Annotated in this window: 55 protein-coding genes, 1 tRNA gene, 1 pseudogene and 1 riboswitch (1 of these 58 cut by a window edge); of the genes and pseudogenes, 25 read left to right on the forward strand and 32 right to left on the reverse strand. The window is 74.8% G+C overall.

Annotated features, from left to right (window positions below):
* The 10 genes from ACVJO7_RS18545 to ACVJO7_RS18590 form a co-directional block, all read right to left on the reverse strand.
* Positions 1-859, reverse strand: partial view of a vWA domain-containing protein gene (locus tag ACVJO7_RS18545; protein WP_491674019.1) — the 5' portion only. Its footprint begins 278 nt before the window's first position; 859 of the gene's 1,137 nt are visible here — the first part of the coding sequence; the start codon lies at positions 857-859; the stop codon falls past the left edge of the window.
* A gap of 59 nt (positions 860-918) precedes the next feature.
* A complete protein-coding gene (locus tag ACVJO7_RS18550; RefSeq protein ID WP_491673925.1) occupies positions 919-1,821 on the reverse strand; it encodes an AAA family ATPase in 903 nt (300 codons plus the stop codon).
* Positions 1,822-1,889: 68 nt separating this feature from the next.
* The gene (locus ACVJO7_RS18555; protein ID WP_491673926.1) at positions 1,890-4,313 is read right to left on the reverse strand and encodes a xanthine dehydrogenase family protein molybdopterin-binding subunit; all 2,424 of its coding nucleotides are present in this window, start codon (positions 4,311-4,313) and stop codon (positions 1,890-1,892) included.
* Positions 4,314-4,365: 52 nt separating this feature from the next.
* Positions 4,366-4,872: a (2Fe-2S)-binding protein gene (locus ACVJO7_RS18560; protein ID WP_491673927.1), complete on the reverse strand. Its 507-nt coding sequence runs from the start codon at positions 4,870-4,872 to the stop codon at positions 4,366-4,368.
* A gap of 28 nt (positions 4,873-4,900) precedes the next feature.
* The gene (locus ACVJO7_RS18565) at positions 4,901-5,773 is read right to left on the reverse strand and encodes an FAD binding domain-containing protein (RefSeq protein ID WP_491673928.1); all 873 of its coding nucleotides are present in this window, start codon (positions 5,771-5,773) and stop codon (positions 4,901-4,903) included.
* 279 nt (positions 5,774-6,052) lie between these two features.
* On the reverse strand, positions 6,053-6,532 hold the full coding sequence (locus ACVJO7_RS18570) for a (2Fe-2S)-binding protein (RefSeq protein ID WP_491673929.1): 480 nt from the start codon (positions 6,530-6,532) through the stop codon (positions 6,053-6,055).
* Positions 6,529-7,425 carry an FAD binding domain-containing protein gene (locus ACVJO7_RS18575; protein ID WP_491673930.1) on the reverse strand — a complete coding sequence of 299 codons (897 nt, stop codon included), beginning with the start codon at positions 7,423-7,425 and terminating at the stop codon, positions 6,529-6,531. Before ACVJO7_RS18575 ends, ACVJO7_RS18570 begins: the two co-directional genes overlap by 4 nt.
* A complete protein-coding gene (locus ACVJO7_RS18580) occupies positions 7,422-9,773 on the reverse strand; it encodes a xanthine dehydrogenase family protein molybdopterin-binding subunit (RefSeq protein ID WP_491673931.1) in 2,352 nt (783 codons plus the stop codon). The genes ACVJO7_RS18575 and ACVJO7_RS18580 overlap by 4 nt, the downstream gene beginning before the upstream one ends.
* Positions 9,770-11,317, reverse strand: coding sequence for a hydantoinase/oxoprolinase N-terminal domain-containing protein (locus ACVJO7_RS18585; protein WP_491673932.1), 1,548 nt, complete (start codon positions 11,315-11,317; stop codon positions 9,770-9,772). Before ACVJO7_RS18585 ends, ACVJO7_RS18580 begins: the two co-directional genes overlap by 4 nt.
* A 25-nt stretch (positions 11,318-11,342) precedes the next feature.
* Complete coding sequence (locus ACVJO7_RS18590; RefSeq protein ID WP_491673933.1) at positions 11,343-12,431, reverse strand: S-methyl thiohydantoin desulfurase family protein; 1,089 nt, start codon at positions 12,429-12,431, stop codon at positions 11,343-11,345.
* Positions 12,432-12,523: 92 nt separating this feature from the next.
* On the opposite strand from ACVJO7_RS18590, the gene ACVJO7_RS18595 reads away from it, so the two are divergent.
* The gene (locus tag ACVJO7_RS18595) at positions 12,524-14,002 is read left to right on the forward strand and encodes a PucR family transcriptional regulator (protein WP_491673934.1); all 1,479 of its coding nucleotides are present in this window, start codon (positions 12,524-12,526) and stop codon (positions 14,000-14,002) included.
* Here the strand turns inward: ACVJO7_RS18595 and ACVJO7_RS18600 are convergent.
* Both ACVJO7_RS18600 and ACVJO7_RS18605 read right to left on the reverse strand, forming a co-directional pair.
* Complete coding sequence (locus tag ACVJO7_RS18600) at positions 13,995-15,098, reverse strand: S-methyl thiohydantoin desulfurase family protein (RefSeq protein WP_491673935.1); 1,104 nt, start codon at positions 15,096-15,098, stop codon at positions 13,995-13,997. The genes ACVJO7_RS18595 and ACVJO7_RS18600 overlap by 8 nt on opposite strands.
* Positions 15,099-15,171: 73 nt before the next feature.
* Entirely contained in the window at positions 15,172-16,716 is a 1,545-nt protein-coding gene (locus tag ACVJO7_RS18605) for a hydantoinase/oxoprolinase N-terminal domain-containing protein (protein WP_491673936.1), read from the reverse strand.
* A 348-nt stretch (positions 16,717-17,064) separates the two neighbouring features.
* On the opposite strand from ACVJO7_RS18605, the pseudogene ACVJO7_RS18610 reads away from it, so the two are divergent.
* A pseudogene (locus ACVJO7_RS18610) lies at positions 17,065-18,006 on the forward strand (LLM class flavin-dependent oxidoreductase); the annotation flags it as partial.
* Positions 18,007-18,040: 34 nt separating this feature from the next.
* Positions 18,041-18,355, forward strand: a complete 315-nt coding sequence (locus tag ACVJO7_RS18615; RefSeq protein WP_491673937.1) for a hypothetical protein — start codon at positions 18,041-18,043, stop codon at positions 18,353-18,355.
* A gap of 70 nt (positions 18,356-18,425) precedes the next feature.
* Here ACVJO7_RS18615 and ACVJO7_RS18620 read toward each other — a convergent pair whose 3' ends face one another.
* The 4 genes from ACVJO7_RS18620 to gcvT are packed head-to-tail and all read right to left on the reverse strand — an operon-like array spanning position 18,426 to position 22,639.
* Positions 18,426-19,808: an L-serine ammonia-lyase gene (locus tag ACVJO7_RS18620; protein ID WP_491674020.1), complete on the reverse strand. Its 1,383-nt coding sequence runs from the start codon at positions 19,806-19,808 to the stop codon at positions 18,426-18,428.
* 10 nt (positions 19,809-19,818) lie between these two features.
* Entirely contained in the window at positions 19,819-21,090 is a 1,272-nt protein-coding gene (glyA, locus tag ACVJO7_RS18625; RefSeq protein ID WP_344021285.1) for a serine hydroxymethyltransferase, read from the reverse strand.
* Positions 21,087-21,473: a glycine cleavage system protein GcvH gene (gcvH, locus tag ACVJO7_RS18630; protein WP_491673938.1), complete on the reverse strand. Its 387-nt coding sequence runs from the start codon at positions 21,471-21,473 to the stop codon at positions 21,087-21,089. The genes glyA and gcvH overlap by 4 nt, the downstream gene beginning before the upstream one ends.
* An 11-nt stretch (positions 21,474-21,484) precedes the next feature.
* Complete coding sequence (gene gcvT / locus ACVJO7_RS18635) at positions 21,485-22,639, reverse strand: glycine cleavage system aminomethyltransferase GcvT (RefSeq protein WP_491673939.1); 1,155 nt, start codon at positions 22,637-22,639, stop codon at positions 21,485-21,487.
* 45 nt (positions 22,640-22,684) lie between these two features.
* Positions 22,685-22,783: riboswitch (glycine riboswitch) on the reverse strand.
* A gap of 245 nt (positions 22,784-23,028) precedes the next feature.
* Here gcvT and ACVJO7_RS18640 point away from each other — a divergent pair.
* Both ACVJO7_RS18640 and ACVJO7_RS18645 read left to right on the forward strand, forming a co-directional pair.
* Positions 23,029-23,421 (forward strand): ArsR/SmtB family transcription factor, encoded by a 393-nt coding sequence (locus tag ACVJO7_RS18640; protein ID WP_491673940.1) that lies wholly within the window; start codon positions 23,029-23,031, stop codon positions 23,419-23,421.
* Positions 23,422-23,470: 49 nt separating this feature from the next.
* Positions 23,471-24,940, forward strand: a complete 1,470-nt coding sequence (locus ACVJO7_RS18645) for a substrate-binding protein (protein ID WP_491673941.1) — start codon at positions 23,471-23,473, stop codon at positions 24,938-24,940.
* 30 nt (positions 24,941-24,970) lie between these two features.
* On the opposite strand, the gene ACVJO7_RS18650 is transcribed toward ACVJO7_RS18645, so the two are convergent.
* Positions 24,971-25,732 (reverse strand): LLM class flavin-dependent oxidoreductase, encoded by a 762-nt coding sequence (locus ACVJO7_RS18650; protein ID WP_491673942.1) that lies wholly within the window; start codon positions 25,730-25,732, stop codon positions 24,971-24,973.
* A gap of 309 nt (positions 25,733-26,041) precedes the next feature.
* Between ACVJO7_RS18650 and ACVJO7_RS18655 the strand changes: the two genes are divergently transcribed.
* Genes ACVJO7_RS18655 through ACVJO7_RS18670 form a run of 4 tightly spaced genes read left to right on the forward strand, consistent with a single transcriptional unit; the run spans position 26,042 to position 29,329 of the window.
* Positions 26,042-27,586 (forward strand): amidase, encoded by a 1,545-nt coding sequence (locus ACVJO7_RS18655; protein WP_491673943.1) that lies wholly within the window; start codon positions 26,042-26,044, stop codon positions 27,584-27,586.
* Positions 27,583-28,293, forward strand: coding sequence for a nitrile hydratase subunit beta (gene nthB, locus ACVJO7_RS18660; protein ID WP_491673944.1), 711 nt, complete (start codon positions 27,583-27,585; stop codon positions 28,291-28,293). The genes ACVJO7_RS18655 and nthB overlap by 4 nt, the downstream gene beginning before the upstream one ends.
* On the forward strand, positions 28,290-28,919 hold the full coding sequence (gene nthA, locus ACVJO7_RS18665; RefSeq protein ID WP_491674021.1) for a nitrile hydratase subunit alpha: 630 nt from the start codon (positions 28,290-28,292) through the stop codon (positions 28,917-28,919). The genes nthB and nthA overlap by 4 nt, the downstream gene beginning before the upstream one ends.
* Complete coding sequence (locus ACVJO7_RS18670; protein WP_491673945.1) at positions 28,916-29,329, forward strand: nitrile hydratase accessory protein; 414 nt, start codon at positions 28,916-28,918, stop codon at positions 29,327-29,329. Before nthA ends, ACVJO7_RS18670 begins: the two co-directional genes overlap by 4 nt.
* A 158-nt stretch (positions 29,330-29,487) precedes the next feature.
* On the opposite strand, the gene ACVJO7_RS18675 is transcribed toward ACVJO7_RS18670, so the two are convergent.
* The gene (locus ACVJO7_RS18675; RefSeq protein WP_491673946.1) at positions 29,488-31,044 is read right to left on the reverse strand and encodes an AMP-binding protein; all 1,557 of its coding nucleotides are present in this window, start codon (positions 31,042-31,044) and stop codon (positions 29,488-29,490) included.
* 56 nt (positions 31,045-31,100) lie between these two features.
* Here ACVJO7_RS18675 and ACVJO7_RS18680 point away from each other — a divergent pair, with 56 nt between their 5' ends.
* Together ACVJO7_RS18680 and ACVJO7_RS18685 are read left to right on the forward strand one after the other, a co-directional pair.
* The gene (locus ACVJO7_RS18680) at positions 31,101-31,973 is read left to right on the forward strand and encodes a helix-turn-helix transcriptional regulator (protein ID WP_491673947.1); all 873 of its coding nucleotides are present in this window, start codon (positions 31,101-31,103) and stop codon (positions 31,971-31,973) included.
* A gap of 33 nt (positions 31,974-32,006) precedes the next feature.
* On the forward strand, positions 32,007-32,519 hold the full coding sequence (locus ACVJO7_RS18685) for an alpha/beta fold hydrolase (protein ID WP_491674022.1): 513 nt from the start codon (positions 32,007-32,009) through the stop codon (positions 32,517-32,519).
* A 24-nt stretch (positions 32,520-32,543) separates the two neighbouring features.
* Here the strand turns inward: ACVJO7_RS18685 and ACVJO7_RS18690 are convergent, their stop codons facing one another.
* From ACVJO7_RS18690 to ACVJO7_RS18705, 4 genes are all read right to left on the reverse strand, one after another.
* Complete coding sequence (locus ACVJO7_RS18690) at positions 32,544-33,200, reverse strand: NAD(P)H-binding protein (protein WP_491673948.1); 657 nt, start codon at positions 33,198-33,200, stop codon at positions 32,544-32,546.
* Entirely contained in the window at positions 33,197-33,877 is a 681-nt protein-coding gene (locus ACVJO7_RS18695) for a type 1 glutamine amidotransferase domain-containing protein (protein ID WP_491673949.1), read from the reverse strand. Before ACVJO7_RS18695 ends, ACVJO7_RS18690 begins: the two co-directional genes overlap by 4 nt.
* Positions 33,878-34,000: 123 nt before the next feature.
* A complete protein-coding gene (locus ACVJO7_RS18700) occupies positions 34,001-34,591 on the reverse strand; it encodes a TetR/AcrR family transcriptional regulator (protein WP_491673950.1) in 591 nt (196 codons plus the stop codon).
* A gap of 103 nt (positions 34,592-34,694) precedes the next feature.
* Positions 34,695-34,766: transfer RNA gene (locus ACVJO7_RS18705), tRNA-Thr, on the reverse strand.
* Positions 34,767-34,919: 153 nt separating this feature from the next.
* On the opposite strand from ACVJO7_RS18705, the gene ACVJO7_RS18710 reads away from it, so the two are divergent.
* Genes ACVJO7_RS18710 through otsB form a run of 3 tightly spaced genes read left to right on the forward strand, consistent with a single transcriptional unit; the run spans position 34,920 to position 38,696 of the window.
* The gene (locus tag ACVJO7_RS18710) at positions 34,920-36,401 is read left to right on the forward strand and encodes a threonine/serine exporter family protein (protein ID WP_491673951.1); all 1,482 of its coding nucleotides are present in this window, start codon (positions 34,920-34,922) and stop codon (positions 36,399-36,401) included.
* A 52-nt stretch (positions 36,402-36,453) separates the two neighbouring features.
* A complete protein-coding gene (locus ACVJO7_RS18715; protein WP_491673952.1) occupies positions 36,454-37,905 on the forward strand; it encodes an alpha,alpha-trehalose-phosphate synthase (UDP-forming) in 1,452 nt (483 codons plus the stop codon).
* The gene (otsB, locus tag ACVJO7_RS18720; RefSeq protein WP_491673953.1) at positions 37,902-38,696 is read left to right on the forward strand and encodes a trehalose-phosphatase; all 795 of its coding nucleotides are present in this window, start codon (positions 37,902-37,904) and stop codon (positions 38,694-38,696) included. The genes ACVJO7_RS18715 and otsB overlap by 4 nt, the downstream gene beginning before the upstream one ends.
* On the opposite strand, the gene ACVJO7_RS18725 is transcribed toward otsB, so the two are convergent.
* A complete protein-coding gene (locus ACVJO7_RS18725; protein ID WP_491673954.1) occupies positions 38,674-39,525 on the reverse strand; it encodes an MOSC domain-containing protein in 852 nt (283 codons plus the stop codon). The genes otsB and ACVJO7_RS18725 overlap by 23 nt on opposite strands.
* Entirely contained in the window at positions 39,519-40,622 is a 1,104-nt protein-coding gene (locus tag ACVJO7_RS18730; RefSeq protein WP_491673955.1) for a LacI family DNA-binding transcriptional regulator, read from the reverse strand. The genes ACVJO7_RS18725 and ACVJO7_RS18730 overlap by 7 nt, the downstream gene beginning before the upstream one ends.
* 150 nt (positions 40,623-40,772) lie before the next feature.
* Between ACVJO7_RS18730 and ACVJO7_RS18735 the strand changes: the two genes are divergently transcribed.
* From ACVJO7_RS18735 to ACVJO7_RS18745, 3 genes are read left to right on the forward strand one after another with little or no spacing between them, the layout of a single operon-like run.
* Positions 40,773-41,813, forward strand: coding sequence for a metal ABC transporter solute-binding protein, Zn/Mn family (locus ACVJO7_RS18735; protein ID WP_491673956.1), 1,041 nt, complete (start codon positions 40,773-40,775; stop codon positions 41,811-41,813).
* Positions 41,810-42,625, forward strand: coding sequence for a metal ABC transporter ATP-binding protein (locus tag ACVJO7_RS18740; RefSeq protein WP_491673957.1), 816 nt, complete (start codon positions 41,810-41,812; stop codon positions 42,623-42,625). The genes ACVJO7_RS18735 and ACVJO7_RS18740 overlap by 4 nt, the downstream gene beginning before the upstream one ends.
* Positions 42,625-43,470, forward strand: a complete 846-nt coding sequence (locus ACVJO7_RS18745; protein ID WP_344021755.1) for a metal ABC transporter permease — start codon at positions 42,625-42,627, stop codon at positions 43,468-43,470. Before ACVJO7_RS18740 ends, ACVJO7_RS18745 begins: the two co-directional genes overlap by 1 nt.
* A gap of 10 nt (positions 43,471-43,480) precedes the next feature.
* On the opposite strand, the gene rlmB is transcribed toward ACVJO7_RS18745, so the two are convergent.
* Entirely contained in the window at positions 43,481-44,455 is a 975-nt protein-coding gene (rlmB, locus tag ACVJO7_RS18750; RefSeq protein WP_491673958.1) for a 23S rRNA (guanosine(2251)-2'-O)-methyltransferase RlmB, read from the reverse strand.
* 14 nt (positions 44,456-44,469) lie between these two features.
* Entirely contained in the window at positions 44,470-45,861 is a 1,392-nt protein-coding gene (cysS, locus tag ACVJO7_RS18755) for a cysteine--tRNA ligase (RefSeq protein ID WP_344021342.1), read from the reverse strand.
* A gap of 67 nt (positions 45,862-45,928) precedes the next feature.
* Between cysS and ACVJO7_RS18760 the strand changes: the two genes are divergently transcribed.
* Positions 45,929-46,354, forward strand: a complete 426-nt coding sequence (locus ACVJO7_RS18760) for a VOC family protein (protein ID WP_491673959.1) — start codon at positions 45,929-45,931, stop codon at positions 46,352-46,354.
* On the opposite strand, the gene ispF is transcribed toward ACVJO7_RS18760, so the two are convergent.
* The 3 genes from ispF to ACVJO7_RS18775 are packed head-to-tail and all read right to left on the reverse strand — an operon-like array spanning position 46,345 to position 48,044.
* Entirely contained in the window at positions 46,345-46,818 is a 474-nt protein-coding gene (ispF, locus tag ACVJO7_RS18765; protein ID WP_491673960.1) for a 2-C-methyl-D-erythritol 2,4-cyclodiphosphate synthase, read from the reverse strand. The two genes, ACVJO7_RS18760 and ispF, sit on opposite strands and share 10 nt — an antisense overlap.
* A gap of 13 nt (positions 46,819-46,831) precedes the next feature.
* The gene (gene ispD / locus ACVJO7_RS18770; protein WP_491673961.1) at positions 46,832-47,542 is read right to left on the reverse strand and encodes a 2-C-methyl-D-erythritol 4-phosphate cytidylyltransferase; all 711 of its coding nucleotides are present in this window, start codon (positions 47,540-47,542) and stop codon (positions 46,832-46,834) included.
* A gap of 10 nt (positions 47,543-47,552) precedes the next feature.
* Positions 47,553-48,044: a CarD family transcriptional regulator gene (locus tag ACVJO7_RS18775; RefSeq protein WP_085910376.1), complete on the reverse strand. Its 492-nt coding sequence runs from the start codon at positions 48,042-48,044 to the stop codon at positions 47,553-47,555.
* A gap of 331 nt (positions 48,045-48,375) precedes the next feature.
* Between ACVJO7_RS18775 and ACVJO7_RS18780 the strand changes: the two genes are divergently transcribed.
* Positions 48,376-49,092 carry a copper chaperone PCu(A)C domain-containing protein gene (locus ACVJO7_RS18780; RefSeq protein WP_491673962.1) on the forward strand — a complete coding sequence of 239 codons (717 nt, stop codon included), beginning with the start codon at positions 48,376-48,378 and terminating at the stop codon, positions 49,090-49,092.
* Entirely contained in the window at positions 49,089-50,462 is a 1,374-nt protein-coding gene (gene radA / locus ACVJO7_RS18785; RefSeq protein ID WP_344021757.1) for a DNA repair protein RadA, read from the forward strand. Before ACVJO7_RS18780 ends, radA begins: the two co-directional genes overlap by 4 nt.
* A gap of 6 nt (positions 50,463-50,468) precedes the next feature.
* Here radA and ACVJO7_RS18790 read toward each other — a convergent pair whose 3' ends face one another.
* Complete coding sequence (locus tag ACVJO7_RS18790) at positions 50,469-51,266, reverse strand: hypothetical protein (RefSeq protein ID WP_358486326.1); 798 nt, start codon at positions 51,264-51,266, stop codon at positions 50,469-50,471.
* 279 nt (positions 51,267-51,545) lie between these two features.
* Here ACVJO7_RS18790 and ACVJO7_RS18795 point away from each other — a divergent pair, with 279 nt between their 5' ends.
* Both ACVJO7_RS18795 and ACVJO7_RS18800 read left to right on the forward strand, forming a co-directional pair.
* Entirely contained in the window at positions 51,546-52,409 is an 864-nt protein-coding gene (locus tag ACVJO7_RS18795) for an HhH-GPD family protein (RefSeq protein WP_491673963.1), read from the forward strand.
* On the forward strand, positions 52,409-52,903 hold the full coding sequence (locus ACVJO7_RS18800; RefSeq protein WP_491673964.1) for a 2'-5' RNA ligase family protein: 495 nt from the start codon (positions 52,409-52,411) through the stop codon (positions 52,901-52,903). Before ACVJO7_RS18795 ends, ACVJO7_RS18800 begins: the two co-directional genes overlap by 1 nt.
* On the opposite strand, the gene ACVJO7_RS18805 is transcribed toward ACVJO7_RS18800, so the two are convergent.
* Positions 52,897-53,700, reverse strand: a complete 804-nt coding sequence (locus ACVJO7_RS18805; protein WP_491673965.1) for an alpha/beta fold hydrolase — start codon at positions 53,698-53,700, stop codon at positions 52,897-52,899. The two genes, ACVJO7_RS18800 and ACVJO7_RS18805, sit on opposite strands and share 7 nt — an antisense overlap.
* A 22-nt stretch (positions 53,701-53,722) precedes the next feature.
* On the opposite strand from ACVJO7_RS18805, the gene ACVJO7_RS18810 reads away from it, so the two are divergent.
* The 3 genes from ACVJO7_RS18810 (at position 53,723) to ACVJO7_RS18820 (ending at position 55,254) form a co-directional block, all read left to right on the forward strand.
* Complete coding sequence (locus ACVJO7_RS18810; protein WP_491673966.1) at positions 53,723-54,076, forward strand: MmcQ/YjbR family DNA-binding protein; 354 nt, start codon at positions 53,723-53,725, stop codon at positions 54,074-54,076.
* 9 nt (positions 54,077-54,085) lie between these two features.
* Positions 54,086-54,403 carry an antibiotic biosynthesis monooxygenase family protein gene (locus tag ACVJO7_RS18815; RefSeq protein ID WP_491673967.1) on the forward strand — a complete coding sequence of 106 codons (318 nt, stop codon included), beginning with the start codon at positions 54,086-54,088 and terminating at the stop codon, positions 54,401-54,403.
* 74 nt (positions 54,404-54,477) lie between these two features.
* Positions 54,478-55,254, forward strand: a complete 777-nt coding sequence (locus tag ACVJO7_RS18820; RefSeq protein ID WP_491673968.1) for an SIR2 family NAD-dependent protein deacylase — start codon at positions 54,478-54,480, stop codon at positions 55,252-55,254.
* Here ACVJO7_RS18820 and ACVJO7_RS18825 read toward each other — a convergent pair.
* Positions 55,233-55,823: a cysteine hydrolase family protein gene (locus ACVJO7_RS18825; RefSeq protein ID WP_344021366.1), complete on the reverse strand. Its 591-nt coding sequence runs from the start codon at positions 55,821-55,823 to the stop codon at positions 55,233-55,235. The genes ACVJO7_RS18820 and ACVJO7_RS18825 overlap by 22 nt on opposite strands.
* Positions 55,824-55,883: the final 60 nt, after the last annotated feature.

Below are 55,883 nucleotides of genomic sequence, written 5' to 3' on the forward strand. Positions count from 1 at the left end.
CGAAGATCCGCAGCACCTCCCCGAGCCGGGTCCCGCCCGCCCGGTCCACGATCGCGGCGTCGGCGGCGCGCAGCGCGTGTTCCGGATCGCGCAGCCGCAGCTCCCGGCTGACCCGGGTCAGCCGGGTGCCCAGGGTGAAGACCTCGGTCGACGCCGGGGACCGGCGGGCGACGACGTGCGCGAACCGCAGCAGCGCGTCGGCGTAGGGCTGCATCGACCCGGAGACGTCGATCAGCAGCACCACCCGCCGGGGCCGCCGCTCCTGGTCGCGGCGGTGCAGCGCGCGCAGCTCCCCACCGGCCCGCATCGCGGCCCGCAGGGTGCGCCGCGGATCGGCACCCCCGTGCCGGGCCGGGCGCAGCCGCCTGCTGCGGCGCAGCGGCGGGTCCGGGCGCAGCCGGGCCAGCAGCACCCGCAGGTGCTCCCGCTCGGCCCGGGTGAGCTCGGCGATGTCCCGGTCCCGCAGCACCTCGGTCGTCGAGGCGGCGACCGCGATCTCCAGCACCTCGGCGCTGCCGTCGGCGTCGGCGTCCGGGTCCCGGCCGCTGCCCAGCGGCGCCGGCCGGGCCGGCGGCGGGGTCGCGGCGGGCGGCGCGGTGCGGGCCGTGATCGCCGGATCGAACCAGGTCGCGAATGCGATGTCGTAGCGCGGCAGGTCGTCCGGGTCGGAGCAGAGGGTGACCCGGCCCGCCCGGTACGCCCGCTCCCGGTCGGTCACCCCGAGATGCCCCACCGCCTGCAGGAACGCCGCGACCCGGTCGGTCGGCACGGCGAGGCCGTCGTGCCGCAGCACCGCGGTGAACCCGGCGAGCGCGGCGACCGGGCCGCCCGCCGGGCGGCCGACCAGCAGCGGATCGATCCGGGCGATCGCGTCGGTCCGGGCGGTGTGGATCGGACCGGGCGGCGCGTCCGGCCCGGTCACGACGAGCCGTGCCGCGCCAGCACGGCGAGCGCGCGCTCGGCGTCCTCCCGGTACTTGAGCACCGCGCCGAGGGTGGCCGCCGCCCCGTCGAGGTCGAGCGTGGTGGACCCGATCAGCTGCAGCGCCTGCGCCCAGTCCAGGGTCTCGGCGACGCCCGGCGGCTTCACCAGATCGGCCACCCGCAGCGCCGCGACCGCCTCCGCGACCTCGGTCGCGAGCCGCTCGGACAGCCCGGGCAGCCTGCTGCGCAGGATCCGGATCTCGCCGGCGACGTCGGGATGGTCGAGCCAGACGTAGAGGCAGCGGCGCTTGAGCGCGTCGTGCACCTCGCGGGTCCGGTTCGAGGTGAGCACGACCGCCGGCGGGCTGACGGCCCGGATCTCACCCAGCTCCGGGATGGTGACGGCGTGCTCGGTGAGCACCTCCAGCAGGAAGGCCTCGAACTCGTCGTCGGCGCGGTCGATCTCGTCGATCAGCAGTACCGAGGGGCTGGTGCGCAGGGCGCGCAGGATGGGGCGGGCGAGCAGGAACCGCTCGTCGTAGAGGCTGTGTTCGACGGTGTCGGGATCGAGGTCGCCGCCGGTGGCCTCGAGGGTGCGCAGGTGCAGCAGCTGGCGGGGGAAGTCCCAGTCGTAGAGGGCCTGCCCGGCGTCGATGCCGTCGTGGCACTGCAGCCGGATCAGCGGGGCGCCGAGCACCTGGGCGAGCGCCTGCGCGAACGCCGTCTTCCCGGTGCCCGGCTCACCCTCGCAGAACAGCGGCCGGTTCATCCGCAGCGCCAGGAACGCGGCGGTGGCCAGGTCGTCGCCGGGGAGGTAGCCGGTGCCCGACAGCGCCTTCGCCAGCACCTCCGGCGAGTCGAACCCGGTGGTGGACGGCTCGGCTGGGGACTCTGCCACGGATGTGCCTCCTGGGAACCGGGCGCGGCCGGGGGGATCCCCGGCCGCGCCCGGTGGTGGGAGCGGGATCAGGACTCGTCGGCGCCGATGGCACCGATCAGGCGCAGCACGTAGTCCGGCGCCAGCGGGAGCTGCCGGACCTTCGCCCCGAACGGGGCGAGCGCGTCGGCGACGGCGTTCGCCACCGCGGCCGGGGCGGCGATCTGGCCGCCCTCACCCATCCCCTTGATGCCGCCGATGCTGAACGGCGACGGTGAGCAGAGGCTCAGCACCTCGATCGGCGGGATGTCGGTGGAGGTCGGCACCAGGTAGTCCATGTACGTCGTCGTCTGCGGCTGGCCGTCGTCGCCGTAGACGAACTGCTCGAACAGCGCCCCGCCGACGCCCTGGGTGATCGCGCCGTGCACCTGCGCCTCGACGATCATCGGGTTGATCACGGTGCCGCAGTCCTCGATCGCGACGATCCGGTCGAGGGTGACCGAGCCGGTGCCCGCGTCGACCTCGCACAGCACCACGACGCAGCCGTTGGCGTAGGTCGCGGGCGGGTCGTAGAACCGGGTCGCGGTGAGCAGCGGCTCGGCCGAGCGCACCTCGGAGTCCCAGTACGCGGAGTAGGCGACCTCGGCCATCGTCTTCGACACCCCGGGTGCCCCGGAGACCGAGATGACCGAGTCGTCGATCGTGAGGTCCTCCGGGTTGGCCTCCAGCATGTTCGCGGCGACCTTGAGGATCTGTTCCCGCACGTCGGCGGCGGCCCGGGCGACGGTCGCGCCACCGATCACCGCGCTGCGGCTGGCGTAGGTGCCCAGCCCGTAGGGCGCCGACTCGGTGTCCCCGTAGATGACCTTGACGTCGCCGATCCCGACCCCGAGACCGTCGGCGGCGATCTGGGCGTAGGCGGTCTCGTGGCCCTGCCCGTGGCAGGACGTGCTCACCGCGACGGTGACGGTGCCGCTCGGGTCGATGGTCACCGTCGAGTTGTCGTGCGAGGGCAGCGGGGTGCCGGCCTGCGCCGAGGAGTCGCTGCCCCAGGCGGTCTGCTCGACGTAGGAGCTGATCCCGAGCCCGAGGTAGCGGCCCTGCTCGCGCAGCTCCGCCTGCCGGGCCCGGAACGCGGCGTAGTCGACCGTCTCGATCGCCAGGTCCAGCGACTCGTGGTAGCTGCCGCTGTCGTAGAGCTGCTCGGTGATCGAACGGAACGGCAGCTCGTCGGCGTGCAGCATGTTGCGGTGCCGGATCTCGACCGGGTCGATGCCGAGGCCGCGGGCGATCTCGTCGACCACGATCTCGCGGACCGTGTTCGCCGCCGTCCAGCCGACCCCGCGGTAGGCGGCGACCGGGCTCTTGTTGGTCAGCGACGCGGCGACCGTCTCGTCGTAGGCGTCGAGCCGGTACGGCCCGGGGAACGACTTGGCGGCCAGCGCCGGCTCGATCAGCGCGCTCTCGGTGTTGAACGAGTAGCCACCGCCGTCGCCGACGAACTCGCCGCGGACCGCGAGCAGCTTCCCCTCGTTCGTGACGGCCACCTCCAGGGTGATGTGCTCCTCCTTCGCCTGGGTCGCGGCCAGCAGGTGCTCGTGCCGGTCCTCGATCCACTTCACCGGCCTGCCGAGCGCGACGGCGACGAACGGGATCACGATCTCCTCGGGCGAGGTGCACATCTTCTGCCCGAACCCGCCGCCGACCTCGGGCGCGATCACCCGCACCCGGTGCTCGGGCATGCCGAGCTGGCCGGCGATGATCGAGCGCAGGAAGTGCGGCATCTGGGTGGACGACCAGACGGTGAGCTGCTTGTCGTGCCGCTCGTAGTCGGCCAGCACGCCGCGGGTCTCCATCGGGGCCGCGCCGTAGCGGTTGTGGTGGAACGAGATCTCGAAGACCCGGTCGGCGGCGGCGAAGGCCGCGTCGCTGTCCCCGTGCCGCTCGGTCTGCCGGTAGATCTCGTTGGTGCCCAGGTCCTCGAACAGCAGCGCGGCGCCCGGCGCGTTGGCGGCGGTGACGTTCGGGATCGGCGGGAGCACCTCGTACTCGACTGCCGCGCCGAGCTCCTCGGCGGCGTCCTCGGCGGCGTAGCGGTCGGCCGCGACCACGATGGCGACCGCGTCGCCGACGAACCGGACCTTGTCGATGGCGATCACGTTCTGCGGGGTGCGCAGCAGGTGGTCCAGGGCGACGTGGTCGATCAGCGGCGGTACGTCGGCCAGGTCCTTGCCGGTGAACACCCACACCGAGGTGCCGAGCCCGGGCAGCACCGAGGTGTCCACCGAGACGATCCGGGCGTGCGGGTGCGGGGAGCGGACGTAGACGGCGTGCAGCATCCGGGGCCGGACCAGGTCGGCCACGTAGCGCGCGTTGCCGGTCAGGAACCGGGGGTCCTCGACCCGCTTGGTGCGCTTGCCGATCCACTTGTCGGTGCGGATCCGCAGGTGCTCGGCGGCGAGCCCGTTCCCGGCCGCGGGGGCGGCGGTGGGGGCGGGGAGAGTCTCGGTCATGGTGGGAGGTTCCCTTCTGGAGGGGGCTGCTCGGGAGGGGCGAGACCCTGGGTCAGGACGCCCGGGCGCCGGGCTGCGCGGCCTTGGCCGACGCGGCGGCCGCCGAGACGGAGCGGACGATGTTGGTGTAGCCGGTGCAGCGGCAGAGGTTGCCGTTGAGCCCGACCCGGATCTCCTCGTCGGTCGGGTCCGGGTTCTCGGCGAGCATCGCGTGCGTCGTCATCAACATGCCGGCGGTGCAGAAGCCGCACTGCAGGCCGTGGTTGTCGGTGAACGCCTGCTGGACGTGGTCGAGCGTGCCCTCGTCGGCGAGGCCCTCGACGGTGGCGATCTCGGCGCCCTCGGCCTGCACGGCGAAGACCAGACAGGACCGGACGGCGCTGCCGTCGAGCAGTACCGTGCACGCGCCACAGACGCCGTGCTCGCAGCCGAGCTTGGTGCCGGTCAGACCGACCTCCTCGCGCAGCACGTCGGCGAGGGTGCGCCGGGGTTCGACGAGCACGTCGTGCGTCTCGCCGTTGACGGTCAGTCCGATCGGGTGCTTGGGGTGGGTCGACATCGTCGGTCGTCTCCTCGGGTTCGGTCGGTCAGCCGCGGGCGCGGTCGAGGGCGGTGCGGAGGCCGCGGGTCACCAGGACCCCCGCGACGTGCCGCCGGTAGGCGGCGCTGCCGTGGATGTCGCCGGTCGGGGTCAGGTCCGACGAGACGGCCGCGCCGGCCGAGCGGAGCAGTTCCTCGTCGACGTCGGCCCGGGCGGTGCCGACGAGCAGCTGCTCGGCCGCCGCCATCCGCTGCGGGGTGCCGCCGCCGCCGAACACGGTGACCCGCGCCTGCGAGACGGATCCGCCGGTCACCGCGACCAGGGTGACGACGCCGACGATCGCGAAGTCGCCGTGCCGGCGGGTGACCTCCTCGAACGACCAGCCCGCGCCCGGATCGGGGCGGTCGAAGGTGACCGAGGTGGCGATCTCGTCGGCGGCCAGCGAGGTCGTCAGGTAGGAGTCGAAGAAGTCGGCGGCGCCGATCGTGCGGGTGCCGCCGGGGCCCTGTGCGGTGACGGATCCGCCGAGGGTGGCGAACACGGCGGGCATCTCGGCGGCCGGATCGGCGTGGCACAGGCTGCCGACGACGGTGCCCCGGTTGCGGATCTGCGGGTGCCCGACGTGCCCGAGCGCGGCCGCCAGCATCGGGACCGCGGCCGTGACGTCCGGGGAGATCTCCACCGCGTGCTGGCGGGCGGTGGCCCCGACGGTGATGCCCGCCGGGCCGACCTCGACGGCGTCCAGACCGGGGATCCGGTTCAGGTCGACCAGGTCGGTCGGGTTGGCGAGCCGCAGGTTCATCATCGGGACCAGGCTCTGGCCGCCGCAGATGACCTTGGCGTCGGCCGCCGCCCCGAGGTGCCCGACGGCCTCCTCGACGGTCCGGCAGGAGTGGTAGGTGAAGGTGGCGGGTTTCATCGGGTGTCCCCTCGGGAGCAAGTGCGTGAGCGGCGGCGAGGTGGTGGGGTCCGCGGTCCCGCTCGGCGGTGGCGCGGGACGGGCGGATCGAGATCGAGAACGTCACCGAGCGTAGGAGCGGGCCGGATCGGCATCTTTGGAATCCGTGCCGAAGGGATCGCCGAACTTGGCGGAGCTGCACAACGCGTTGCGGGATGTCAATTCGATGCTGCGTGATGTGAATGACATGTTACGAACCGATTCCGCGGATGTCTTCGCGGATCGGCGACGCAGATGCGGTTACCTGTCCGGGTTCCGGCCGGCCGCGGCGTCCAGAACCGCCGAGATGATCTTCTGGTAGCCGGTGCACCGGCAGAGGTTCCCGGCCAGTGCCACCCGCACGTCGTCCTCGTCCGGCTCCGGGGTCCGGTCGAGCAGTGCGGTCGCCGACACCACCACCCCCGGCGTGCAGAAGCCGCACTGCACCCCGCCCGCCTCCAGCAGCGCGCGCTGGACCGGCGACGGCGCGTCGGCCGAGCCGATGCCCTCGACGGTGGTCACCGCGCGGCCGTCGGCCTGCACGGCGAGATAGGAGCAGGCGTTCACCGGGTCGCCGTCGAGCAGCACCATGCAGGCCCCGCACTCGGAGTCGTCGCAGCCCTCCTTCGGCCCGGTGATCCCGAGATCGGTGCGGAGCACCGAGAGCAGGGTGCGGTGCGGATCGAGATCGAGCGCGGACCGGACGCCGTTGGCGGTCAGGACGACGGGGACGGGTGTCATGCGGTCCTCCCGGCGGGGATGTGGTGGGTGTTCCCGGCCCGCCCGGCGGCCGCGGCCAGCGCCCGCCCGACGAGCACGGCGACCATCGCGGCGCGGTACCCGGCGCCGGCGCGCACGTCGCTGATCGGCCGGACCGACGCCCGGGCGGTGGCCCCGGCCCGGGCCAGGGCCTCCGGATCGGGGTGCCGGCCGGCGAGCAGGTCCCCGATCCCGGGCACCAGCAGGCAGGTCGGCGCGACGGCGGTGAGCGCGACCGCAGCCGCGACGAACCGCCCGTCCGGACCGAGGGTGACCGCGGCGGCGGCCCCGACCACCGCGATCTCCATCGCCCGCCGGTGTTCGAGCCGGACGTAGGCGCTGCCCGAGCGCGGCGCCGGGGCGGGCACCGTCACCTCGGTCAGCAGCTCGTCGGGGGCGGCGGCGGTCCGGCCCGGGCCGGTCAGGAACCGCTCGACCGGCAGGGTCCGGTGCCCGCCCGCCCGGCGCAGCCCGATCCGGGCGCCGAGCACGAGCAGCGGCGATCCGGTGTCCATCGCCGGGGAGGCGTTCATCAGGTTGCCGCCCAGCGTCCCGGTGGCCCGGGTGGCGGGCGAGCCGACCATCGCCGACGCGTCGGACAGCGCGGACCAGCGGTCCCGGACGGCCGGATCGGTGGTGAGCGCGGCGTGGCTGGTCCCGGCGCCGATCGTCAGACCGGCGTCGTCGACGTGCAGCCCGCGCAGCTCGTCGATCCGGTGCAGCGCGAGCAGTGACACGGGCAGCGGCGCCTTCCCGCCGCGGGCGGCGACGACCAGATCGGTGCCGCCCGCGACCGGGCGGGTGCCGGGCCGCTCGGCGAGCAGGTCGAGTGCCTCGGCGAGGGTGCCGGGGGCGGCGTAGCTGCGGTGGTTCACGACCGGGCCCCGTCGGTTCCGGGGCCGTCGGGGTCGTCGGGGCTGTCGGGGTCGTCGGGGCCGTCGGGGCTGTCGGCCGGGTCGTGCAGCGCCGCCCAGACCCGTTCGGCGGTCATCGGCAGCGCCCGGACCCGGCGGCCGGTGGCGGCGGCGATCGCGTTGCCGATCGCGGCGGTGGTGCCGACCACGGTGGGCTCGCCGACCGCCTTCGCGCCGTACGGCCCGCCCTGGTCGACCGGGTCGTCGAGGAACTCGCTGACGATCCGGGGCGCGTCGGCGGCGGTGACCAGCTTGTAGCCGAGCAGGCCCGGGTTGAGCTGGTGCCCGTCGGCGTACCGGCTGCCCTCCAGCAGTGCCATCCCCATCGCCTGGACCACCCCGCCCTCCACCTGGCCCTCGGCGCCGACCGGATTGAGCACCCGGCCGAACTCGTGCACCGCGACGACCTCGCCGACCGTGGTGACGCCGGTGTCCGGGTCGACCCGCACCCGGGCGACGTTGCAGAAGAACGACGGGGCCGCGAACGCGGCGTAGCCGAGCCGCCCGCCGCAGCCGCTGACGTCGTGCTCGGGCAGCGGCGGCGGGGTGCCGGAGCCGCTGGCGATCAGCTGGGTCGAGGCGGCGAACTCGGCGATCGGGACCGACCGCTCCGGGACCCCGCGGACCCGGACGGTGCCGGCGGCGAGCTCCAGGTCGGCGCGGTCGATCTCCAGCCGGGCGGCCGCCAGGTCGAGCAGCCGGTCCCGGATCACCCGGGCCGCCTCGACCACGGCGCGCCCGTTGTTGAAGGTGGTCTGGCTGCCGGCGCTGCCGATGTCGAACGGCCCGGAGCCGGTGTCCTGGTACTGCACCGAGAACTCCCCGGGCGCCATCCCCAGCTCCTGCGCGGCGAGCAGCGGGAGCCCCATCACCGAGCCGCTGCCGTTCTCCTGGGCGCCGGTGACGATCGTGCCGGTGCCGTCCGGGTTGATCCGCAGGTAGGCACCGGAGGGCACGGACAGGCTGAACCACCAGCCGACGGCGACGCCGAGTCCCTCGTGCGGGCCGGGCTCCGGGCCGCGTGCGGCCAGCTCGACGGCCCGGTCCAGGCACTCGACGGCGCTGGCGCTGACGAACCGCTGCCCGGTCTGCCCGGTGTCGCCGGTCCGCACCAGGTTCCGGCGCCGGAACTCGACCGGATCGAGCCCGGCCAGCGCGGCCAGCGCGTCGGTGTGCTGCTCGACCGCCCAGCAGGTCTGCGGCCCGCCGGGGGCGCGGACGCTGCCCGCCGGGGTGCGGTTGGTGTAGACGGTGTGCACCTCGGCGTGCAGGTGCGGGATCCGGTAGGGGCCGGCGACCATCATCAGGCCGATCTCGGTGGCGAACAGCGCGTCGCCGCAGTAGGCGCCGGAGTCGAGGACCAGCCGGGCCCGGCGGGCGGTGATCGTGCCGTCGCGGCGCAGGCCGGTGGTCAGCCGGATCCGGGTGGCGTGCCGGACCTTGTCGGTGGCCAGGAACTCCTCGCGCCGGCTGAACACCAGCCGGACCGGCCGCCGGGTGGCCCTGGCGAGCAGCGCGACGTGCGCCTCGAAGTGGAAGTCGCACTTGCCGCCGAACCCGCCGCCCAGGTGCGGCACGACGATCCGGACGTCGCTCAGCGGCAGCTGCAGGGTCTCGGCGACCCCGGCCCTGGCCGGGAACGGGACCTGGCTGGTGCTCCAGATCGTGACCGTCGAGCCCTGCCACTGGGCGACGACGGCGTGCGGCTCGATCGGGACGGCGTGCACCATGTCGCTGGTGTAGGTCTCGGTGAGGGTCAGCTCGGCCTCGGCGAAGCCGGCGTCCACGTCGCCCTTGACCGAGGTCATGTGGCCGCAGTCGTTGGGGCCGCGCTGCACCCCGGACTGGGTCCCGTAGCCGGCCCAGCCGGCGTGCACCGGCGCCGAGTCCGGCGCCAGCGCCGCCTCCGGATCGAGGATCGGGGGCAGGTCCTGGTAGACCACCTGCACGGCGGCGGCGGCCGCGGCGGCGTGCTCGGCGGTGTCGGCGGCGACGGCCGCGACGATCTCCGCCTCGAACCGCACCACGTCGGTCGCGAACAGCGTGCGGTCCTTGACGAACATCCCGTAGCGGACCGGCGGGGCGTCCGCCGCGGTGAGCACGGCGTGCACCCCGGGCAGCGCGGACGCCGCGGTGGTGTCGATCGAGACGATCCGGGCGTGCGGGCGCCCGGCGTAGACGAACGCGGCGTGCAGCAGGCCGGTGAACGACAGGTCGGCGGTGTAGCGGGCCTCGCCGCTCACCTTCTCCGGCCCGTCCCGCCGGACGAACCGGCTGCCGAGCACGGTGGGCGGGACGGTCGCGGTCATCGCGGGCTCCTTGCCGGGGAACGGGACGGGACGCCGGGCCGGCCGGCGGGCGGCCCGGGCATGCGCGGTGGGACGAGCGGCGGCCCGACGGCCCGCACCCGGACCCGGACGGCCGGATCGCGCAGGTAGGACAGCGGGATCTCCTCGACGCCCGCCACCCGGACGCGCTCCGGGCAGGCGCCGGCCTGCACGGCGTGGTCGACGGCCTCCGCGGACAACTCCTCGACGGCCCGGCGGAGCAGGTCGGGGCGGCCGCCGCAGATCCGCTCGGCGGTGCCGCCGACCGGGGCGACCGCGGCGCCGACCGCGTTGGCGACCTCGCCGTGCGGCGGCCGCACGACGCGGCCGACGCCGGGCAGCCGGTCCGGCGCGATCCCGCCGCCACCACCGACGACGAGCACCGGCAGCCCGTGCGCGCCGAGCCCGATCCGGTCCACCGCCTCGGCGAGCTGCTGGTCGTAGCGGGCGAGCCGGCGGGCCAGCGCGGCCCGCTCCGCCTCGGGCACCGCGACGCCGCCCGCCGTCGTCCGCCCGTCGGCGACGGCCGCGTCGGTGAGGGTCGCGAGCGGTCCGCCGTTGCACCGGGCGTCGCGCAGCGAGCCGCCGCCGGCCGGGAGCACGATCAGGTCCGGCAACCGCAGGTTGGTCACCACCCCCCCGATCGTGTACGGCGAGTTCGACTCGTCGGGGAACCCGTCGACGAGCCGGCCGACCGTGGTCCGCGAACCGCCCACGTCGACGACGACGGCGTCGGCCAGGCCGCTGCCGTGCGCGCCGCCGCGCATGCTGTTCGCCGGCCCGCTGCCGATCGCGAGGATCGGGAAGCGGGTCGCGTGGCCGAGCGCGCGCAGCGTCCCGTCGCGCTGGGTCAGGAAGCACTCGGCGTCCATCCCGTGCCGGGCGACGACGGCGCGCAGCGCCGAGGCGGTGTGCTCCACCCCGCCGGAGAGGGCGGCGTTCAGCACGGTGGCGTTCTCCCGTTCCAGCAGTCCCATCGAGCCGATCTCGTGGCTGGCCGACACGGTCACCGGGCCCAGCCGGTCGGCCAGGATCCGGGCCGCCCGCAGCTCGTCGGACGGGTCGACCGGGGAGAACACGGCGGTGACCGCGACGGCGTCGGCGCGGCCGGCGACGGCGTCGGCGAACCGGGCGACGGCGCGCTCGTCGAGCGGTGCGATCCGGGTGCCGTCGAGCTCGCAGCCACCCGCGACGATCGCGGTGCCCGCACCGACGGCCGAGCGCAGCCCGGACGGCCAGGTCGCCATCGGCGGGATCGCCCCGCTCAGCGGCGCCCCGATCCGCAGCACCGCGACCCGGCGCAGTCCGGCCCCGGCGTCCACCGAGTCCTGGGTGCGGTCGGTGCCGAGGCTGATCGCGCGGACCGCGGCCGGATCGACCGTGCCCCGGACCAGCAGCGAGGACACGGCGGTGTCGATGCACTCGGCGAGATCGGCGACGGCGGGCACCTTGGCCTGGGCGGTGACCACCCCGGCGGCGTCGACGAGCACCGTGTCGGTGTTGGTCGATCCGACGTCGATCCCCATCCGCAGACCGGTCACACCGCTGCGTTCAGGAGTCACGTCCGGCCCCCGCCACGTCCGTCCGGGCGGATCCGGACACCGGCGCCAGGTCGTACCCGAACAGCCGGGGGCCGACCACGTCGAGCCCGGCCGGGGTCCACCAGACCTCCGGGGTGGGGATCGCGACGACGCCGACCCGGCGCCCGTACTCCAGTCGCTCGGTGCCGATCGGGCGGCCGTCCTCCAGCGCGAGCACCGCGATCACGTCCGGCACGGTGGCGACGACCTCGCCGTCCTCCAGCGCGAGCAGCACCTCGTTCTGCAGCTCCAGGCGCAGGTGCCGGGTGTCGGTGGTGCCGCTGTCCACGACCGCGTGGCCCCGGGTGAAGCCGGCGCCGCTGCTGCGTTCCAGCTCCACGATCCGTCCCTCGGCCAGCACCCGGCCGCCGGTCAGCTCGGCGAGCGCGGACGGCCAGCCGTCCCGGCAGCGCTGCATGGCGGTGCCGACCCGCAGTGCGCGGGACACCGAGCCGGGGATCACCGCGGTGCGGGCGACCGAACCGGGCATCACGTAGAGCGCTCCCGCGCAGACCCCGCCGAGCGCGGCCGTGCAGCCGCGGGCGAGCCGCTCGGCGTCGGTGTTGTTCGCGGTGTGCAGCACGATGTCGTTGCCGCGCCCGTCGGTCAGGACCAGCGGCCCGGCCGGCACGCCTGCCACGTGCATCGCCTGCTGCTGCATCTCCGGGAACGCCCGGCCCATCCCGTCCGCGTCGAGCAGCGGGAGTCCGAGCAGCGCTGCCCAGGACACCGGGAGCAGACCGTTCGCCCCGGCGATCTCGTAGCACATGACGGCGCCGACGGGCCGGTCGTGCAGCGCGGCGACGGCATCCGCCAGCTGCCCGCCCTCCTGGCCGCTCCAGATCCGCTCGTGCGCGATCGTCGGCGACCCGATCAGCCCGCACGGCATCACCAGCGTGTCCGGATCGAGCCGGTCCGGCGGCAGCACCTGCACCGGCCCGGCCTCGCCGATCGCCAGCCGGGCCATCGCGATCCCGACCGGGGTGTCGCCGCCGCCACCGGCACCCAGCACGGCACAGCCCAGTGCGTAGGCCTCGATGTTGTGGTCGCTGAGCTGCACGTCGAGAAACGTAACAGCGCATTTTCCGGTCGCTATGTGCACGATGAACGAAATTTGGCATTCTTTCGGCACTTCTGACGATCGGAGATGCCGTGCCCCCGCTGAGCGAGGTTCTGCGTGCCCCCGGCCTCGCCCTGGAGCCGATCGGCGAGCAGCTGCCCGACGTCGACGTCACCTGTGTGGCCCTCGCCGAGGACCTCGAGGACCTGGGCCGTGCCCCGGCCGGATCGGTCGTCGTCCTCGGCCGCGGCGCGCACGCCGCCGTCGGAACGTACCGGTTCGACGTCGCGCTGCGGGCCGCCGCGGGCCGCGGGGTCGCCGCCGTCGTGCTGTCCGATCCCGCCGTGCCGCCCACCACGACCTCGGTCGCCGCGGCGCAGCGGCACGGGATCGCGCTGCTGCACGACGCGAACGGCGGCGGGATCGTACCGCTGCTCTGCGGGCTGGACGCCGCGCTGCGCGGCCCCGCCGAGCTGGCGCTGCGCCGGGCGCTGCTGACCATGCAGCGGCTCGCCGGCGGCCGGGGCAGCGCGGCGGGTGATCTGGTGGCCGACGTCGCCCGGATCACCGACGCGCAGATCGAGCTCACCGACCGCCCGGACGGCGGGCAGGCGTTCCCGGTCGGGCTGGACGACGAGGCAACCGAGTGGGTCGTCGTGCGGGCCGCCACCGGAACCGAGCGCCCGGAGCTCCCGCTGGTCGGCCGGCTGCTGGCCGACGCCCTCGGGCTCGCCCACCTCGCCGAGCGGCGGGCCCGCGACCTGCCGATCCGGTCCCGCGCGGAGCTGCTCTCCGAGCTGCTCGACAGCTCGGCCCGCGGCCGCTCCGAGCTGCTCGGCCGGGCCAGGGCGATGGGCCTGCCGATCGACGGCTGGCACCTGGTCGCCCGGTTCGAGCTGGAGGAGGCCGACCGCCCCGAGCCGGACGAGGTGGCCGCGTTCGCCGCCCGCGAGGAGCTCGCCCGGATCCTGCTCGAGGGCGTGCGCAGCAGCGGGACGTGGCACTTCGCCCGCTCCGAGCGGGGCCTGCTGCTCATCCAGATGTCGCGCAGCGATCCCGGATCGACCGCCGCCGCGGACACGGTGCGCGCCGTGCAGCGGGCGGTCGACATCGCGGCCGCCGCGTTCCCCCGGCTGGAGCTCTACTGCGGGATCGGGACGGCGCAGGGCGGGCCGACCGGGCTGATCACCTCGGCCGCCGAGGCGCGGGCGGCGGCCGGCGCGATGCGCGCCAGGGGGCGCCCCAACACCGCGACCGCGTTCGACGGGCTCGGCCTGCGCCGCACCCTGGTCGAGTGGTACGCCTCGCACACCGCCCGCTCGGCCGTCGACGCGGTGCTCGCGCCGCTGGACCGGATGGGCGGTGCCAAGGCCGAGGCCGCGATCCGCACCCTGCGCGCCTATCTCGACAACCACGGCTCGCTCTCCCGCGCCGCCGACGAGCTGCACCTGCACCGCAACTCGGTCGCCTACCGGGTGGACCGGATCTTCGCCGAGCTCGACGTCGACCTGGAGAACCCGGACGACTGGCTGCTGCTGCAGCTCGCCTGCCGCGCCCGCTCGCTCACCTGACGCCGACCAGCTGCTCGACCGGCGTCCAGTCGGTGTCCAGGCCGAACGCCCGCGGCCCGAAGACCGCCAGCGCCTCCGGGGTCCGCATGATCTCCGGCGTGCCGATCACGAAGATCCGCACCCGCTGCCCGTAGCGCAGCGCCTCGGTGGTGATCGGGAACGCGGTCTCGGCGTCGAGCACGGTGATCAGGTCCGGGGCGACGGCGAACAGCCGATCGCCCTCGCGGGCCATCAGGTGCTCGTTCTGGAAGGTGAGCTCCACGGTGCGGCTGCCGTCGAAGGTCGCGATCCGCGCCGAGCCGCGGACGAACCCGTCCGCGCTGCGCCGCTCGACGTCGACCACCTTGCCCTCCAGCAGGCTGTGCCCGAACCGGTAGATCGTCCTCGCCAGGCAGCCGGCGAGCGCGTCGAACGGGTCCCGGTGCTCCTCGTGCGCCAGCCGGATGACCCGGCCCAGGGCCAGCGCCAGGCTCAGCGTCCCGGGGATCGCGGTGCGCTTCACCTGCTCGCCGGTCATCGGGTACTCGGCGATGTAGGAGACACCGCCCATCCGGACGGTCACCGCCCGGGCGTACCACTCCATGCTGTGGTTGTCCGGCCCGGTGTCGAGCAGCGCGGTGTGGCCGCGCTCGTTGCAGATCGCGATCGGCGACCCGGACACCCCGTACACCCCGAAGGTCTCCATCTGCAGCTCCGGGAAGGCCCGGCCCATCCCGTCGCCGTCGACCATCGGCAGCCCGGTCCGGGCCGCCACCAGCAGCGGGATCATCGAGTTGAGCCCGCCGCACTCCATCGGGATGATCGCGTCCGCGGCGCGGCCGAGGTGGCGCTCCAGCCTGCGCAGCGCCTGCACCGGCTCGTCGCCGCCGGGGATCTTCTCGATGACGACGGTCGGGGCGCCCATGAACGCGCTGGCCACGACGAGCGCGTCGTCGTCGACCTCGTCCGGGTCGAGCAGCGTGATGGTCGCGCCGCGTTCGAGCTCGGCGCTCACCAGCAGCAGGCCGATGTAGGGATCGCCGCCGCCGCCCGCGCCGAGCAGCGCGGCGCCGCGGGCGAGGTCGGGGAGATCGTCGAGCAGCAGTTCTCGGGGCACGGGCGTCTCCGGGATCGGGGTGGGTGTGGGGGTCCGGCCGGTCAGCAGTTCAGCGGGTCAGCAGGTCAGCAGGTCAGCCGGTCAGCACGAGATCGCCGGCGGCCTTGACCCGGATCCGGGTGGCGTTGCCGGGCAGGTAGGCGAGCGGGACCTCGTCGACGTCGACGATCTGCACGCTGCCCGGTGCGGCCCCGGCGGCGACGGCCTTGCCGACCGCCTCCTGCTTGGCCTCGTCGAGCAGCCGGTCCCGCTGGCCGGGGCCGACCGAGCACATCCGGTCGACCTCGCCGCCGATCTGGGCGGTCGCGGCACCGATCGCGTTGGCGGTGGCGTGGTGCTCGGGCCGGTGCACCCGCCCGACGCCGGCGAGCGAGTCGGGAACCAGGATGCTGCCGCCGCCGACGGCGACCACCGTGGTCGTCGCGCCGGAGGTCCGGACCCGGTCGACGGCCGCGCCGATCGACTCGCCGATCCGCTCGCGCACCACCGCGACCAGCTCCGGATCGAGCCCGCGGACCAGCCGGGCGTCGCCGATGTCCGCCACCCCGGCGGCGACCGCGATGTCGGTGCAGGTCAGGGTGTCACCCCCGAACACCAGCGCCTCCCGGGTCAACCGGTAGCCGACGCTGTCCGGGCCGATCCGCAGCGGATCGGTGCGCACCCGGCTGCCCCCGCCGAGGCCGATCGACAGCACGTCGGGCATCCGGAAGTTGGTGCGGATCCCGGCGACGCTGATCTCGGTGCCCGCCTCGTGCGGGAAGCCGTTGCGCAGCATGCCGACGTCGGTGGTGGTGCCGCCGACGTCGACCACCGCGCAGTCGCCCGAGCCGGACAGGAACGCCGCCCCGCGCATCGAGTTGGTGGGGCCGGAGGCGAAGGTGGACACCGGGAACCGGCGGGCGTGCTCGACGTCCATCAGGGTGCCGTCGTTCTGGCTGAGGTACAGCGGGGCGTCGATGCCGGCGGCCGCCACGGTCGCGGCGAGGCCGGCGCAGATCCGGACCGCGAGCTCACCGAGCGCGGCGTTGATGACGGTCGCGTTCTCCCGCTCCAGCAGGCCCATCCGGCCGATCAGGTGCGACAGGCTGATCGTGACGCCGGGCAGCAGTGCGCCCAGGATCTCGGCGGCCTCGATCTCGAACTCGGCGTTGACCGGCGAGTACACCGACGACACGGCGACGGCGCGCACCCCGCGCCGCCGGATGTCCTCCGCGGCGCGTTCCAGCTCGTCGCGGCGCAGCGCGGAGATGGTCCGGCCGTCGATCTCGTGCCCGCCGTGGCAGAGGTAGCTGCAGCCCTGCACCGCCCGGACCAGCCGCTCGGGCCAGCCCGACATCGGCGGCAGCGCCCGGGTGGCGGGCAGGCCGAGTCGCACCGCCGCCGTCGGGGCGAGATCGCGGCCCTCGACGAGCGCGTTGACGAAGTGCGTCGTCCCGATCATGACGCCCTGCACCGCGCCGGGGTCGTGCCCCGCGGCGGCCCGCAGGGCGGCCAGCGCGTCGGCGATACCGGACGTCACGTCCTCGGTGGTCGCGGTCTTCGTCTCCGCGAGCACGGTCCGCCCGTCGATGAGTACGGCGTCGGTGTTGGTCCCACCCACGTCGATGCCGATGCGCATGGCCCCTCCGTTGTCGTGCCGGACGCGCTCCGGATCCGGGTGCGCCGGGATCCGACGCTAGACAGCGGGGCGGGGCCGCTCCTGTGCGTTCCGCCCGAAGATCGCGCGGTTTTCGTGTTCCGTGTCAGGTGGAAACGTCCGGTTCCGGACCGCTGGGCATCGTGCACAACTTCAGCCCCCACCTCGGTGGATATGACGGAGACCGGTACCGGACGGCGAACCTAGGGTCGGACGACGATCCTGTGCGGAGTGGAGGCCCCGTGACCGAACCGCCGTGTACCCGCCCGTCCGGACCGAACCGGTGAGCGCCGCCCGCTCCCCCGTCGGCCTGGTGCTGGGCAGCCACATGCCCCCGGGGACATCGTGGCCACCGCCCGCTCCGCCGAACAGCTGGGTTTCGGGGAGCTGTGGTTCTCCGAGGACTGCTTCTTCTCCGGCGGGATGGCCGGGGCCGCCGCCGCGCTGTCGGCGACCACCGACATCCCGCTCGGGCTGGGGATCGTGTCCGCCTCGGCCCGGCATCCGGCGATCCTGGCGATGGAGCTGGCCACCCTCGACGTGCTGTTCCCGGGCCGGATCTACGGCGGCATCGGGCACGGCGTCCCGGCCTGGCTCGACCAGATGGGCATCATGCCGCCGCGCGCGCTGTCCGCGCTGCGCCAGTGCGTCGGCGCGGTGCGCAGGCTGTGCGACGGCGAGCAGGTCACCGAGGACGGCCACTACCGGTTCGACCGGATCGAGCTGGCCCACCCGACCGCCACCCGGGTGCCGCTCTACACCGGCGTGGTGAACGAGAAGGGCCTGCGGCTGTCCGGCGAGATCGCCGACGGGACCGTGCTGTCCACGCTGTCGGGCACCGACTACGTCCGCTGGGCCAGGGCCCGGATCGACGAGGGCCGCAAGGCCGCCGACCGCACCGACGAGCACCGGCTGGTCACCTACGCGCTGTTCTCCGTCGATCACGACCGGGAGGTCGCCCGCCGGGCCGTCCGCGAGTCGGTCGCGTTCTACCTGTCCGCCATGCCGGACACCGCGCTGTCCCGGGTCTACGGCATCCAGGACGAGCTCACCGCGCTGCTCGCCGAGGTCGGGCCGGACGGGCTCGCCGACGCGCTGCCCGAGCAGTGGATCTCCGATCTGGCCGTCGCCGGCGACCCGGACGAGTGCGTGGAGAAGCTGCGCGCGCTGCTCGACGCCGGCTCCGACTCGGTCGGGCTCTGGCTGTTCCCGGCCCCCGAGGCCGGCCGGATCGCCGAGCTCACCGCCCGCGAGGTGCTCCCCCGGCTGTGAACCGGCCGCCGTCCCCCCTGTGAGGAGAACTCCCGTGACCCACCGCGTGTACTTCCTGAACCGGCTGCTGCCCGGCGTCGATCCGGCCGCCTACGAGGAGTGGATCCGGCGCAGCGACTACCCGGTCGCCCGGGCCTGCCCGGCGATCCTGAGCTACGACGTCACCCGGATCGACGGCACCCTGGACGGTGCAGGCACCCCGTCGGTCGCCTACCTGGAGGTCATCGAGGTGACCGACATCGACGAGTACCGGGCCGCCGGGAAGGCCCCCGAGTTCGCCGCGCTGCTCGCCGAGTGGGCGACCTTCGTGGAGCTCGCGGAGGCGGTGCACGGCCCGGTCGTCGAGTAGCCCGCCGGGGCGGCGGCGACCGCCGCCCCGGGACCGGCCGGCCCGCTCAGCGCTCGAGTCAGCGCTCGACTCAGCACTCGATCACGTTGACCGCCAGCCCGCCGCGCGACGTCTCCTTGTACTTCACCTTCATGTCCGCACCGGTCTCGCGCATGGTCTTGATCGCCTTGTCCAGCGACACCACGTGCGTCCCGTCGCCGTACAGCGCCATCCGGGCGGCGTGGATCGCCTTCGCCGCCCCGACCGCGTTGCGCTCGATGCACGGGATCTGGACCAGCCCGCCGACCGGGTCGCAGGTCAGACCCAGGTGGTGCTCGACGGCGATCTCGGCGGCGTTCTCCACCTGCTCCGGGGTCCCGCCGAGCACCTCGGTCAATCCGGCCGCGGCCATCGCGGCGGCCGAACCGACCTCGCCCTGGCAACCGACCTCGGCACCGGAGATCGACGCGTTCTCCTTGATGATCGACCCGATCGCGCCCGCGGTGAGCAGGAAGCGCACCACACCGGCGTCGTCGGCACCGGGGACGAACCGGTGGTAGTAGTGCAGCACCGCCGGGACGATGCCGGCGGCGCCGTTGGTCGGTGCCGTCACGATCCGGCCGCCGGAGGCGTTCTCCTCGTTCACCGCGATCGCGAACAGGCTGACCCAGTCCATCACGTCCAGCGGATCGGCCCCCGGGCTCGCCGCCAGCAGCCGCCGGTGCAGGCCCGGGGCGCGCCGGCGCACCCGCAGGCCACCGGGCAGCACGCCGTCCCGCTCGCAACCGCTGCGCACGCACTCGCGCATGACCTCCCAGATCCGCAGCAGACCGTCGTCGATCGCGGTGTCGTCGCGGTGCACCCGCTCGTTGCCGCGCATCACACCGCTGACCGGCAGACCGGTCCGGGCGCAGGTGGCGAGCATGTCCGCACCGCTGTGGAACGGGAACGGGGACGGGGACGGCACCGGGCCGGCACCGTCGGCGGACCCGTCCGGCGGTCCGGCCGGGCCGCGCACGAACCCGCCGCCGACCGAGTAGAAGGTGCGGACCCGCAGCTCCCCGCCGTCGGCGTCCCAGGCCCGGAACTCCATCCCGTTGGGGTGCTCGGGCAGCGTCCGGCGGCGGTGCAGCACGACGTCGTCGGCCGCCGAGAAGGCGATCTCGTGGCGGCCGCCGAGCCGGAGCCGCCCGGCCGCGCCGATCCCGGCGACGACGTCCGGCGCGCGGGCGGTGTCGACGGTCTCGGGGCGCTCCCCGAGCAGCCCCAGCAGCACGGCCGGGCCGCTGCCGTGCCCGTGCCCGGTCGCGCCCAGCGACCCGAACAGCTCCGCCCGGACCCGCCCGACGCGGGGCAGCAGGCCGTCCTCGGCGAGACCGGTGACGAATCGTGCCGCGGCCCGCATCGGGCCGACGGTGTGCGAGCTGGACGGGCCGATCCCGATCGAGAACAGGTCGAAGACGCTGACCGGCACGGGCATCGGGTCAGCGCCCCGGGTAGAGCGGGCGGCGCGCGACCAGGGCCGCGACGCGCTCGCGCAGGGCGGTCGCCCGCGCGGCGTCGAAGCCCGGGGCGAGAGCGCCGGCGACGATGTCGGCGACCTCCCGGAAGTCGTCGGCGTCGAACCCGCGGGTGGCCAGCGCCGGGGTGCCGATCCGCAGCCCGGAGGTGATCATCGGCGGGCGCGGGTCGAACGGGACGGCGTTGCGGTTGACCGTGATCCCGACGTCGTGCAGCCGGTCCTCGGCGGCCCGGCCGTCCAGCTCGGAGTTCACCAGGTCGACCAGCACCAGGTGCACGTCGGTGCCGCCGGTGAGCACCCGGATGCCGGCGTCCGCGCAGTCCGCGGCGACCAGCCGCTCGGCGAGCAGCCGGGCGCCCTGCACGGTGCGCCGCTGGCGCTCGGCGAACTCCTCGGTCCCGGCGATCCGCAGCGCGACCGCCTTGGCGGCGATCACGTGCTCCAGCGGGCCGCCCTGCTGGCCGGGGAACACCGCGGACGCCAGCTTCTTCGCGTGCTCGGCGCGGGCCAGGATCAGCCCGCCGCGCGGGCCGCCGAGCGTCTTGTGCGTGGTGCTGGTGACGACGTCGGCGTAGGGCACCGGGCTCGGGTGCTCACCGGCGGCGACCAGCCCGGCGAAGTGCGCCATGTCCACCATCAGCAGCGCGCCGACCTCGTCGGCGATCCGCCGGAACCCGGCGAAGTCCAGCTCGCGCGGGTACGCCGACCAGCCGGCGATGATCAGCTTCGGCTGCTCGGCGCGGGCGACCCGCTCGACCTCGGCCATGTCGACGAGCCCGGTCGCGGCGTCCACGTGGTAGGCCGAGACCCGGTAGAGCCGTCCGGAGAAGTTGAGCTTCATGCCGTGCGTGAGGTGCCCGCCGTGCGCCAGGTCGAGGCCGAGGATGCCGTCCCCGGGCTGCAGCAGCGCCGCCATCGCGGCCGCGTTGGCCTGCGCGCCGGAGTGCGGCTGCACGTTGGCGTACTCGGCGCCGAACAGCTCTCGGGCCCGGTCGATCGCCAGCTGCTCGACGACGTCGACGTGCTCGCAGCCGCCGTAGTAGCGGCGGCCGGGATAGCCCTCGGCGTACTTGTTGGTGAGCACCGAGCCCTGCGCCTCCAGCACCGCGACCGGGGCGAAGTTCTCCGAGGCGATCATCTCCAGGGTGTCGCGCTGCCGGGCCAGCTCGGCGTCGACGGCCTTCGCGACCTCGGGATCGGCGTCGGCCAGCGACGCACCGAAGGTGCTGTTCACGCGCCACCCTCCCCGGTCAGCGAGCGGTACTCGGCGGCGGTCAGCAGCTCCGGGACGCCGGCCTCGCCGGGCTCGACCCGGAACAGCCAGCCCTTGCCGTAGGGGTCCTCGCCCGCGGTCTCCGGTGCGTCGTCGAGCGCCTCGTTGACGGCGCTGACGGTCCCGCCGAGCGGGGCGAACAGGTCGCTGACCGACTTGGTGGACTCGATCTCGCCGCAGGCCTCGCCCGCGGTGACGGTGTCGCCCGCCGCGGGGAGCTGGACGAACACGACGTCGCCCAGCGCCTCGGCGGCGTGCGCGGTGATGCCGACGGTGACGGTGTCACCCTCGACCCGTACCCACTCGTGCTGCTCGGTGTAGCGCAGGTCGTCGGGAACAGACATGCCGGGTCCTCTCAGTCGGAACGGGTGTAGAAGGGCAGGTCGACGATCTCGACCGGCTCGGGCCGGCCGCGGACGTCGACGGCGAGCGCGGTGCCGGGCGCGGACACGGCCCGGTCGACGAAGGCCATCGCGATCGGGTGGCCCAGGGTCGGGGACAGCACGCCGCTGGTCACCTCGCCGACGGTCGTCCCGGCGTCGTCGAGCACCGGATGGCCGGCCCGCGGCGCGCGCCGGCCGCTGCCGCGCAGCCCGGCCGGCACCCGGGCCTGCGGGGTGTCCCGCTCGCGGGCGAGCGCGGCGCGGCCGACGAAGTCGGCCTCCTTGCCGAACTTCACGACCCGGCCCAGGCCGGACGCGAACGGCGAGAGCCCGGGGCCGAGCTCGTGTCCGTGCAGCGGCATCCCGGCCTCCAGCCGGAGCGTGTCGCGGCAGGCGAGTCCGCAGGGCACCAGCCCGTGCCCGGTCCCGGCCGCGGTGAGCCGCTCCCAGACGGCGGCCGCGCCCGCCGTGCCGACGTAGACCTCGAAGCCGTCCTCGCCGGTGTAGCCGGTGCGGGCCAGCAGCACGTCGTGCCCGGCGAGCGTCGCCGGGCGGCCCGCGTAGTAGCGCAGGTCGCCGACCGGGGCACCGGTCGCGGTCTCGACGATCGCGGCGGAGGCGGGGCCCTGCACGGCGATCAGCGCGGTGTCCGCGGAGCGGTCGGTCACGGTGACGCCGTCGCCGGTGCAGCGCCCGGCGAGCTCGGCGGCCACCCGCAGCCGGTTCGACGCGTTGGCCACGACCAGGTAGTGCTCCGCGGCGAGCCGGTAGACGACCAGGTCGTCGAGCACGCCGCCGTCCGGCGCGCAGATCATCGTGTAGCGGGCCCGGCCGGGGGTCATCGCGCCGAGGTCGCCGACCAGCGCGCCGTCCAGCGCCGTGGCGGCCGCCGGGCCCTCGACGTGGATCTCGCCCATGTGCGAGAGGTCGAACAGGCCGGCGGCGCGGCGCACCGCGTGGTGCTCGGCGAGGTCCCCGGTGTAGCGGACCGGCATCGCCCAGCCGGCGAAGTCGGTGAAGGTCGCCCCGAGCGCGACGTGCGTGTCGTGCAGCACCGAACGCAGCAGCTCGCGCTCGCTCGGCCCGGTCCGGGTCGTGGTGTCGGTCTGGGTCTCGGTCTGGGTCATCGTGGTGCTCACCCCGGGGCAGACGCGTGGGCGGTGCCGCCCACACGGTCCCCCTCTGTCCCGAGCCTGAGAGATTCACCGGTGCACGACCGGCTTTCACCATCGGCGAGGCGTGTCCGACGCCTGCTTTCCAGAGTGGCCTGGCCCGTGCGGTGTGGGGTACCTGAGAGTTTGGCGGGGTGCTTGCTCCTCCGGTGCCTGCCCGGTCGTGCGACAGGTCTCTTCCGCGCGGGCTCGTACGGCCCGGTCTTCAGTTGTCGGGAGGACGATACCGATTCCCGGGCGGGAGGGAAGGGGTCCGGCGGCACCCGGTGGCCCGGGCGGTGGTCGCCGGCCCCGTGTCCCGGGTTACCCGCGCGCAGCGGGCCGGCCCGGTTAGACTCCGTACCATGTCAACGGATCCTGACGCGTCTGGTGCGTCCGGCCTGGTCGGCGCGGGCGGCCGGGACGCCGGTCTCGCCTTCGACGCGCTCGCCGATCCGGTCCGCCGCCGGATCCTGGCGGTGCTCTCCGAGAGCGACGAGTGCAGCGCGGGCGAGCTGGCGGACCGGATCACCACGGTCGGCCGGACCGCGGTCTCCACCCACCTGCGGGTACTGCGGATCGCCGGCCTGGTCAGCGAACGCCGGTCCGGCAGGTTCCGCTACTACGCCATCGAGCCCGGCGGCGCCGCCGCCGACGTGATCGCGCTGCTCCGGAACCTGTTCCAGTCCTCGCTGGGCGAGGCCAGGTCCGCCGCGGAGAGCGCCTCCGGGGCCGGACGGCAGGAGGCCGCCGGATGACCCGGCGGGTCGCCACCGGGCCCCGCTGAGCGACGCCCCACCCGTCGGCATGGGGACGATCGCGGTCACGGTGGACGAGTTCGCCGCCGTCGCACCCGAGGTGGTCTTCGACCGGTTCGGCCGCGACGGCGGCGGCTGGCTGTTCGGCGCGTCCTGCGACCGGGTCGCGCTGGGCCAGCCGGTCACCCTGCGGGCGCCGATCGGCGACGGCCCGCCGGTCGACGTCCTGGGCCGGATCAGCGACCTGCGCAGGCCGCACGGCATCACGATCACCCACGACCAGCCGTGGCGCGGCCGGATCCGGCTGCGCTTCACCGCGGCCCCCGGCGGGACCCGGATCCGGCTCGACGCGCACATCGACGAGCAGGGCCTGGAGTGGCTGATGCGCCGGCGCGGGCACCCGGTGCGCGACCGGGCCGCCACCGGCCCCCGGATCGGCGCCCTCACCAGCCGGTCCGGTTCCGGGAGCGTGTTCGCCTCGGCCGTTGCGAACGCCGCCGTGCTCGCCGTCGACGAGGTCAACGCCGCGGGCGGGATCGGCGGGCGGCCGGTCGAGCTGCTGCACGCCGACGACGCGACCGATCCCGGCACCGGCGCGCTGGAGGCGCTGCGGCTGGCCCGCGCGGGCTGCCGGACGATCTTCCTGACCACGACGTCGGCCACCTACCAGGCGGTGTCCTCGGCGCTGACCGGCCACGACGTGCTGGTCGTGCACACCAACATGAACGAGGGCGGCGGCGAGTCGCGGCTGCGGATCCGGCTCGGCGAGCGGCCGTGGACCCAGATCGCGCTGGCGGCGGGCCCGGTGATGCGGTCGGCGGGCGGGCGGCGCTGGTTCCTGGCCGGCAACGACTACGTCTGGCCGCGGACGGTGAACCGGATCGCCCGGGAGGTACTGCCCGGCAACGGCGCGGTGCTGGTCGGCGAGGGGTACGCCCCGCTCGGCGCCCGCGACTTCGGCCCGCTGATCGAGCGGATCGCCGCGTCCGGGGCGGACATCGTGCTGGACACCTTCGTCGGCGCCGACGCCGCCGCGTTCGAGCGCCAGTGCCATGCGATGGGCCTGCGCGAGCGCACCGTCAGCCTGGGCCCGGCGATGGACGAGGCCACCCTGGAGCGGATCGGGTTCGAGGCGTCCGAGGGCATCCACGGGGTGTCCGGCTACTTCCAACACCTGCAGACCGAGCGCAACGGGACGCTGCTGCAGCGCTACCGCGAGCGGTTCGGCCGCTGGGCGCCGCCGCTGTCCAGCCTGTCCGAGTCGATGTTCGAGGCGATCCACGTGTGGGCGGCCGCGGCCCGGCAGGTCCGGACCACCGACCCCACCCCGGTGGCCGACGAGATGCGCCACGGCCGGTTCGAGGTGCCGCGCGGCACGATCGCCCTGGACGGTCGTCATCACGTGGAGCAGCCGCTGCACCTGGCCGCGGCGCGCGGGGCCACGTTCGGGTCGATGTCGGACAGCGACGGCGCGGTGCGGACCGGCGCCGCGCGGACCCGTCCGGGCCGCCGCCGGTGAGGGCGCGGGCCGCGCGGCGGCCCGCCGGGCTCAGGGCAGCAGTGCCCGCACCCGCTCCGGGTCCGGCCCGCCCGGCGCGATCGCCACGACCGCGTCGTCGAAGCCCGCGTCGGCGTAGCGGCGCAGCTGCTCGCCGATCGGCCCGAGATCGGCGCCCGCGGGCACCGGGATCGCGTACGCGACCGCGCGGAGGCCACCGGCGGCCCGGAACCGGTCGTGCGCGGCGAGCAGCTCGTCGGGGGTGACGCGGAAGGCCGAGCCGAGCCAGCCCTCGAAGTGGCGGGCCGCCTTCTCGACGTTCGCCCCCCACGAGCCGAGCAGCAGCGGCGGGCGGCCGGCACCCGGCGGGTCGGCGAGCCGGGCCTGCGCGTCGCCACCGTCGGCGAGCAGTGCCCGCAGCCGGACGATGTTCTCGTCGAAGGCACGGAAACGGCCCCGGTGGTCGCGCCCCAGCACGGCGTAGTCGCTCCGGGTCGAGCCCGGGCTCACCCCGAGCGACAGCCGGTCGCCGCACACCGCCTGCAGCGAGAGCATCCGGTGCGCGAGCTCGGCGGGATGGTGCAGCGGAACCTGCACCGTCCCGGTCCCCAGCTCGACGTCGGAGGTGGCGGCCGCCGCGGCCGCCAGCGCCGCGAACGGGTCCGGGACCAGCCGGCCGCGCCCGATGATCTCGGGTGCCCACAGGCTCCGGAACCCGGCGGCGGCGAGCCGGCGCGCCCACCCGACCACCGGGTACGGCGGCGCGTCCGACAGGTGCGCGAGCAGCGCGCCCAGGCGCACGGCTAGGCCCACCGGTCCGGCAGGCCCGGGTCGTCGACCGGCACGTCCACCGCCGTCCGGCTCCGGAGCAGGCCGTCCATCTGCACCGTTCCTCCCGCGACGCGTCGGTGGCCCGCGACCGGGACGCACCCGGGCAGCGTCCCACGGATCGTGCGGTCGGGGGGACCGGCGTCCGATACCGAGGGGCGGTCCTGATCTCACCCGGATGACGGGCGGTTGACGTCCAGGTCAGAACTCCTGTCAACGCGTCGGCAAACATTGACACGACAGGGCGGGCTCCCTAGCTTTCTCCCATCCACAGCACGTGAGGAGTTCTGCTCCATGGCACTACCACCCCCTGATCCCGCCCGGCTCGCGGCGATCAACTCCCAGCACGCGTTCGGACTGTCCGAAGCCGAGCTCGCCGAGTTCCTCCCCGCCGTGACCGCGACGCTGAGCGCGACGGAGCGGGTCGAGGAGCTGTACCGGGCGTCGGCCCCCGAGATGCCGGAGCGCGCCTGGGCCGAACCGGCCGACAACCCGCTCGGCGGCTGGTACGTGACGACGTCGGTGCCCGGCGCCGCGGACGGCCCGCTGGCCGGGCGGACCGTCGCCCTGAAGGACAACATCTCGCTCGCCGGGGTCCCGATGACCAACGGCTCGGCGACCGTCGAGGGCTTCGTCCCGCGCCGGGACGCCACCGTCGCGACCCGGCTGCTCGCCGCCGGGGCGACGATCACCGGCAAGGCGGTCTGCGAGGACCTGTGCTTCTCCGGTGCCAGCTTCACCTCCCGGCCGTGGCCGGTGCGCAACCCCTGGGACCCGTCGCGGGCGGCCGGCGGCTCGTCCAGCGGCAGCGCCGCACTGGTCGGCAGTGGCGCGGTCGACCTGGCCGTCGGCGGTGACCAGGGCGGCTCCATCCGCATCCCCAGCGCGTTCTCCGGCACGGTCGGGCACAAGCCGACGCACGGTCTGGTGCCCTACACCGGTGCGTTCCCGATCGAGGCGACGATCGACCATCTCGGACCGATCACCCGGACCGTCTCCGACGCCGCGCTGATGCTCGGAGTGCTGGCCGGCGTCGACGGGCTCGACGCCCGCCAGCCCACCTCGCTGGAGCCGGTCGACTACCTCGCCGCACTCGGCACGTCGGCGGCCGGGCTGCGGGTCGGCATCGTGACCGAGGGCTTCGGCCGCCCGGAGAGCGACCCGGGCGTCGACCGGACCGTGCGGGAGGCGATCGACACCCTGCGCGGGGCCGGGCTGACCGCCGAGGAGGTGTCGATCCCCTGGCACCTCGACGGGATGGCGGTCTGGAACGTCATCGCCACCGAAGGTGCCGCCTACCAGATGGTCGCCGGCAACGCCTACGGGATGAACTACCCCGGTCTCTACGATCCCGAGCTGATCGCGCACTACGCGCGGCAGCGGATCGAGCGCGGCGCGGAGCTGTCCAAGACGGTGAAGCTGGTCGGCCTGTCCGGCGGCTACACCTTCGGCCACGGCGGCGGCTCGTACTACGGGATGGCCCGCAACCTGGCGTTCGACCTGCGCGCGGCCTACGACGCCGCGCTGGGCAGCTACGACGTGCTGGTGATGCCGACCCTGCCCTACACCGCTCCGGAGCTGATCGGGCTCGACGCCGACCTGGACAGCTACCTGCCCACCGCGCTCGGGATGGTCGGCAACTGCGCCCCGTTCGACGTCACCGGGCATCCGGCGGCGAGCGTGCCGGCCGGCCTGGTGGACGGGCTGCCGGCCGGGCTGATGATCGTCGGCAAGCGCTTCGACGACGCGACCGTGCTGCGCGTCGCACACACCTTCGAGCAGGCCGTCGGCGGCTTCCCCGCCCCGCCGGCGCTCACCACCGTGGGAGGACAGCAGTGAACGGAGTCTTCGATCTCGGCGGAACCGACGGTCTGGGCAAGGTCGAGAACGACCACATGGCCGAGCCGGTGTTCCGCGCCGAGTGGGAGAAGATCGCCTTCTCGATGTTCGCGCAGAGCGCGCGGGCCGGGCTGTTCAACGTCGACCAGTTCCGGCACGGCATCGAGAAGATGGACCCGGCCGAGTACCTGCTCTCCAACTACTACGAGCACTGGGCGCACGCCGTCGAGCACTACGCCGAGGCAGCCGGCCTGCTCGACCCGGCCGAGCTCGCCGAGCGCACCCGCTACTACCTGGAGAACCCGGACGCCCCGCTGCCCGAGCGGGAGACCGACACCGAGATCGTCGAGTTCGTCGACTGGGCGGTCACCAACGGGTTCCCGGCGCACCGCGAGTCCGACCGGAAGGCGCAGTTCTCGGTCGGCGACGAGATCGTCGTCTCCGACGACAGCCCGTTCGGGCACACCCGCCGGGCCCGCTACATCCGCGGCAAGCGCGGCGTCGTCACCGCCGCGCACGGCACCTACCTGTACCCGGACACCGCGGGCAACGGGCTCGGCGACTGCCCGGAGCACCTCTACACCGTGCGGTTCACCGCGACCGAGCTGTGGGGTGCCGAGACCGCCGACCCGAACGGCTCGAACTACTTCGACGTGTGGGAGCCCTACCTGAGCCCCGCACCCGCGACCGTCCCCCAGGGAGCCTGACCGTGACCGAGATCCGCACCGACACCCGCCTCAGCTCGCAGGAGGAGATCACCGCCCGGGTCAAGGCCCTGGAGGCGCTGCTCATCGAGAAGGGCGTGATGACCACCGCGGCCGTGGACCGGCTCGCCGAGGTCTACGAGAACGAGGTCGGCCCGCAGCTCGGGGCGAAGGTCGTCGCGAAGGCGTGGACCGACCCGGCCTTCAAGGAGCGGCTGCTCGCCGACGCCTCCGCCGCCTGCCGCGAGCTGGGCATCGGCGGCCTGCAGGGCGAGGAGATGGTGGTCGTCGAGAACACCGACACCGTGCAGCACGTGATCGTCTGCACGCTGTGTTCGTGCTACCCGTGGCCGGTGCTCGGGCTGCCGCCGAACTGGTACAAGGCGCCGCCGTTCCGGGCCCGGATCGTGCGCGAGCCGCGCACGGTGCTCGCCGAGGACTTCGGGTTCCCGGTGCCCGACTCGGTCGAGATCCAGGTCTGGGACTCCAGCTCCGAGCTGCGCTACTGGGTGCTGCCGCAGCGCCCGGCGGGCAGCGAGAACCTGTCCGAGGAGGAGCTCGCCGCGCTGGTCACCCGCGACTCGATGATCGGCGTCGGCGCGCCGCTGCCGGTGGGGTCCGCCGCATGAGCGGCACCGGGGTCCGCACCGACGCCACCGAGCTGGGCGACGCCCGGCGCCGGGTGGAGAAGCTGGTGTGCGACATGCCGGGCGCGGACCGGCCGTTCGCCGAGCCGTGGGAGCTGCGGGCGTTCGCGATGGCGGTGGCCGCCTACCACGAGGGCCACTACGAGTGGAGCGAGTTCCAGCTGTCGCTGATCGACTCGATCCGGCAGTGGGAGGCCGGCGACGCCGGCGAGCCGTGGAGCTACTACCTGCACTGGCTCGACGCGCTGGAGCACACCCTGGCCGCGAGCGGCGCGCTGTCCGACTCGGCCGCGCTGGACGACCGCACCCGCCAGGTGCTCGCCACGCCGCGCAATGCCAACCACCACGAGGCCCGGCGCGAGCCGGTCACGGTCGACCCGGCCCGGCGCTGAGCGACGCCGGACGAGGACCGCGACGGCCCGGTCCGCACTCCCCGCGGGCCGGGTCCGTCCGGACGACCTTCCCGGCCGATCCGGGCACCGTGCCGGTACCCGGCCGACGTCGCGACCGATGTCGTGGCCGCCGTCCGGTCGTTCCGGGAGCGGGACGATCAGCGGGCGCGCAGCAGGTAGCGCTGGATCTTGCCGCTGGGCGTCTTCGGGAGCTCCGGTACGAAGTGGACCGTCCGCGGGTAGGCGTGCCGGGAGTAGGTGTCCCGGACGAGCGCCTGCAGCTCACCGGCCAGTCCGGCGTGCCGGTCGGCGGTGACCTCGCCCGCCGGGACCACGAACGCCTCGACGACCTCGCCCCGGACACCCTCGGGATCGGGGCGTCCGACCACCGCGACGTCGGCGACCTCGGGATGGGTGATCAACACGCTCTCGACGTCGAACGGGCCGATCCGGTAGCCCGCGGCGAGGATCACGTCGTCGTCGCGGGCGGTGAAGAAAAAGTGGCCGTCCGGATCCACCCGGCCGGTGTCGCCGGTGAGGTACCAGCGCCCGTCGGCGGTGAACCGCTCGGCGGTCCGCTCCGGCGCGCCGTCGTAGCCGGCGAACCAGAACAGCGGGCTGGCGGTCGCGTCGATCGCGATCTGGCCGTCGACGACGTCCGCGGTGACGCCGGGCAGCGGCCGGCCCATCGAACCGTCCCGGATCGGGTGCACGACGTCGTCGTGCCAGTGGTTGCCGATCACCATGCCGAGCTCGGTCTGGCCGTAGTGGTCCCGGATCGGGGTCCCGAAGGTCTGCTCCCCCCAGGCCACGACGTCCGGGGTGAGCGGTTCACCGGCCGACGACGCCCGCCTCAGCGTGACGCCCTCGACCGCGCCGCTCTTGCTCAGCGCGCGGTAGACGGTGGGGGCACCGGCGAAGTTGGTGACGCCGAAGGTCCGCAGCACCGCCATCGCGGAGGCCGGCGTGAAGTTCCCGCGGAACAGCAGGTTGGGCCGCCCGGCCAGCAGTGGCGCGACGATCCCGTAGTACAGCCCGTAGGCCCAGCCGGGGTCCGCGATGTTCCAGTAGACGTCGTCCGCGGCGACGTCCAGCCCGTGGTGCAGGTAGCAGTGGAAGGAGGCGAGCGCCCGCACCGGCACCACCACGCCCTTCGGCTTCCCGGTGGTGCCGCTGGTGTAGAGCTGCAGCAGCGCGCCGTCGCCGCCGACCGCCTCGGTGCCGGTGCACGGCTCGCCGCCGGTCACCAGCTCGTCGAACCCGGCACCGGTGACGAGCACGTCGAGTCCGTCCAGGGCGTCGAGCTTGGGCCGTTCGGCGGGCTCGGTGACGACGAGCCGCACGCCGGCGCTCTCCACCCGCAGCCGGATCGCGCCCTCGGCGAAGGCGGTGAACAACGGGACGTGCACCGCGCCGAGCCGCCAGATCGCGAGCAGGGTGAGCACCAGCTCCGGGCGCTTGGACATCAGGACGGCGACCCGGTCGCCGCGCCGGACCCCGCGGGCGGCCAGCGCGCCGGCCAGCCGCCGGGACCCGTCGGCGAGCTCGCCGTAGGTGGCCGTGGCGCACGTCAGATCCCCGTCGCCGGTGACGTCGACGAACCGGAAGGCGACGGCGGCCGGATCGTGCCGGTCGCACAGCAGGTGCGCCGCGTCCGCGTCCGGCGATCCGTACTCGTCGAGCCAGCGGCTGAGGGTCCCGGCGACGTCCGACATGGCTGCTCCTCGGCTGTTCCTTGTAGGTACTGCTCCCACCGGGCGAGACTGTCGTCGTGCCGAGCGTCGACGCCCACCCCCCGACGAGGGGGATCGGTGCCGCGCTGCCCGCGAGCATCGGCCGGGCGCTGGCCCGGATCCGGCGGGGCACCGGCAGCTCGCTCGCCTTCGGCGGCCGGGTCGGCCCCGGCGGGGTGCTGCTGGAGCACTTCGACGGCCAGGTCGTCGGACCGCTGCGCGGGGCGAACCTGGAACCGGGGCAGGGTCTCGGCGGGCGGGTGGTGGCACAGCAGCGCGCGCTGGCGGTGCCCGACTACATCGCGAACGGCATGATCACCCACCGGTACGACGCGATCATCCGGGCCGAGCGGTTGCGCGCGCTCGCCGCGGTGCCGGTGGTGGTCGCGCGGCGTCCGGTGGCGGTGCTCTACGCCTCGCACCGGACCCCGCACCAGGGTCTCGACCGGGTGCTCGACGTCGTGGTGGCGGAGGCGAGGGCGCTGGAGCAGGAGCTGGCCGTGACCGCCGCGGTCCGCACCGGCGGCCCTGCCGGCACCGACGGCACTGCCGGCGCTGCCGGACCCGACCCGGACGGGTTGCGCGTGCGCGCCCAGGACACCTTCGCGGAGCTGTCCGCGCTCGCCGCGCGGATCGACGACGAGCAGCTCGCCACCGCCGTCCGCACCGCCGCCGAGCACCTCCTCCCCGGGCCCGCGGACCACGGTGGTCCCCCGGTGCACCTCACCCGCCGCGAGCGCGACGTGCTGGCGCTGGTCGCGGCCGGGCTGGGCGACCGGGAGGTCGCGGCAGCGCTCGGCGTCCGGCTGTACACCGTGAAGGGGCACGTGAAGAGCCTGATCGGGAAGCTGCACGCGACCAACCGGCACGGCGCGGTGGTGCAGGCACGCCGGCACCGGCTGCTGCCCTGACCTCGGGTCACCCGTCGCCGCGGGTGCGGGCGTATCAGCCAGAACGGCAACGCCTACGACGAGGGCTTCGTCGGGGACTTCTGGGCGCCGGTCTGGGCCTACGCGAACGACCCGGGCCCGGCCACCGAGCCCGCGGTGCGCGCCGCGCTCGGCGAACCGGCCATCCGCTGGCAGTACCTGCACGGGGTGGACCGGCCCGAGCTCGTCGACCCGGACACCTGGACGATCGACGCCGCCTCGATGGCCCGCCCCGGCTCCGACAAGTCGCAGCTGAGCCTGTTCCGTGCCTACGCCACGAACCCGCCGCTCTACCCGGAGCTGCACGCCTGGTTCCGGGAGACGCAGGTCCCGCTGCTCGCCGTCTGGGGCGAGAACGACGGGATCTTCGGCCCGGCCGGCGCCCGCGCGTTCGCCGCGGATCTCCCGGACGGCGAGATCCACCTGGTGCCCGGGGGCGGCCACTTCCTGATCGAGAGCCACCCGGACACCGTCCTGCGACACGTCGAGGAGTTCCTCGGCAGGCACCTGCGGCCGGGCCGGGGCTGACCGCCCGGATTCGCACGGGCCCGCTCAGCCGGCGGGTACGGCGGCCACGACAGCCTCGGCGATCGGGGTCGCGCCCCGGGCGAGCTCGAGGATCTGCCGGGAGACCCGTGGCTCGTGCAGCAGCGCGACCAGCGTGTCGGCGACGTCCCGGCGGGTGACCTCGGTGTGGATCTGCGCCGGGCCGAGCGCGACGGTGCCACGCCCTGGCTCGTCGAGCAGCACCGCCGGCCGGAGGACGACCCAGTCGAGGCCGCTGCCGGTCAGCGCGACGTCCGCGCCCTTCTTCACCGCGATGTAGTGGTCGAAGCCGGGCCCGAGGTTCCGTTCGCGCCACGCCTCGGGGAACACCGAGACCAGCAGGAAGCGCCGGACACCGGCGATCCGCGCGGCCTCGATCGCCGTGTCGACCCCGGCACCGTCGATCGCCGAGGTGGCCTCGGCCCCGGCGCCGCCGGCACCGGCGGTGAACAGGATCGCGTCGGCGCCGCGGACGAGCCCGGCGAGCTCGGCCGCCGTGATGGTGGTCAGGTCGCCGAGCGTCGCGTCGACGCCCGCCGCCACCAGCTCGTCGCGCTGCCCGGCCCGGCGCACCAGGCCGGACACGGAGTCGCCGCGCTCCTGCAGCGACCGGGCGGCGAGCGAGCCGACCCCGCCGGTCAGGCCGATGACGAAGACCTTCACGCGGCGACCCGCGCGATCAGGGCGTCGGCCGCCGCCGCGGACGACGCCGGGTTCTGGCCGGTGATCAGCAGACCGTCCTGCACGACGTAGGACGCCCAGTCGTCGCCCTGCGAGTAGTCGCCACCGAGCCGGGTCAGCTCGTCCTCGACCAGGAACGGGACGATGTCGACCAGCCCCACGGCCGCCTCCTCGGAGTTGGTGAAACCGGTGACCCGGCGCCCGGACACCAGCGGTGCGCCGTCCTCGTCGACGACGTGGCGCAGCACACCCGGCGCGTGGCACACCAGGGACACCGGCTTGCCGGCACGCAGCGTGTCCTCGATCAGGCGCACCGAGTCCCGGTCCTCGGCGAGGTCCCACAGCGGCCCGTGACCGCCCGGGTAGAACACCGCGTCCGCGTCGGCCGCGGTGACCGAGTCCAGCCGCACGGTGTTCGCCAGCGCCGCGGTCGCGACCGGATCGGCCTCGAACCGACGGGTGTCGTCGGTCCGGAAGTCCGGCTCGTTGCTCGCCGGGTCGAGCGGCGGCCGGCCGCCCGCGGGCGAGGCCAGGACGACCTCGTGACCGGCGTCGACGAACCGGTAGTACGGCGCGGCCAGCTCCTCCAGCCAGAACCCGGTCTTCCGCCCGGTGTCGCCGAGCTCGTCGTGCGAGGTGAGAACGATGGTGACCTTCATGCAGCTCCTCCGTCGTGTGTCGCGTGCTTGTGTCTCGCGTGCTGTTCGTGCCGTGGTCGTGGAAGTAGACCGGTCGGCTAGTACCCGGCATCGAGCACCGTCATGCACCGGACCGGCCAGCCGCTATCCGGCCGTCGTGACGCCCAGCATCCGCCCGGTGACGGCGAGCGCATTGTCCAGCGGGGCGGCGTCCCGCTGGATCTTCGCCATCACGCTGGCCCCCAGCCACAGGTCGTAGAGCGTGCGGGCGGTGGCGGCGGCGTCGAGCCCGACCGGGATCGAACCGTCCGCCAGGCCCGCCTCGACGGTCCGCCGCACCCGGTCGACGATCGCGTCGGTGCCCGCCTTCAGCGCCGTCCGCATCGACTCCGACAGGTCGGCCACCTCGGCCCCGAGCTTGACCGCCAGGCACCTGCCCTGACAGTCCCGGAGGCTCTGGGTGGCACGCCAGTTCCGCCAGTAGTCCATCAACCGCCCGGCCGCCGGGGACGTACCCGCGAGGATCCCGTCCATCTCCGCCAGGTAGCCGACGAAGTAGTTCCGGATCATCGCCTCGCCGAAGGCGTCCTTCGAGCTGAACCAGTGGTAGAAGGAGCCCTTGGGGACCCCGGCCGCGCCGAGCACCTCGTTGATGCCCACCGACCCCCATCCCCGGTCGGCCATCAGGCGTTGGCCGACGTCGAGGATGTTCTGCCGGGTGTCGGTGGCGGGCACGGGGCCACTCTACGGCCCATTAGACCAGTCGTCTAGTCGCTGCGGGACGGGCGAGCCGCGCGACGGGACTCCGCGCAGCGGGGGAACACCTGGTCAGACGCGGAGCCGGAGGTCGGGATCGAACCGACGACCTACTGTTTACAAGACAGTTGCTCTACCACTGAGCTACACCGGCGGGTCGCCCCAGACTAGCTTCCCGCCCATCCCACACCCTCCCCGCCCGCCCACCGGACGCACCGGACGGGCGTCCGGCCGTGCCGCCGTCACCCGCCCGACACAGATCCCTAGCCTGGGAGGCCGCACGGACTACAGGAGAGGTGAACCGAACGTGGCCGAGGACACGCCGCCCGTCGACAGGTTCGCGCGGCGACTGCGCGGGGCGCTGCGGCGGGACGCGAAACGGCTGCTGACCCCCGGCCCGTCGACGGTGCCGATGCTGATGCTCGGCCCCCAGGTCCCCGACGACGCCCAGGTCCAGCAGGTCCTCGACCTCTGCATGCGGATCGGCGAGATCGAGCTGTCCAGTGGCGAGTCGGTGGACGAGGTCACCGCGACGATGCTGCGGCTGGCCAACGCGGCCGGCCTCCCGGCGGTGGACGTCGACATCACGTTCACCTCGATCACGATGTGCTGCCACCGGGGCAACGCGGCACAGCCGGTCACCACGATGCGGCTGGTCCGCTACCGGACCCTGGACCTGTCCCGGCTGGCCGAGACCGAGCAGATCGTCCGCGACCTGGAGGCGGGCCGGCTGGACGTGCGCGCGGCGTCGTCGCGGGTGTCGGACGTGGTGCGCAGCCCGCACCCCTACCCGCGCTGGGTCGCGACGTTCGGCTGGGCCGGGCTGGCCGCGTCGATCGCGCTGCTGCTCGGCGGCGGCCCGATCACCGCCACGGCGGCCTTCGTCACGACGGCGGTGATCGACCGGATCGGCAGGCTGCTGGCCCGGTGGGGGGTCGCGTCGTTCTTCCAGCAGGTGCTCGGCGGCTTCCTGGTGACCGCGTCGACGATCCTGCTGATCTCGATCGGGCTGTTCCCGGCCGGGACCAGACCCTCGTTCATCGTGGCGGCCGGGATCACCGTGCTGCTGTCCGGGCTGAGCGTCGTCTCCACCGTGCAGGACGCGCTGACCGGCTACTACCTGACGGCGGCGGCCCGGATCGTGGAGATCTCGCTGCTGTCGGCGGGGCTGCTCACCGGCGTCGTGCTCGGGCTGCAGCTGGGCTTCCAGTTCGACGTGCCGATCGAGGTGTCCGGGGACCTGCCGTCCAGCGTCGGGCAGTTCGGCCTGTCGGTGCTGTCCGGCGCCCTGGCGGCCGCGTTCTACGCGCTCGCCGGGTACGCCCCGCTGCGCTCGCTGCCGATCGCCGGCGCGGTCGGCGCGGCGAGCTGGGCGGTCTACGGCGTGCTGACCCAGGTGTTCGGGATCGGGGCGGTCCCGGCGACCGGCGCCGCGGCCCTGGTGGTCGGCCTGGCCGCCGGGCTGCTCCGGCGCGGGACCGACACCCCGCCGATGGTGGTGACGCTGGCCGGCGTCACCCCGCTGCTCCCCGGCCTGGCCGCCTACCGCGGCTTCTACCAACTGGCCGTGGAGGGCGTCTCGGAGGGACTGGTGACGGTCACCATCGCGCTGGCGATCGGTCTCGCGCTGGCCTCCGGTGTGGCGCTGGGCCAGTTCGCGACCCGGCCGCGGCGCCGGCCGGAGGAGACGCCGGCCTCCGGGGACAGCCCGTCCACCGGCAGCGGCTACATGCTCGCGCCGGACTCCGACGCCGCCGAATCGCAGGCCGCCCCCGCCGACTCGAAGTAGGCTCGGCGACGGGCCCGGGACGCGCCCGCGGCCCGTGCGTCGAGGAGGGCATGTGACCAGCGGCGAACCGGTGACCGCGGCGGATCTGGTGGTGGTGGCCAACCGGCTGCCGGTGGACTACGAACGCCGGCCGGACGGCAGCACCGGCTGGAAGCGCAGCCCGGGGGGCCTGGTCACGGCGCTGGAACCGACGCTGCGGGCCCGGGAGGGCGCCTGGGTCGGCTGGCCCGGCGTCCCGGACGTCGAGGTCGATCCGCTGGTGGAGGACGGCCTGTCGCTCTACCCGGTCCGGCTCTCCGCCCAGGAGGTCGAGGACTACTACGAGGGCCTCTCCAACGGCACGCTCTGGCCGCTCTACCACGACGTGGTCGCCCAGCCGCAGTTCCACCGGCACTGGTGGCGGGCCTACACCGTGGTCAACCAGCGCTTCGCCGAGGAGGTCGCCAGGGTCGCGGCGCACGGCGCGACCGTGTGGGTGCAGGACTACCAGCTCCAGCTGGTCCCGGGGCGGCTGCGCGAGCTGCGGCCGGACCTGCGGATCGGGTTCTTCCTGCACATCCCGTTCCCCCCGGTGGAGCTGTTCCGCCAGCTCCCGTGGCGGACCCGGATCATGGAGGGCCTGCTCGGCGCGGACCTGGTCGGGTTCCACACCGACGGCGGCGTCCGCAACTTCCACTGGCTCGCCCAGGAGCTGGCCGGCGCGACCCCGGACCGGGATCCGGAGGTGGTGCGCTACGGCGGCCGGCAGGTCCGGCTGGGCGCGTTCCCGATCTCGATCGACACCAAGCAGCTCGACGAGCTGTCCCGCACCGAGACCGTCCTGAAGCGCGCCGCGCAGATCCGCGAGGAGCTCGGGAACCCCGCGCGGATCGTGCTGGGCGTCGACCGGCTGGACTACACCAAGGGCATCGACGTGCGGCTGCGCGCGTTCCAGGAGCTCCTGGAGGAGAACCGGATCACGGGCGGCGACACGACGCGCAGCGGAGCGGAGTCGGCCATCGACACCGTGATGATCCAGCTGGCCACGCCGTCGCGCGAGCGGGTCGAGCACTACCAGCAGATGCGCAACGACATCGAGCAGGCGGTCGGCCGGATCAACGGCGAGTTCGCCAGGGTCGGCCATCCCGCCGTGCACTACCTGCACCGCTCGCTGCCCCGCGAGGAGCTGGTCGCGTTCTTCCTGGCCGCCGACGTCATGCTGGTCACCCCGCTGCGGGACGGCATGAACCTGGTCGCCAAGGAGTACGTGGCGGCCCGGCACGACGACGGCGGCGTGCTGGTGCTGTCCGAGTTCGCCGGCGCCGCGATCGAGCTGACCTCGGCGCTGCTGGTGAACCCGCACGACACCGACGGGGTCAAGGAGGCGCTGTACGCGGCGCTGACGATGAACCCCGACGAGGGCCGCAAGCGGATGCGCACGCTGCGCCGCCAGGTGCTCGACCACGACGTGGACCGGTGGGCGCGCTCGTTCCTGGAGACGCTGGGCGTGAAGGTGGACCGGTGACGCCGGCGGGCCCGGCCGGCGCGCTGGACCGGCTGGCCCGGGCCGACCGGCTGCTGGTGGCGCTCGACTTCGACGGCGTGCTGGCGCCGCTGGTGGACGATCCGTCGGCGTCCCGGCCGCTGCCGGGGTCCGCCGACGCGGTGCGCCGGCTCGCCGGCACCGACGCCACCACGGTGGTGCTGGTCTCCGGCCGCGGGCTCGACGATCTCGCGACCGTCTCCGGCTTCGGCCCGCCGGTCGGGCTGGTCGGCAGCCACGGCGCCGAGTTCGACGCGCGGCTCTCCGAGCTGCTCGGCCGCGGCGGGCTGCTCAGCGACGCGCAGGCCCGGCGGCGGGCCGCGCTGCTCGACGGCCTGCGGGAGCTGGTCGAGGCCGCCCCGGGCGCCCGGCTGGAGACCAAGCCGGCCGGCGGCGCCGTGCACGTGCGCGGGATGGACCCGGCGACCGGTGCCGCGCTGCTGCAGCAGGTCGAGGCCGAGTGGGTGCGCGACGGCGTCGACGCCACCGCGGGCAAGGACGTGCTGGACCTCGCGGTGCTGCGCACCACCAAGGGCGCCGCGGTGGCCGCGCTGCGCGACGTGCTCGGCGCCGGTCCGGTGCTGTTCGCCGGCGACGACGTCACCGACGAGACCGTGTTCGGCACGCTCGGCCCGGACGACGTCGGGATCAAGGTCGGCGACGGCGCCACCGCCGCCGGGTACCGGATCGCCGATCCGCACGAGCTGGAACCGCTGCTGCACCGGCTGGCCGACGCGCGGACCGGTGCGGTCAGGAGCGGGCCCGGCCGGTGACGGTCAGCTCGTCGCCGACCCGCAGCTCGGGGCCCGGGCCGGGGCCGGGATCGGGATCGAGATCGGGGATGAGATTCACGCCGAACAGCACGCCGCCGCCCACCCGGCGGTGCCGGGCGAGGGTGACCATCGGCTCCCGGCCGCGATCGGCCGTCACCGGGTCGACGGTGGTGAACACGCACCGGGCGCAGGGCTTCGCGACCCGGAACGCGACGTCGCCGACGGTGATCCGCCGCCAGCCGTCCTCGGCCCACGGCGCCGTCCCGGACACGACGAGGTTCGGCCGGAACCGGCTCATCGGCAGCGGCCCCTCCGCGGCGTGCGGGCCGTCCGCGACCAGCTCGTTCAGCGCGTCGAGGGAGTCCTGCGAGGTCAGCAGCAGCGGGTACCCGTCGGCGTAGGACACCCGGTCCTGCGGCCGGGAGAACTCCGGATCGGGCCGCCGGCGGTCCGGGTCGTCGAGGTGCACCAGGCGCACGTCGGTGCCGAGCAGCCCGGAGAACCACCGGTCGGCCTCGGGGCCCGCCGGCACCCCGGCGGTGTCCGAGCGGTGCACCCGCACCGGGACGGTCCCGACAGTCGGGGCCGGCTCGGCGACCCGCAGCACCGGGAGGCCGGGGCCGGTCACCTCCAGCCCGGCGCCGGTCGGCCGGGGCTCGGCGAGGACCAGCCGCGGGTGCCTGCGGCCGGTGACCATCACGCCGTCCGGGTCGACGACCATCCACCGCCGGTCGCCGGCGAGGCCGGCGCGCTCGACGGGGAGCCGGTCCTCCGACGTCCCGCGGCAGGACTTCACCGGGTACCGGAGGAGACCGGTCAGCCTCACCATCCGGAAAAGAACTCCCCCGACTGCCGCAGCGCCCGGGTGGTGGAGCCGACGACGAGCTCGGTCGGCAGCGTGACGTGCTCGGAGACGTGCCGGTCGCCGCGTTCCAGTAGCAGCCGCCCGGCCTCCCGGCCCTTCTCCCGGAACGGCTGCCGGACCGTGGTCAGCCCGACCCGGTCGGCCTCGGGCACGCCGTCGAACCCGGCGACCGACAGGTCCTCGGGGACCCGCAGGCCGCGGACCCGGGCCTCGCCGAGCGCGCCGAGGGCGAGGATGTCGGAGGTGCAGACGACGGCGGTGATCCCCGGGTGCGCGTCCAGCAGGGCGGCCGCGCCGTCGGCGCCTGCCTCGGCGGAGTGCTCGAAGCGCTCGACCACCGGCACCGTGGACCAGCTGACCCCGGCCTCGGTGAACGCCTCGCGCAGGCCGGCCAGCCGCTCCCGCTGCACGCTGTAGGTGCTGCGCTCCTGCCGCTCGGGCCCGACCGGCCCGTCGTACCGCTGTGAGCTGAGCCGCATGCACAACACGCCGATCCGCCGGTGCCCCAGCTCCACCAGGTAGCGGCCGAGCGCCAGGGTGCCCGCCCGGTCGTCGACGCCGACCCGGTCGACGCCCTCGACGCCGGCCGGCTGGTCGCACACCACGGTCGGCACCGGACGCTGCAGGACGGCGCGGAAGTGCGGGTCGTCCTCGCTGACCGAGTAGACGACGAAGCCGTCCACCCCCGCCTGGTAGACGGCGTCGACGTCGGAGTGCTCCGGGCTGACCGGCACCAGCAGCAGCCCGGTGCCCGCCTTCTCGCAGGCCAGCGCGAGCCCCTCCAGGAAGCCGGTGGCGCCCGGGTCGCGGAAGGCGTAGCTCAGCGCCTCGGTGAGCAGCAGCCCGACCGCGCCGGCCCGGCGGGTGCGCAGCGAGCGGGCCACCGGGTCCGGGCCGGGGTACCCGAGCCGGCGGGCCGCCTCCAGGACGCGCTCGCGCAGCGGCGCGGACAGCTGGTCGGGGCGGTTGTAGGCGTTGGACACGGTGGTCCGGGAGACGCCGAGCTCGGCCGCCAGCGACGCGAGCGTCGCCGGACGCCGCTGGTGCTGGGGACCGGTCACGCCTCGAACGGTAGCGGCGGCGTCACCCGGGTGAAAGTCCGGCCCGGCCCGGGCGTATGGATCACATCGTCGCAGTCCGGCCCGACTGTAGAGTGAATATGAGAACGATTTTCGATAAATACATGACGATACGTTGATAGGAGTTCGGTCGTGTCCCCTTCCCCGCTCCGCCCGGCCGCGTTGGTGGCCGGGCTCGCCGCCCTCTCGCTGGGCCTGTCCGCCTGTGGCTCCGGCCAGGTGGAAGCCCCGACCAGCCCAGACACCCCGCAGTCCGCGATCGTCGCCTCCACCGACGCCTGGGGCGCCGTCGCCCGCGCCGTCGGCGGCAACTACGTGCAGGTCGAGTCGATCATCGACTCGCCGAACGTGGACCCGCACGGCTACGAGGCGACCCCGCAGGACGCCCTGACCGTCGGCGACGCCCAGCTGATCCTGATGAACGGCGGCGGCTACGACGCGTTCATGACCGGCCTCATCTCCTCCTCCGGCAACCAGGCGCCGGTGGTCGACGCGGTCGAGGTCTCCGGGCTGGAGGGCGCCGGCGAGGCCGGTCACGCGCACGAGGACGAGGCGGGGCCCGACCACGCGCACGAGGACGAGGCGGGCCACGACCACGCGCACGAGGACGAGGCGGGCGGCCACGAGGGACACGACCACGGCGCGTTCAACGAGCACGTCTGGTACAGCCTGCCGACCGTGCAGCAGGTCGCCCAGCAGCTCGCCGACCGGCTCGCCGAGATCGACCCGTCGGCCGCCGAGTACTTCCGGAGCAACGCCCAGGCCGTCTCCGGCGGCATCGCCCAGCTGACCTCGAAGGCCACCGACATCGGCCGCAGCCACCCGGACGCCCGGGTCGTCGTCACCGAGCCGGTCCCGGACTACCTGCTGGAGTCGGCCGGCCTGGAGAACGTCACGCCGCAGGAGTTCTCCTCGGCCGTCGAGGAGGGCACCGACCCGCCGGCCGCCGTCGTCGCGCAGACCCTGGACCTGTTCCGCAACCAGCCGCCGGCCGACGTGCTGATCGTCAACAGCCAGACCGAGTCCGCGAGCACCGACCAGGTGCGGGCCGCTGCCGAGCAGGCCGGCGTCCCGGTCGTCGAGATGAGCGAGACACTGCCCGAGGGCGTCGACGACTACGTCCAGTGGATGAACGGCAACCTCGACGAGCTGAACGCGGCGCTCTCGCAGTGACCGCCCCGGCGCTCTCGCTGCGCGGGGCGGGCCTGCGGTTCGGCGACCGGACCCTGTGGTCCGGCCTGGACCTCGACGTCGCCCCCGGGGAGTTCGTCGCGGTGCTCGGCCCGAACGGCTCCGGCAAGACGACGCTGATGCGCGTCCTGCTGGGGCTGCTCGCGCTCTCCGAGGGCGAGGTCCGGATCGCCGGCGCCGCGCCGCGCCGCGGCAGCCCGGAGATCGGCTACGTGCCCCAGCAGCAGCAGCTCGATCCCGATCTGCCGCTGCGCGGGCGGGACCTGGTCGGGCTCGGCCTGGACGGGCACCGGTTCGGCCCCGGCTGGGCCCGGCCCGGCGCCCGCCGGGAGCGGCGCGAGCGGGTCGACCGGGCGCTCGGCGCGGTCGGCGGCACCGGGTACGCCGGATCGCCGGTCGGCAGGCTCTCCGGCGGCGAGCAGCAGCGGCTGCGGGTCGCGCAGGCGCTCGTCGGCGATCCGGCGCTGCTGCTGTGCGACGAGCCGCTGCTCTCCCTCGACCTGTCCCACCAGCGCACGGTCACCCGGCTGATCGACGAGCGCCGGCGCACCGACGGCACCGCCGTGCTGTTCGTCACGCACGAGATCAACCCGGTGCTCCCGCTCGTCGACCGGGTGCTCTACCTGGTCGACGGCCGGTTCCGGATCGGCCCGACCGAGCAGGTCATGACCTCCGAGGTGCTCTCCGAACTCTACCGCACCGAGGTGGACGTGCTGCGCGTGCGGGACCGGCTGGTCGTCGTCGGCGCCGAGGACGCCGGCCTGCACGCCGAGCACGGCGGGGTCCCGGCTTGATCGACCGGCTGTTCTCCTTCGACGGCACCCTGGAGCTGCTGGCCGAGCCGTTCGTGCAGAACGCGCTGATCGCCTGCGCGGTGCTCGGGCTGGTCGCCGGGCTGCTCACCCCGCTGGTGGTCAGCCGGGGCATGGCGTTCGCCGTGCACGGCACCGCCGAGCTCGCCTTCACCGGCGGCGCGGCCGCGCTGCTGATCGGGCTGGAGGTCGGGCTCGGGTCGGTGGTCGGCGCCGTCGTCGCGGCGACCATCTTCGGCGTGCTCGGCCTGCGCCAGCGCGAGCGGGACTCGGTGATCGGCGTCGTGCTCGCGTTCGGGCTCGGCCTCGGCGTGCTGTTCCTGTCCCTCTACGAGGGCCGCTCGGCGAACCGGTTCGGGCTGCTCACCGGCTCGATCGTGGCCGTCGACGGGACCAACCTGCGGGTGCTCGCCGTCGTCGCGGTGCTGGTGCTCGTCGCCTTGCTGGTGGTCTACCGGCCGCTGTTGTTCGCGAGCACCGATCCGGACGTGGCGCTCGCCCGCGGCGTGCCGGTGCGCGCCCTGTCGCTGGTGTTCGCGGTGCTGATCGGGCTGGTGACCGCGCTCGCGGTGCCGATCGTCGGGGCGATCCTGGTGCTCGCAGTGATGATCGTCCCGGGCGCCGCGGCGAACCGGGTCACCGCCAACCCGGTCCGCGCGACGATCCTGGCCGTGGTGATCGCCGAGGTGTCGCTGGTCGGCGGCACGATCCTGTCGCTGGCGCCGGGGCTGCCGGTGTCGGCGTACGTGGCGACCATCGGCTTCCTCGCCTACCTGCTGTGCCGGCTGGTCGCCCGGCTGCGCGGGCGCGCCGTGGCCCGCGCCTGAGCCCGGTCCGTCAGCGACCGACGCGGCGGCGGCGCGCCACCTCGGCCAGCACCACACCGGTGGCGACCGAGGCGTTGAGCGACTCGACGTTCCCGGCCAGCGGGATCGAGACGGTGACGTCGCAGGTCTCCCGGACCAGCCGGGACAGCCCCTTGCCCTCGGACCCGGTGACCAGCACCAGCGGGCCGGTGGCGAGATCGAGGTCGTCGAGCGAGACGTCGCCGTCAGCGGCCAGGCCGGCGACCATCAGCCCGGCCGAGGCGTACTCGCGCAGCGTCCGGGTCAGGTTCGTCGCGCGGGCCACCGGCAGCCGGGCCGCGGTGCCGGCCGAGGTCCGCCAGGCCACCGCCGTCATCCCGGCGGCGCGGCGCTGCGGGACGACGACGCCGTGCCCGCCGAACGCGCTCACCGAGCGGACGACCGCGCCGAGGTTCCGCGGGTCGGTGACGCCGTCCAGGGCGACCGCGAGCGCGGGCCGGCCGGAGTGGGCGGCCCGCTCCAGCAGCTCGTCGGGGTGGGCGTAGGAGTACGGCGGCACCTGCAGGGCCATCCCCTGGTGCAGCGCCCCGCCGGTGATCCGGTCGAGATCGTTGCGCGGGACCTCCAGGATCGAGATCCCGGCCTCCGCGGCCAGCGCGACCGCCTCGGCGACCCGCTCGTCGGCCGGCATGCCGGTGGCGACGTGCAGGGCGGTCGCCGGGACGCCGGCGCGCAGGCACTCGACGACCGGGTTGCGGCCGAGCACCGTCTCCGGGCCCTCGCCGTCGCCGCGCCGGCCGGCGACCGGCCGGCGGCGCTGCTGATCCTGCTGGGCCGCCCGGCGGGCGGCCGCCTTCTGCTTGGGGTGCCCGGGCCGCAGGTCGCCGGGCGGGGTCGGCCCCTTGCCGCGCAGCGCGCGGCGGGACTGGCCGCCGGAGCCGACGACCATCCCCTTCTTGGTGCCGTCCTTGCGGATCGCTCCGCGGCGCTTGGAATTGCCTGCCATCGTTATCGGGCGTCCTATGCGTCTTTGAGAGTCCAGGTGGAGCCGCCGGCGCCGTCCTCGACGGCGATGCCGGCGGCGAGCAGCTCGTCGCGGAGCCGGTCGGCGGTGGCGAAGTCGCGCTCGGCGCGCGCCGCCTGGCGACGCTCCAGCATCGACTCGACCAGGGTGGCCAGCGCCTCCCGGGCACCGTCACCGGTGGCCTCGGCGGCGCCGCCCGCGGCCAGCGGGTCCAGCCCCATCACGGCGGTGGTGGCGCGCACGCAGGACGCGGCCCGCGAGGCGGTGCCGGCGTCGCCCGCGTCGAGCGCGGTGTTGCCCTCGCGCACCAGCTTGTGGATCACCGACAGGGCACCGGGGGTGCCCAGGTCGTCGTCCAGGGCGGCGGCGAACTCGGCCGGGACGTCCGCCGACGGCTCGGGCAGCCCGTGCCGCTCGCGGACCCGGTTCACGAACGACTCGATCCGCCGGTAGGCGGCGACCGCCTCGTCCAGTGCGGCGTCGGAGTACTCGATGGCCGACCGGTAGTGCGGGCCGACCAGGTAGTAGCGCAGCTCGGCCGGGCGGACCCGCTGCAGCAGCGACTCGATCTGCAGCGTGTTGCCCAGCGACTTGGACATCTTCTCGCCGCCCATGGTCACCCAGGCGTTGTGCAGCCAGAACCGGGCGAACGGGTCACCGGCCGCGTGCGACTGGGCGCGCTCGTTCTCGTGGTGCGGGAAGACCAGGTCCAGTCCGCCGCCGTGGATGTCGAACTCCGGGCCGAGGTAGGCGGTGGCCATCGCCGAGCACTCCAGGTGCCAGCCCGGACGGCCGTGCCCCCACGGGGTCGGCCAGCTCGGCTCGCCCGGCTTCGCCGCCTTCCACAGGGTGAAGTCCAGCGGATCGCGCTTGTGCCCGCCCTGGCCCTCGCCCTGGTGCACGTCGTCCACCTTCTGGCCGGACAGCGAGCCGTACTCGGGCAGCGTCCGGACGGCGAAGTAGACGTCGCCGGCCGCGGTGTAGGCGTGCCCGCGGTCGATCAGCCGCTCGATCAGGTCGACCATCTGCGTGATGTGCCCGGTCGCGCGCGGCTCGATCGAGGCGGGCAGGCAGCCCAGCGCGTCGTACGCGGCGGTGAAGGCCCGCTCGTGGGTGGCGGCCCACTCCCACCACGGACGGCCCGCCGCCTCGGACTTGCGCAGGATCTTGTCGTCGATGTCGGTGACGTTGCGGACCAGCGTGACGTCGTAACCGGCGTGGGTCAGCCAGCGGCGCAGCACGTCGTAGTTGAGGCTCGACCGGACGTGACCTATGTGCGGCAGGCCCTGCACGGTGGCACCACAGACGTACATCGACACGGCTCCGGCCCGCAGCGGCGTGAAGGCACGCTGCTCCCTGGTCGCTGAGTCGAGAAGTCTGAGGCTCACATCACCAGGGTACGGCTCTCCGATTCGTCCACTACACCGGCGGTGTCCGAGCGGCAAGGTGTGCGTCATGACTGTTCAGCAGCTGTACCCCAGGCTCGTCGTGTCCGACGCCGACGGGGCCGTCCGGTTCTACGCCGCGGCGTTCGGCGCGGAGCTCGTCGAGCGCTACACCGACGGGTCCGGCCGGGTGGTGCACGCGCTGCTCCGGGCCGGCGACGCGCTCTGGGCGGTCAAGGACGCCGACGAGGTCGACCCGGCACCGGCCGGCCCCGGCGCGGTGATCGTCGCGCTCTACGTCGACGACCCGGACGCGGTCGCCGCGGCGATGGTGGCCGGCGGCGGGCGGGTGCTCTTCGAGGTCGCCGACCATCCCTACGGCGAGCGCGGCGGCCGGATCGCCGATCCGTACGGCCACGCCTGGATGGTCGCCGCGCGCAGCGAGGAGCTGGACCCGGAGGAGGTCCAGCGGCGGACCGCGGCGGCCTATCCCTGACCGGCGGCCAGCAGCAGGGCGGTCGCCACCGCGGCCCGGCCCTCGCCGCGGCCGGTGAGGCCGAGCCCGTCGGTGGTGGTGCCGGACACCGAGACCGGTCCACCGAGGACCCCGGTCAGCACCTGCTCGGCCTCGGCCCGCCGGCGGCCGATCTTCGGGTCGTTCCCGATCACCTGGACGGCGGCGTTCCCGATCGTCCAGCCGTCGCGTTCGAGCAGCCTGCGGACCTCGGCCAGCAGCGCCGAACCGGAGGCGCCGGACCATTCCGGACGGCCGGTGCCGAACACCGCACCGAGGTCGCCGAGCCCGGCGGCGGACAGCAGCGCGTCACACAGCGCGTGCGCGGCGACGTCGCCGTCGGAGTGCCCGGCGCAGCCGTCCACCCCGGCCCACAGCAGGCCGGCGACCCAGCAGTCCCGGCCGGGCTCGACGGGGTGCACGTCGGTCCCGATACCGACCCTCATCCGATACCGACCCTCATCCGGTGCTCCGTACTCCTCCGGCCGGGTGTGTCGGCGCGCCGCCGAGCAGCAGCCCGGCGATCCGCAGGTCCCAGCCGGTCGTCACCTTGAACGCGAGCGGATCGCCCGCGACGGTCGCGACCGGCTCGCCGAGCGCCTCGACCAGGCCGGCGTCGTCGGTCGCCGGATCGGGACCGCTGGCGTAGGCGAGACGAAGCTCACGCGCCCGGAAGCCCTGCGGCGTCTGCACCGCCCGCAGCGTGGAACGGTCCACAGTGGACAGTACGGTCCCGGCCGGGTCCACCGTCTTGACGGTGTCGGTCACCGGCAGCACCGGGATCACCGCGGGCGCGCCCGCGCGGACCGCGTCGACCACCCGGCGGACCACCCCGGCGGGGGTCAGCGGGCGGGCGGCGTCGTGCACCAGCACGACCTCGGCGTCCGGCCGGGTCGCGGCCAACCCGGCGGCCACCGACGCGGTGCGGTCGGCGCCACCGGGCACGACCGTCACCGGCCGGCCCGGGAGCAACCCGACCGCATCGTGCACCTGCTCGGCGGGGACGACGACCACCACGTGATCGACGACGCCGGACCCGAGCAGGCCGTCGACGGCGCGCACCAGCATGGGCACGCCGCCGACCTCGACGAACGCCTTCGGCACACCGGCACCGAGCCGGACCCCCGAACCCGCCGCAGGCAGCACGGCGACGACGGGCGAACCGCTCACTCCGCGATGCTCAGGCGTTCGCGGTGGCGAGCACCTCGTCGAGCAGGATCTCGGCCCGCTCCTCGTCGGTGCCCTCGGCCAGCGCGAGCTCGCTGACCAGGATCTGTCGCGCCTTGGCGAGCATGCGCTTCTCGCCCGCGGACAGCCCCCGGTCCTTCTCCCGGCGCCACAGGTCACGCACGACCTCGGCGACCTTGTTCACGTCGCCCGAGGTGAGCTTCTCCCAGTTCGCCTTGTAACGGCGGGACCAGTTCGTGGGCTCCTCGGTGTGCGGCGCGCGCAACACCTCGAAGACCCGATCCAGACCCTCCTGACCCACCACGTCCCGAACGCCGACGACCTCTACGTTGTCGGCGGGAATGCGGACCGTCAGATCCCCCTGCTGAACCTTCAGGACGAGGTACTGCACTTCCTCGCCCTTGATCGTCCTCATCTCGATCGCCTCGATGAGCGCGGCACCGTGGTGCGGGTAGACGACGGTCTCTCCGACCTTGAAAACCATGTGTCCTCTGGCCCCTTTCGCTGGGACCAGATTAACACGCCGTTCGAACGGGCCGGTGACCGGCTTTCACCGTCGTCGCAGGTCAGGGGGTTGACAACACCGGAAAAACGTGTTCCCGCGGGTGTGTACCGGGTCTGCCGGAAGCCCGTCACCTGCGCTCCACCGGGCCGCCACGCGGCGGACGGAGCCGGCCTGCGGACGCCCGACCGCGCACCGGCGCGGGACACGCGACTAGGCTGCCGGGCGGATCGGGCGATTCCACCGCGCCGGTCCGCACTCGCCGTACGCGCGCCGGGAGCAGCTCCCGGCCGGCAGGAAGGACACGCCGACCGTGAGCCGCAACCGCCGTCCCGTCCGCACCCTGGCCGGGGTCGCCGGAGCCGTCGCCCTGACCGGCCTGCTGCTGAGCGGGTGTGGTGCGGGACAGCTCTCGCAGACCGCCCAGCAGGTCGCCGAGACCAACGGCGTCAACGTCTCGGTCGGCTCGGTCGACCTGCGGGACGTGCAGGTCGCCTATCCCGAGTCGCCGGCCAGCGAGGCCGCGCTCTACGCCAGGGGCACCGCGGCGCCGCTGCGCGCCACCCTGGTGAACTCCGGCAGCGTCGCCGACCGGCTGGTCTCGGTCAGCTCGCCGGCCGCCGCGAACGTGCTGATCGACGGCGACCCGGTCCTCCCGCAGGACATCGCTCTGGTGTCGGCGGCGAACTTCCCGCTGTCGCCGACCGCGAGCCGCCCGCTGAACATCACCCTCGAGGGCCTGACCCAGCCGATCGGCGCCGGCGACACCATCCCGGTCACGTTCGTCTTCGAGCGCGCCGGCTCGGTCACCGCGCAGGTGCCCGCCGCCGTGCCCACCGAGGACGTGCCGCTCGGCCCCGGCCCGGAGCGCGACGACTTCTCCGCCGAGGCCGAGGTCGCACCGGCGCCGCCGGAACTGCCGGCCGACGAGGGCCAGGACGGCGAGGACACCTCGGTCACCGACGGCGAGGGCGTCGAGTCCGCCCCCGGCAACGAGGGCAGCGGCGCCGGCGGCGCCGCCGGCAACTGACCACCAGGACCCGGGCGGCCCGCTCGGGTGGCTACCGCTGTACCGAGTGCGACCAGCGCACCGCGCAGTGGGTCGGCCGCTGCCCGGGCTGCCAGGCCTGGGGCAGCCTCGAACAGGTCGAGGCCCCGCGCGGCAACGGCCGCACCGTCGTCGCGGGCGCACCGAGCACGCCGGCCCGGCGGATCGCCGACGTCGAGCTGGACGCCGCCCGGGCCCGACCGACCGGCGTCGACGAGCTGGACCGGGTGCTGGGCGGCGGGCTGGTGCCCGGCGCGGTCGTGCTGCTCGCCGGTGAGCCCGGCGTCGGGAAGTCCACCCTGCTGCTGGAGGTCGCGGCCCGCGCGGCGGCCGGATCGCGGGTGCTCTACGTGTCCGGCGAGGAATCCGCGGGCCAGGTCCGGCTGCGCGCCGAGCGGACCGGCGGGCTGCACGACGAGCTCTACCTCGCCGCCGAGTCCGACCTGGAGTCGGTGCTCGGACACGTCGACGCGTTGGCGCCGTCGCTGCTGGTGATCGACTCGATCCAGACCATGTCCACCGCAGGCGTCGACGGCACCCCGGGCGGGGTCACCCAGACCCGCGCGGTGACCATCGGGCTGACCGCGCTCGCCAAGGAGCGCGGCCTGGCGGTGCTGCTGGTCGGCCACGTCACCAAGGACGGCGGCATCGCGGGCCCGCGGGTGCTGGAGCACGTCGTCGACGTGGTGCTGCACTTCGAGGGCGACAAGCACTCCGCGCTGCGGATGGTGCGCGGCGTGAAGAACCGGTTCGGCCCGGCCGACGAGGTCGGCTGCTTCGAGCTGCGCGACTCGGGCATCGTCGGGCTGCCCGACCCGTCGGGGCTGTTCCTGGGCCGGTTCGGCCAGGGCGGCGACGGGGTGCAGCCGGGCACCGCGGTGACCGTCGTGATGGACGGCAGGCGGCCGCTGCTGGCCGAGGTGCAGGCGCTGGTGGCCGGGGCGAACATCCCGAGCCCGCGGCGGGCGGTGACCGGGCTGGACGCGTCCCGGGTACCGATGCTGCTCGCCGTCGTCGAGCGGCGGGGCGGGCTGAAGCTGCACGACGCCGAGGTCTACACCGCGACCGTCGGCGGCATGAGGATCACCGAGCCGGCCGCGGACCTGGCGGTCGCGCTGGCCGTCGTCTCGGCCAAGCGCGACATCGCGCTGCCCGCCGATCTCGTGGTGCTCGGCGAGCTCGGCCTGGCCGGTGAGCTGCGCCGGGTGCACGGCATCGGGCGGCGACTGGCCGAGGCGGCCCGGCTCGGCTTCACCAGGGCGATCGTCCCGCCGGACGCCGAGGTCGGGTCGACCGGCATGAAGATCACCGAGGCGGCGTCGCTGAAGCAGATCATGGACCGGCTGCGCTGAGCCCGGTCAGCCCATCAGCAGCGGGGCCGGCGCGCTGACCACCCCGCCGAGCCGGGCCAGCACCCGGTAGCCGCCGGGCTCGACCCGGGCCCGCTCGGCCGCGCAGCCGGGCTCGGACCGCAGCCCGCTCCAGGTCACCGCGAACGCGACCGGCTCGCCGGGCACCAGGGTGCGCAGGTCGTCGGTGGCCGGGTTCGAGCAGTCGTTGGACGACCAGAGCTTGTCCGCGCCGTCGCCGCTCCACACCGCGATCTCCTGCTCCGCACCGTCCAGGTCGCGCACGCACGGCTCGCCGGACACGTTGGTGACCACCAGCCGCAGCTCCGGGCGGGCGTCGGCCGGGTAGCTCGGCTGCCCGGTCTCGGCCCGCACCTCGATCATGCCGTCGGCGCAGGGCACCGGGCCGGTCGCGGGGGACGGCGCGGCGTCCGGCACCGGCACCGACGGGCGCGGGGTGTCGTCGGGCCGCACCGTCTCGTCCACCGGGCCCGCGTTCGGGGCCGCGGGCCCGGTGGACTCCCTCTCGTCCGCCGGTCCGGGGCCGGCGGTGGCGGGGAGCGGCGGCTGCGGTGCGCCCGGGGCTGGGGACTCCGGGGCCGGGGATGCCGGAGCCGCCGCTCCGCTGTCGGGGGTGGACACCGCTGCGGCACCGGTCGGTGTGGTGTCCTCGCCGGCCGCTCCGGGGATGAGCAGCCAGGTGGTCAGCCACAGCAGGGCGAACAGCGCGAGCAGCGCGGCGCCCACCGCGACTGCGCGCCGACGCCAGTAGACCGACGCCGGCAGGGGTCCCACCGGGTCCAACATGTCACTGACGGTAGATCGATGATTACTCGATGTCGTCGGTGCCGCGCCGGTGCGGAGCAGGTCGGCGCGGTTGTACCCCTGTGAGGGAACGGGGGACGCGCCACCGGGTGACCGGGGGGCACCGGCACCGACCGACCGTGCCCGGACGTCCCCGTCGGAACCGCCCCGGCCGCACCCGACCAGGGGCGATGATCACGGATCCGGCACCGGGACGGTCGCCCGGTGCCGCTCCGGGTGCCCGATCCGTGATCACGTCCGGGCACCCGCGACACTGGAGGGGTGCTGGCCGAGCGGATCCACCCGTGGTTCTCCGCGCATGCCCGGGACCTTCCGTGGCGGCGCCCGGGCACGACGCCGTGGGGGGTGCTGGTCAGCGAGTTCATGCTGCAGCAGACCCCGGTGGCCCGGGTCGAGCCGGTCTGGACCGAGTGGATGCGGCGCTGGCCCGCGCCGTCCGCGCTGGCCGCCGCACCGCGGGCGGACGTGCTGCGCGCCTGGGGCAAGCTCGGCTACCCGCGCCGGGCGATCCGGCTGCACGACGCCGCGGCCGCCATCGCCCGGGAGCACGGCGACGCCGTCCCGTCGGACGTGGACGCGCTGGAGGCGCTGCCGGGCGTCGGCTCCTACACCGCGCGCGCGGTCGCCGCGTTCGGCTTCGGGCTGCGGGCCCCGGTCGTCGACACCAACGTCCGGCGGGTGGTGGCCCGCGCCGTGCACGCCCACGGCGACGCCGGCCCGGCCCGGACCCGTGTCGATCTCGCCGACGTCGACGCGCTGCTGCCGCCGGACGACGCGACCGCGGCGGTCGTCTCGGCCGGGCTGATGGAGCTCGGCGCGGTGGTCTGCACCGCGCGGGCACCGCGCTGCCCGCTCTGCCCGGTCGAGGCGGAGTGCGCCTGGGTGGCCGCGGGCAGGCCCGCCTACGAGGGCCCGCGCAAACCGGTGCAGGGCTTCGCCGGGACCGACCGGCAGGTCCGCGGGAAGCTGATGGACGTGCTGCGCGGCGCCCCCGGCCCGGTCCGGCGGGCCGAGCTGGACGCGGTCTGGCCGGACGCCGGGCAGCGCGACCGCTGCCTGCACTCGCTGCTGGTCGACGGCCTCGCCGAGCAGACCGACGACGGCCGCTTCGCACTCCCCGCCTGATGCCCGCGACCGTCCGGTTCCGGCTCGATCCCGCCGCGGTGGGCGAGCTGGCGGGACTGCGGGCCCGGCTCACCGCCGCCGGGCTGCCCGCCGCGGGCGGCGACCCGGTGGTCACCGTCGCCGCCGCCGGGACCGTCCCGGGACCGGCCAGGGACGCGCTGGTGGCCGAGCTGCGGCTGGTCGCGCTGCCCGCGCTCTGGCTGGCCACGCTCGGCTCCCGGACCGGCGACGACGACGCGCTGGTGCTCGCCGCCGTCACCGACCCGGAGGTGCTCGCGGTGCACACGGCGGTGCACGACGCGCTGGCCGGACGGGTCCGCGGGCCGCACGCCGCGCACCTGCCCGGCTCCTGGCTGCCGCACGTGGTGCTGGCCACCGAGCGGCCGGCGGAGGCGTTCGCGCTGCTGCACCCGGTGCCGCCGGTGCGGGCCCGGATCGTCGCCGTGGAGCTGCACGACTCGCGCACCGGGGTGACCGAGGTGCTCGCTCACTGACCGGTGGCGCCGAGCAGCGCGGTCACCGCCCCGGCCCAGCCGGCCGGGTCCGCGTCGTGCACGAGATGGCCGGTCCCGGGCAGCCGGACGTGCCGGGCGCCCGGCACCCGGGCGGCGAGCAGCGCGAGCTGCCCCGGCGGGGCGACCGACTCCCCCGCCTCGATCACCAGCAGCGGGACGCGGACCGCCGACAGCTCGTCGAGCAGGCCGCGGCGCAGCCAGTGCGCGGCGATCGCGCAGGCGTCGTCGACGTCGCAGGCGAGCCACCAGCCGTCGGCGCGGCGGACGGCGCAGCGTCCCATGTGCTCGCCCACCTCGGGCCGCGGCCGGCCGAGCACCGCCGCCAGTGCGGCCCGGGACGGGTGCGGCCCGGCGACCGCGCCGAACCAGGCGCGCATGTCCTCGAGCAGCCCCGGCGGGCTGCCGGTCAGGTCCGGTGGCGGGTCCTCGGCGACGACCGCGGTGACCAGGTCCGGCCGCCGGACGGCGGCCAGCAGCGCGGACAGCCCGCCCATCGAGTGGCCGACCAGCGCGGCCGGCCCGGTGCGCCCCAGCAGCTCGACGACGTCGCGGGCCAGCCGGTCCGGCGACCAGGCCGCCGGGTCCGCCCCGTCCGGCCGCCCGGAGCGCCCGTGCCCGCGCGCGTCCGGCGCCAGCACCCGGCCGTGCGGCGTCAGCGCCGCCGCCCGCGGCTCCCAGCTCGCGGCGCAGCTCATCAGGCCGTGCAGCAGCACGATCGGCCGCCCGCGGCCGCCGAACGCGGTGACGGCCAGCTCGACGCCGTCGGAGGAACGCACCCGCCGACCCTAGGCTGCACCCGTGGCCGACGAGCACGACGTGCGCCGGATCGCCCTCGGGCTGGACGGCGCCGTGGAGAACCCTGGCGACGGGTTCGACTTCCGGGTCCGTGGCAAGGGGTTCGTGTGGTCCTATCCGGAGCGGGTGCCGGGCCGCCGCCGGGTGATCCGGACCGACATCGCGGTGCTCTACGTCGGCGACGAGGCGGAGAAGCAGGCGCTGCTGCGCGGCGAGCCGGAGCTGTTCTCCACCGACCCGGGACACGAGCCGTTCCCGCTGGTCCTGGTGCGCCTGGAGCGGGTCGGCGTGGACCGGCTGGCCGAACTCGTCAGCGACGCCTGGCGGATGCGCGTCGACGGGGCCGGTCCGGGCTAACGTGGGTGCATGGCCGTAGTGAAGATCAACGCGATCGACGTCCCGGAGAACGCCGGGCCGGAGCTGGAGAAGCGGTTCGCGAACCGCCTGCACGCCGTCGACGGGCAGCCCGGGTTCATCTCGTTCCAGCTGCTCCGCCCGGTCTCCGGGGACGACCGGTACTTCGTGGTCACCCACTGGGAGACCGAGGAGGCGTTCCAGGCGTGGCGGGACGGGCCCGCCGCCGAGGCGCACGCCGGTGCGCGCTCGCCGAAGCCGGTCGCCACCGGCGCCTCGCTGCTGGAGTTCGAGGTCGTCGATCTCGAGCAGATCGCGGCGGGGTCCTGATCGATCCGGACCTGCGCTCCGCCGCGGCGCTGATCGGCGGCGCCGACGCGCTGCTGGTCACCGCCGGGGCGGGGATGGGCGTCGACTCGGGCCTGCCGGACTTCCGCGGCGACGAGGGCTTCTGGCGCGCCTACCCGCCGTACGCCCGGCTCGGGCTGCGGTTCGTCGAGCTCGCCGATCCGGAGCACTTCGCCGGCGACCCGGAACTGGCCTGGGGCTTCTACGGGCACCGCCTGCACCTGTACCGGCGGACCGTCCCGCACGCCGGGTTCGACGTCCTGCGGCGCTGGGCCGGGCGCGTACCGACGACCGTGTTCACGTCCAACGTGGACGGCCAGTTCCAGCGCGCCGGGTTCCCCGCCGGAGACGTCGCCGAGGTGCACGGCTCGATCCACCACCTGCAGTGCCTGCGGCTGTGCGGGTACGGCGTGTGGCCGGCCGACGGCGTCGACGTGGCGATCGACCCGGACAGCATGCGCGCGACCGGCCCGCTGCCGTCCTGTCCCGGCTGCGGCGGGCTCGCCCGGCCGGCGATCCTGATGTTCGGCGACGCCGGCTGGGACGCCTCGCACGCCGAGCCGGCGCTGCAGCGGCACGTCGACTGGCTGGCCCGGCACCGGGCCGGGCTCGCCGTCGTCGAGCTGGGGGCGGGCACCGCGCTGCCGACCGTGCGCCGCCGCTCCGAGCTGGCCTCGGCCGCGACCGGCGCGCTGGTCCGGATCAACGTCCGGGAGCCGCAGGTGCGGCACGGCCGCGGCGTCGGCATCGCGGCGGGGGCCGCTGCGACCCTCGCCGCGATCGACGAGCTGCTCGACGCCCGGGCGGCCGCTCAGTCCGGCACGGACTTCTGACCGGGCACCACGATCGCCGGCAGGTCGGCGAGCCCGGCCAGCGCGGCGGAGTGCACCTCGGCGGCCCGGACGGTGCCGTCCACCCCGGGCAGGTCCCGGGTGGCGGTGGCCGCGGCGACCACGGTCGGGACGTGCCCGGCGGAGAACGCGCTGCGGGCCGTCGAGTTGACGCACATGTGCGTCATGAACCCGGCGAGGACCAGGTCCTGGTAGCCCTCCAGCAGGTCGGCCAGGCCGGTGTGCACGAAGGCGCTCGGGAAGTTCTTGACCACGACGGCCTCGCCGTCCCGCGGCGCCACCGAGTCGTGGATCGCGCCGATCGGGGCGGTGACGTCGTACGGGCTGCCCTCGCCCGCGTCGTGCTGCACGTGGATCACCCGGGCGCCCGCGGAGCGCGCCCGGTCGAGCAGCGCGGCGGCCTCCGCCAGGGCCGGCTCGACGTTCTCCAGGCGCATCACGCCCTCGGTGTAGGTGTTCTGCAGGTCGATCATGATCAGGGCGGAGCGGCCCAGCGGGGCCGGCTCGACCGGCAGCCCCATCAGCCCGCGCAGGGTGTGCGGTGCGGACATCGGTGTCCTCCTTCGTCCGGACACACCGCGGGCCCGGACACACCGGTCCGGGCCCGCGAT

It is taken from the genome of Pseudonocardia sp. DxW, from assembly GCF_058448985.1.

Bases quoted from the DNA above. Each gene is read 5' to 3' on its own strand.
- ACVJO7_RS18555 (WP_491673926.1), bottom strand. From the start codon at position 4,313: ATGACCGAGACTCTCCCCGCCCCCACCGCCGCCCCCGCGGCCGGGAAC.
- ACVJO7_RS18560 (WP_491673927.1), bottom strand. From the start codon at position 4,872: ATGTCGACCCACCCCAAGCACCCGATCGGACTGACCGTCAACGGCGAG.
- ACVJO7_RS18565 (WP_491673928.1), bottom strand. From the start codon at position 5,773: ATGAAACCCGCCACCTTCACCTACCACTCCTGCCGGACCGTCGAGGAG.
- ACVJO7_RS18570 (WP_491673929.1), bottom strand. From the start codon at position 6,532: ATGACACCCGTCCCCGTCGTCCTGACCGCCAACGGCGTCCGGTCCGCG.
- ACVJO7_RS18580 (WP_491673931.1), bottom strand. From the start codon at position 9,773: ATGACCGCGACCGTCCCGCCCACCGTGCTCGGCAGCCGGTTCGTCCGG.
- ACVJO7_RS18585 (WP_491673932.1), bottom strand. From the start codon at position 11,317: ATGGGGATCGACGTCGGATCGACCAACACCGACACGGTGCTCGTCGAC.
- ACVJO7_RS18605 (WP_491673936.1), bottom strand. From the start codon at position 16,716: ATGCGCATCGGCATCGACGTGGGTGGGACCAACACCGACGCCGTACTC.
- gcvH (WP_491673938.1), bottom strand. From the start codon at position 21,473: ATGTCTGTTCCCGACGACCTGCGCTACACCGAGCAGCACGAGTGGGTA.
- gcvT (WP_491673939.1), bottom strand. From the start codon at position 22,639: ATGACCCAGACCGAGACCCAGACCGACACCACGACCCGGACCGGGCCG.
- ACVJO7_RS18640 (WP_491673940.1), top strand. From the start codon at position 23,029: ATGTCAACGGATCCTGACGCGTCTGGTGCGTCCGGCCTGGTCGGCGCG.
- ACVJO7_RS18645 (WP_491673941.1), top strand. From the start codon at position 23,471: ATGGGGACGATCGCGGTCACGGTGGACGAGTTCGCCGCCGTCGCACCC.
- ACVJO7_RS18655 (WP_491673943.1), top strand. From the start codon at position 26,042: ATGGCACTACCACCCCCTGATCCCGCCCGGCTCGCGGCGATCAACTCC.
- ACVJO7_RS18670 (WP_491673945.1), top strand. From the start codon at position 28,916: ATGAGCGGCACCGGGGTCCGCACCGACGCCACCGAGCTGGGCGACGCC.
- ACVJO7_RS18675 (WP_491673946.1), bottom strand. From the start codon at position 31,044: ATGTCGGACGTCGCCGGGACCCTCAGCCGCTGGCTCGACGAGTACGGA.
- ACVJO7_RS18695 (WP_491673949.1), bottom strand. From the start codon at position 33,877: ATGAAGGTCACCATCGTTCTCACCTCGCACGACGAGCTCGGCGACACC.
- ACVJO7_RS18725 (WP_491673954.1), bottom strand. From the start codon at position 39,525: ATGGTGAGGCTGACCGGTCTCCTCCGGTACCCGGTGAAGTCCTGCCGC.
- rlmB (WP_491673958.1), bottom strand. From the start codon at position 44,455: ATGGCAGGCAATTCCAAGCGCCGCGGAGCGATCCGCAAGGACGGCACC.
- ACVJO7_RS18760 (WP_491673959.1), top strand. From the start codon at position 45,929: ATGACTGTTCAGCAGCTGTACCCCAGGCTCGTCGTGTCCGACGCCGAC.
- ispF (WP_491673960.1), bottom strand. From the start codon at position 46,818: ATGAGGGTCGGTATCGGGACCGACGTGCACCCCGTCGAGCCCGGCCGG.
- ACVJO7_RS18775 (WP_085910376.1), bottom strand. From the start codon at position 48,044: ATGGTTTTCAAGGTCGGAGAGACCGTCGTCTACCCGCACCACGGTGCC.
- ACVJO7_RS18790 (WP_358486326.1), bottom strand. From the start codon at position 51,266: ATGTTGGACCCGGTGGGACCCCTGCCGGCGTCGGTCTACTGGCGTCGG.
- ACVJO7_RS18800 (WP_491673964.1), top strand. From the start codon at position 52,409: ATGCCCGCGACCGTCCGGTTCCGGCTCGATCCCGCCGCGGTGGGCGAG.
- ACVJO7_RS18815 (WP_491673967.1), top strand. From the start codon at position 54,086: ATGGCCGTAGTGAAGATCAACGCGATCGACGTCCCGGAGAACGCCGGG.
- ACVJO7_RS18820 (WP_491673968.1), top strand. From the start codon at position 54,478: ATGGGCGTCGACTCGGGCCTGCCGGACTTCCGCGGCGACGAGGGCTTC.
- ACVJO7_RS18825 (WP_344021366.1), bottom strand. From the start codon at position 55,823: ATGTCCGCACCGCACACCCTGCGCGGGCTGATGGGGCTGCCGGTCGAG.